Origin of the sequence: Pseudomonas sp. SGAir0191 (genome assembly GCF_002812565.2) — a bacterium.
Classification (GTDB): Bacteria; Pseudomonadota; Gammaproteobacteria; order Pseudomonadales; family Pseudomonadaceae; genus Aquipseudomonas; species Aquipseudomonas parafulva_B.
Genome location: NZ_CP025035.2, coordinates 4429888 through 4484220 on the forward strand (window position 1 = coordinate 4429888; position 54333 = coordinate 4484220).

At 61.4% G+C, this 54333-nt stretch carries 63 protein-coding genes and 1 tRNA gene (2 of these 64 cut by a window edge); 15 read left to right on the forward strand and 49 right to left on the reverse strand.

Annotated features, from left to right (window positions below):
- From ispA to CWR53_RS19795, 3 genes are all read left to right on the forward strand, one after another.
- Positions 1 to 859 carry the 3' portion of a (2E,6E)-farnesyl diphosphate synthase gene (gene ispA / locus CWR53_RS19785; RefSeq protein ID WP_100852323.1) on the forward strand. Its footprint begins 29 nt before the window's first position, so only the last 859 of its 888 coding nucleotides appear in the window; its start codon lies off the left edge, out of view; its stop codon occupies positions 857 to 859.
- Positions 860 to 977: 118 nt separating this feature from the next.
- Positions 978 to 2873: a 1-deoxy-D-xylulose-5-phosphate synthase gene (gene dxs, locus CWR53_RS19790; protein WP_100852324.1), complete on the forward strand. Its 1896-nt coding sequence runs from the start codon at positions 978 to 980 to the stop codon at positions 2871 to 2873.
- A gap of 176 nt (positions 2874 to 3049) precedes the next feature.
- Positions 3050 to 4921, forward strand: coding sequence for a TonB-dependent receptor domain-containing protein (locus tag CWR53_RS19795; protein WP_100852325.1), 1872 nt, complete (start codon positions 3050 to 3052; stop codon positions 4919 to 4921).
- Here the strand turns inward: CWR53_RS19795 and CWR53_RS19800 are convergent.
- The 12 genes from CWR53_RS19800 to nrdR form a co-directional block, all read right to left on the reverse strand.
- Positions 4893 to 5711, reverse strand: coding sequence for a cobalamin-binding protein (locus tag CWR53_RS19800; RefSeq protein ID WP_058603976.1), 819 nt, complete (start codon positions 5709 to 5711; stop codon positions 4893 to 4895). The two genes, CWR53_RS19795 and CWR53_RS19800, sit on opposite strands and share 29 nt — an antisense overlap.
- Complete coding sequence (locus tag CWR53_RS19805) at positions 5711 to 6130, reverse strand: hypothetical protein (protein ID WP_058603975.1); 420 nt, start codon at positions 6128 to 6130, stop codon at positions 5711 to 5713. The genes CWR53_RS19800 and CWR53_RS19805 overlap by 1 nt, the downstream gene beginning before the upstream one ends.
- Complete coding sequence (ribA, locus tag CWR53_RS19810) at positions 6127 to 6744, reverse strand: GTP cyclohydrolase II (protein ID WP_023534989.1); 618 nt, start codon at positions 6742 to 6744, stop codon at positions 6127 to 6129. The genes CWR53_RS19805 and ribA overlap by 4 nt, the downstream gene beginning before the upstream one ends.
- 133 nt (positions 6745 to 6877) lie before the next feature.
- A complete protein-coding gene (locus CWR53_RS19815) occupies positions 6878 to 7618 on the reverse strand; it encodes an ABC transporter substrate-binding protein (RefSeq protein ID WP_058603974.1) in 741 nt (246 codons plus the stop codon).
- A 13-nt stretch (positions 7619 to 7631) separates the two neighbouring features.
- A complete protein-coding gene (locus tag CWR53_RS19820) occupies positions 7632 to 8135 on the reverse strand; it encodes a phosphatidylglycerophosphatase A (RefSeq protein WP_023535011.1) in 504 nt (167 codons plus the stop codon).
- On the reverse strand, positions 8132 to 9106 hold the full coding sequence (gene thiL, locus CWR53_RS19825; RefSeq protein ID WP_100852326.1) for a thiamine-phosphate kinase: 975 nt from the start codon (positions 9104 to 9106) through the stop codon (positions 8132 to 8134). Before thiL ends, CWR53_RS19820 begins: the two co-directional genes overlap by 4 nt.
- 18 nt (positions 9107 to 9124) lie before the next feature.
- The gene (gene nusB / locus CWR53_RS19830) at positions 9125 to 9625 is read right to left on the reverse strand and encodes a transcription antitermination factor NusB (protein ID WP_100852327.1); all 501 of its coding nucleotides are present in this window, start codon (positions 9623 to 9625) and stop codon (positions 9125 to 9127) included.
- Positions 9622 to 10098, reverse strand: coding sequence for a 6,7-dimethyl-8-ribityllumazine synthase (gene ribE, locus CWR53_RS19835; RefSeq protein ID WP_023534949.1), 477 nt, complete (start codon positions 10096 to 10098; stop codon positions 9622 to 9624). Before ribE ends, nusB begins: the two co-directional genes overlap by 4 nt.
- Positions 10099 to 10190: 92 nt before the next feature.
- On the reverse strand, positions 10191 to 11282 hold the full coding sequence (gene ribBA, locus CWR53_RS19840) for a bifunctional 3,4-dihydroxy-2-butanone-4-phosphate synthase/GTP cyclohydrolase II (RefSeq protein ID WP_023535004.1): 1092 nt from the start codon (positions 11280 to 11282) through the stop codon (positions 10191 to 10193).
- A gap of 18 nt (positions 11283 to 11300) precedes the next feature.
- Positions 11301 to 11966 (reverse strand): riboflavin synthase, encoded by a 666-nt coding sequence (locus tag CWR53_RS19845; RefSeq protein WP_023534964.1) that lies wholly within the window; start codon positions 11964 to 11966, stop codon positions 11301 to 11303.
- A 40-nt stretch (positions 11967 to 12006) separates the two neighbouring features.
- Positions 12007 to 13137 carry a bifunctional diaminohydroxyphosphoribosylaminopyrimidine deaminase/5-amino-6-(5-phosphoribosylamino)uracil reductase RibD gene (ribD, locus tag CWR53_RS19850; RefSeq protein ID WP_100852328.1) on the reverse strand — a complete coding sequence of 377 codons (1131 nt, stop codon included), beginning with the start codon at positions 13135 to 13137 and terminating at the stop codon, positions 12007 to 12009.
- Between the two features lie 2 nt (positions 13138 to 13139).
- Positions 13140 to 13604, reverse strand: a complete 465-nt coding sequence (gene nrdR, locus CWR53_RS19855) for a transcriptional regulator NrdR (protein ID WP_027915127.1) — start codon at positions 13602 to 13604, stop codon at positions 13140 to 13142.
- 105 nt (positions 13605 to 13709) lie between these two features.
- Here nrdR and CWR53_RS19860 point away from each other — a divergent pair, with 105 nt between their 5' ends.
- The 3 genes from CWR53_RS19860 to trxA are packed head-to-tail and all read left to right on the forward strand — an operon-like array spanning position 13710 to position 15726.
- On the forward strand, positions 13710 to 14162 hold the full coding sequence (locus CWR53_RS19860; protein ID WP_058638671.1) for a YbaY family lipoprotein: 453 nt from the start codon (positions 13710 to 13712) through the stop codon (positions 14160 to 14162).
- On the forward strand, positions 14163 to 14822 hold the full coding sequence (locus tag CWR53_RS19865; RefSeq protein ID WP_100852329.1) for a methyltransferase: 660 nt from the start codon (positions 14163 to 14165) through the stop codon (positions 14820 to 14822). It abuts the gene before it with no gap.
- A 31-nt stretch (positions 14823 to 14853) separates the two neighbouring features.
- Positions 14854 to 15726: a thioredoxin gene (trxA, locus tag CWR53_RS19870; protein WP_058603969.1), complete on the forward strand. Its 873-nt coding sequence runs from the start codon at positions 14854 to 14856 to the stop codon at positions 15724 to 15726.
- Positions 15727 to 15906: 180 nt separating this feature from the next.
- Here the strand turns inward: trxA and CWR53_RS19875 are convergent, their stop codons facing one another.
- Positions 15907 to 16266 (reverse strand): hypothetical protein, encoded by a 360-nt coding sequence (locus CWR53_RS19875; RefSeq protein ID WP_058638672.1) that lies wholly within the window; start codon positions 16264 to 16266, stop codon positions 15907 to 15909.
- Positions 16267 to 16392: 126 nt separating this feature from the next.
- On the opposite strand from CWR53_RS19875, the gene CWR53_RS19880 reads away from it, so the two are divergent.
- The 5 genes from CWR53_RS19880 to CWR53_RS19900 all read left to right on the forward strand — a co-directional run bounded on the left by CWR53_RS19880 (position 16393) and on the right by CWR53_RS19900 (position 20360).
- Positions 16393 to 16971 (forward strand): DUF2796 domain-containing protein, encoded by a 579-nt coding sequence (locus CWR53_RS19880; protein ID WP_100852330.1) that lies wholly within the window; start codon positions 16393 to 16395, stop codon positions 16969 to 16971.
- Positions 16972 to 17682: an ABC transporter ATP-binding protein gene (locus CWR53_RS19885; protein ID WP_058603966.1), complete on the forward strand. Its 711-nt coding sequence runs from the start codon at positions 16972 to 16974 to the stop codon at positions 17680 to 17682.
- Positions 17682 to 18947 (forward strand): ABC transporter permease, encoded by a 1266-nt coding sequence (locus CWR53_RS19890; protein WP_100852331.1) that lies wholly within the window; start codon positions 17682 to 17684, stop codon positions 18945 to 18947. The genes CWR53_RS19885 and CWR53_RS19890 overlap by 1 nt, the downstream gene beginning before the upstream one ends.
- A gap of 9 nt (positions 18948 to 18956) precedes the next feature.
- Positions 18957 to 19568: a DUF3299 domain-containing protein gene (locus CWR53_RS19895; RefSeq protein WP_100852332.1), complete on the forward strand. Its 612-nt coding sequence runs from the start codon at positions 18957 to 18959 to the stop codon at positions 19566 to 19568.
- Between the two features lie 108 nt (positions 19569 to 19676).
- The gene (locus CWR53_RS19900; protein WP_100852333.1) at positions 19677 to 20360 is read left to right on the forward strand and encodes an OmpW family protein; all 684 of its coding nucleotides are present in this window, start codon (positions 19677 to 19679) and stop codon (positions 20358 to 20360) included.
- A gap of 87 nt (positions 20361 to 20447) precedes the next feature.
- Here CWR53_RS19900 and CWR53_RS19905 read toward each other — a convergent pair whose 3' ends face one another.
- Both CWR53_RS19905 and CWR53_RS19910 read right to left on the reverse strand, forming a co-directional pair.
- Positions 20448 to 21383: an NAD-dependent epimerase/dehydratase family protein gene (locus CWR53_RS19905; RefSeq protein ID WP_100852334.1), complete on the reverse strand. Its 936-nt coding sequence runs from the start codon at positions 21381 to 21383 to the stop codon at positions 20448 to 20450.
- A complete protein-coding gene (locus tag CWR53_RS19910; protein WP_100852335.1) occupies positions 21376 to 22260 on the reverse strand; it encodes a sugar nucleotide-binding protein in 885 nt (294 codons plus the stop codon). The genes CWR53_RS19905 and CWR53_RS19910 overlap by 8 nt, the downstream gene beginning before the upstream one ends.
- Positions 22261 to 22671: 411 nt before the next feature.
- Between CWR53_RS19910 and CWR53_RS19915 the strand changes: the two genes are divergently transcribed.
- Positions 22672 to 23517 carry an alpha/beta hydrolase gene (locus CWR53_RS19915; RefSeq protein WP_100852336.1) on the forward strand — a complete coding sequence of 282 codons (846 nt, stop codon included), beginning with the start codon at positions 22672 to 22674 and terminating at the stop codon, positions 23515 to 23517.
- Between the two features lie 11 nt (positions 23518 to 23528).
- On the opposite strand, the gene CWR53_RS19920 is transcribed toward CWR53_RS19915, so the two are convergent.
- A complete protein-coding gene (locus tag CWR53_RS19920) occupies positions 23529 to 24338 on the reverse strand; it encodes a helix-turn-helix transcriptional regulator (RefSeq protein ID WP_058603960.1) in 810 nt (269 codons plus the stop codon).
- A 178-nt stretch (positions 24339 to 24516) separates the two neighbouring features.
- Here CWR53_RS19920 and CWR53_RS19925 point away from each other — a divergent pair, with 178 nt between their 5' ends.
- Positions 24517 to 25959 carry a sodium:alanine symporter family protein gene (locus CWR53_RS19925; protein ID WP_058638680.1) on the forward strand — a complete coding sequence of 481 codons (1443 nt, stop codon included), beginning with the start codon at positions 24517 to 24519 and terminating at the stop codon, positions 25957 to 25959.
- A gap of 134 nt (positions 25960 to 26093) precedes the next feature.
- Positions 26094 to 27080 (forward strand): asparaginase, encoded by a 987-nt coding sequence (locus CWR53_RS19930; protein ID WP_100852337.1) that lies wholly within the window; start codon positions 26094 to 26096, stop codon positions 27078 to 27080.
- Positions 27081 to 27083: 3 nt separating this feature from the next.
- Here the strand turns inward: CWR53_RS19930 and CWR53_RS19935 are convergent.
- The 9 genes from CWR53_RS19935 to CWR53_RS19975 all read right to left on the reverse strand — a co-directional run bounded on the left by CWR53_RS19935 (position 27084) and on the right by CWR53_RS19975 (position 38490).
- A tRNA-Sec gene (locus tag CWR53_RS19935) sits at positions 27084 to 27179 on the reverse strand.
- Positions 27180 to 27200: 21 nt separating this feature from the next.
- Complete coding sequence (gene selB, locus CWR53_RS19940; protein ID WP_100852686.1) at positions 27201 to 29108, reverse strand: selenocysteine-specific translation elongation factor; 1908 nt, start codon at positions 29106 to 29108, stop codon at positions 27201 to 27203.
- Positions 29105 to 30532, reverse strand: a complete 1428-nt coding sequence (selA, locus tag CWR53_RS19945) for an L-seryl-tRNA(Sec) selenium transferase (protein ID WP_058603957.1) — start codon at positions 30530 to 30532, stop codon at positions 29105 to 29107. The genes selB and selA overlap by 4 nt, the downstream gene beginning before the upstream one ends.
- A gap of 155 nt (positions 30533 to 30687) precedes the next feature.
- The gene (gene fdhE / locus CWR53_RS19950) at positions 30688 to 31608 is read right to left on the reverse strand and encodes a formate dehydrogenase accessory protein FdhE (protein WP_100852338.1); all 921 of its coding nucleotides are present in this window, start codon (positions 31606 to 31608) and stop codon (positions 30688 to 30690) included.
- Positions 31609 to 31612: 4 nt separating this feature from the next.
- Entirely contained in the window at positions 31613 to 32269 is a 657-nt protein-coding gene (locus tag CWR53_RS19955; RefSeq protein WP_100852339.1) for a formate dehydrogenase subunit gamma, read from the reverse strand.
- Positions 32266 to 33216, reverse strand: a complete 951-nt coding sequence (gene fdxH, locus CWR53_RS19960; protein ID WP_100852340.1) for a formate dehydrogenase subunit beta — start codon at positions 33214 to 33216, stop codon at positions 32266 to 32268. Before fdxH ends, CWR53_RS19955 begins: the two co-directional genes overlap by 4 nt.
- Positions 33216 to 36284, reverse strand: a complete 3069-nt coding sequence (fdnG, locus tag CWR53_RS19965) for a formate dehydrogenase-N subunit alpha (RefSeq protein ID WP_138031836.1) — start codon at positions 36282 to 36284, stop codon at positions 33216 to 33218. The genes fdxH and fdnG overlap by 1 nt, the downstream gene beginning before the upstream one ends.
- Before the next feature lie 253 nt (positions 36285 to 36537).
- Positions 36538 to 37086 (reverse strand): single-stranded DNA-binding protein, encoded by a 549-nt coding sequence (locus CWR53_RS19970; RefSeq protein WP_058638686.1) that lies wholly within the window; start codon positions 37084 to 37086, stop codon positions 36538 to 36540.
- Positions 37087 to 37095: 9 nt separating this feature from the next.
- Positions 37096 to 38490, reverse strand: a complete 1395-nt coding sequence (locus CWR53_RS19975) for an MFS transporter (RefSeq protein WP_058603951.1) — start codon at positions 38488 to 38490, stop codon at positions 37096 to 37098.
- A gap of 129 nt (positions 38491 to 38619) precedes the next feature.
- Between CWR53_RS19975 and uvrA the strand changes: the two genes are divergently transcribed.
- Positions 38620 to 41454 (forward strand): excinuclease ABC subunit UvrA, encoded by a 2835-nt coding sequence (uvrA, locus tag CWR53_RS19980; protein WP_058603950.1) that lies wholly within the window; start codon positions 38620 to 38622, stop codon positions 41452 to 41454.
- Positions 41455 to 41549: 95 nt separating this feature from the next.
- Here the strand turns inward: uvrA and bfr are convergent, their stop codons facing one another.
- From bfr to rplV, 24 genes are all read right to left on the reverse strand, one after another.
- Complete coding sequence (bfr, locus tag CWR53_RS19985; protein ID WP_023534970.1) at positions 41550 to 42014, reverse strand: bacterioferritin; 465 nt, start codon at positions 42012 to 42014, stop codon at positions 41550 to 41552.
- A gap of 163 nt (positions 42015 to 42177) precedes the next feature.
- Positions 42178 to 43617, reverse strand: a complete 1440-nt coding sequence (locus tag CWR53_RS19990) for a catalase (RefSeq protein ID WP_100852342.1) — start codon at positions 43615 to 43617, stop codon at positions 42178 to 42180.
- 171 nt (positions 43618 to 43788) lie between these two features.
- The gene (gene rplQ, locus CWR53_RS19995) at positions 43789 to 44175 is read right to left on the reverse strand and encodes a 50S ribosomal protein L17 (protein WP_003255451.1); all 387 of its coding nucleotides are present in this window, start codon (positions 44173 to 44175) and stop codon (positions 43789 to 43791) included.
- Between the two features lie 42 nt (positions 44176 to 44217).
- Positions 44218 to 45219, reverse strand: a complete 1002-nt coding sequence (locus CWR53_RS20000) for a DNA-directed RNA polymerase subunit alpha (RefSeq protein WP_003255452.1) — start codon at positions 45217 to 45219, stop codon at positions 44218 to 44220.
- Positions 45220 to 45241: 22 nt separating this feature from the next.
- A complete protein-coding gene (gene rpsD, locus CWR53_RS20005) occupies positions 45242 to 45862 on the reverse strand; it encodes a 30S ribosomal protein S4 (protein WP_003257114.1) in 621 nt (206 codons plus the stop codon).
- 15 nt (positions 45863 to 45877) lie between these two features.
- Positions 45878 to 46267 (reverse strand): 30S ribosomal protein S11, encoded by a 390-nt coding sequence (gene rpsK, locus CWR53_RS20010; protein WP_003255454.1) that lies wholly within the window; start codon positions 46265 to 46267, stop codon positions 45878 to 45880.
- An 18-nt stretch (positions 46268 to 46285) separates the two neighbouring features.
- Complete coding sequence (gene rpsM, locus CWR53_RS20015; RefSeq protein WP_009681976.1) at positions 46286 to 46642, reverse strand: 30S ribosomal protein S13; 357 nt, start codon at positions 46640 to 46642, stop codon at positions 46286 to 46288.
- Between the two features lie 131 nt (positions 46643 to 46773).
- Positions 46774 to 46890 carry a 50S ribosomal protein L36 gene (gene rpmJ / locus CWR53_RS20020; protein ID WP_002555468.1) on the reverse strand — a complete coding sequence of 39 codons (117 nt, stop codon included), beginning with the start codon at positions 46888 to 46890 and terminating at the stop codon, positions 46774 to 46776.
- Between the two features lie 28 nt (positions 46891 to 46918).
- The gene (gene secY / locus CWR53_RS20025) at positions 46919 to 48250 is read right to left on the reverse strand and encodes a preprotein translocase subunit SecY (RefSeq protein ID WP_003257108.1); all 1332 of its coding nucleotides are present in this window, start codon (positions 48248 to 48250) and stop codon (positions 46919 to 46921) included.
- On the reverse strand, positions 48251 to 48685 hold the full coding sequence (gene rplO / locus CWR53_RS20030; RefSeq protein WP_023535012.1) for a 50S ribosomal protein L15: 435 nt from the start codon (positions 48683 to 48685) through the stop codon (positions 48251 to 48253). It abuts the gene before it with no gap.
- Positions 48686 to 48688: 3 nt separating this feature from the next.
- The gene (rpmD, locus tag CWR53_RS20035; RefSeq protein WP_023535007.1) at positions 48689 to 48865 is read right to left on the reverse strand and encodes a 50S ribosomal protein L30; all 177 of its coding nucleotides are present in this window, start codon (positions 48863 to 48865) and stop codon (positions 48689 to 48691) included.
- Positions 48866 to 48867: 2 nt separating this feature from the next.
- Complete coding sequence (gene rpsE / locus CWR53_RS20040; protein WP_003255465.1) at positions 48868 to 49368, reverse strand: 30S ribosomal protein S5; 501 nt, start codon at positions 49366 to 49368, stop codon at positions 48868 to 48870.
- Positions 49369 to 49371: 3 nt separating this feature from the next.
- Entirely contained in the window at positions 49372 to 49722 is a 351-nt protein-coding gene (gene rplR / locus CWR53_RS20045) for a 50S ribosomal protein L18 (RefSeq protein WP_008089801.1), read from the reverse strand.
- 10 nt (positions 49723 to 49732) lie between these two features.
- Positions 49733 to 50266 carry a 50S ribosomal protein L6 gene (gene rplF, locus CWR53_RS20050; RefSeq protein ID WP_058603948.1) on the reverse strand — a complete coding sequence of 178 codons (534 nt, stop codon included), beginning with the start codon at positions 50264 to 50266 and terminating at the stop codon, positions 49733 to 49735.
- A gap of 12 nt (positions 50267 to 50278) precedes the next feature.
- On the reverse strand, positions 50279 to 50671 hold the full coding sequence (gene rpsH, locus CWR53_RS20055; RefSeq protein WP_008089805.1) for a 30S ribosomal protein S8: 393 nt from the start codon (positions 50669 to 50671) through the stop codon (positions 50279 to 50281).
- A 209-nt stretch (positions 50672 to 50880) separates the two neighbouring features.
- Complete coding sequence (gene rpsN / locus CWR53_RS20060; RefSeq protein ID WP_023534988.1) at positions 50881 to 51186, reverse strand: 30S ribosomal protein S14; 306 nt, start codon at positions 51184 to 51186, stop codon at positions 50881 to 50883.
- 13 nt (positions 51187 to 51199) lie between these two features.
- Positions 51200 to 51739, reverse strand: a complete 540-nt coding sequence (gene rplE / locus CWR53_RS20065; protein WP_023535025.1) for a 50S ribosomal protein L5 — start codon at positions 51737 to 51739, stop codon at positions 51200 to 51202.
- 20 nt (positions 51740 to 51759) lie between these two features.
- Entirely contained in the window at positions 51760 to 52074 is a 315-nt protein-coding gene (rplX, locus tag CWR53_RS20070) for a 50S ribosomal protein L24 (RefSeq protein ID WP_003255476.1), read from the reverse strand.
- Between the two features lie 11 nt (positions 52075 to 52085).
- A complete protein-coding gene (rplN, locus tag CWR53_RS20075) occupies positions 52086 to 52454 on the reverse strand; it encodes a 50S ribosomal protein L14 (RefSeq protein WP_002555479.1) in 369 nt (122 codons plus the stop codon).
- Positions 52455 to 52477: 23 nt separating this feature from the next.
- Positions 52478 to 52744, reverse strand: a complete 267-nt coding sequence (rpsQ, locus tag CWR53_RS20080) for a 30S ribosomal protein S17 (protein WP_023534981.1) — start codon at positions 52742 to 52744, stop codon at positions 52478 to 52480.
- Between the two features lie 2 nt (positions 52745 to 52746).
- On the reverse strand, positions 52747 to 52938 hold the full coding sequence (rpmC, locus tag CWR53_RS20085; RefSeq protein ID WP_002555481.1) for a 50S ribosomal protein L29: 192 nt from the start codon (positions 52936 to 52938) through the stop codon (positions 52747 to 52749).
- The gene (rplP, locus tag CWR53_RS20090; protein ID WP_003255479.1) at positions 52938 to 53351 is read right to left on the reverse strand and encodes a 50S ribosomal protein L16; all 414 of its coding nucleotides are present in this window, start codon (positions 53349 to 53351) and stop codon (positions 52938 to 52940) included. The genes rpmC and rplP overlap by 1 nt, the downstream gene beginning before the upstream one ends.
- A 12-nt stretch (positions 53352 to 53363) precedes the next feature.
- Positions 53364 to 54050, reverse strand: a complete 687-nt coding sequence (rpsC, locus tag CWR53_RS20095) for a 30S ribosomal protein S3 (RefSeq protein ID WP_003255481.1) — start codon at positions 54048 to 54050, stop codon at positions 53364 to 53366.
- 13 nt (positions 54051 to 54063) lie between these two features.
- On the reverse strand, positions 54064 to 54333 hold the 3' portion of the coding sequence (gene rplV, locus CWR53_RS20100) for a 50S ribosomal protein L22 (protein ID WP_003103908.1). 63 nt of this gene lie beyond the right edge of the window; 270 of the gene's 333 nt are visible here — the last part of the coding sequence; its start codon lies beyond the right edge, outside the window; the stop codon is at positions 54064 to 54066.

Consider the following 54333-nt stretch of genomic DNA (forward strand, 5'->3'; position numbering starts at 1 on the left):
GGCCCGTGTCGATGGCGCACTCGAGCCGTTGTTCATCGCCCCCACTCCCGAGCTCGAGCGCCTGTATGCCGCCATGCGCTACAGCGTGATGAACGGCGGCAAGCGCGTACGGCCGCTGCTCGTCTATGCGGCCTGCGAGGCCTTGGGCGCTCCGGCGGAGCACGCCAACGGCGCCGCTTGCGCAGTCGAGCTCATCCACGCTTACTCGCTGGTCCATGACGACTTGCCGGCCATGGACGACGACGACCTGCGTCGCGGCCAGCCGACCACGCACAAGGCGTTCGATGAGGCCTGTGCCATTCTGGCCGGTGACGGCTTGCAAAGCCTGGCCTTCAGCGCATTGCTCGACCCCCGCTTGAGCCCCCAGACCGACGCACTTCGCCTGGCCATGGTGCAGGCCCTGGCCACGGCCGCCGGCCCCGCTGGCATGGTGGGCGGGCAAGCCATCGACCTGGGTTCGGTGGGCATGAAGCTGGACCAGCAGGCCTTGGCGTTCATGCACCGGCACAAGACCGGTGCCCTGATCGAAGCCAGCGTCCGCCTGGGCGGGCTGGCCAGTGCCCGTGCCGACCAGGCGCAGCTCGATGCCTTGCAGGTGTATGCGCAGGCCATTGGCCTGGCCTTCCAGGTTCAGGACGACATCCTGGATGTGGAAAGCGATACGGCTACACTGGGTAAACGCCAGGGCGCCGACATCGCCCGCGACAAGCCGACTTACCCTGCCCTGCTGGGCATGGAGGCGGCCAAGGCCTACGCGATCGAACTGCGCGACCAGGCACTGGTCGCATTGGAAAGGTTCGACGAAAAGGCCGAACCACTGCGAGCCCTGGCGCGCTATATCGTCGAACGCCGCAACTGACCTGGTGAGTACCGCGCGATGGCTGCGAAGCCGCCCGCGCGTCACCCGTCTGAATGGGCAGCTTTTCCTACAATGGGGTAAACTGCCGCGTCTTAATACACCTATAACGACTCGCCTGATGCCCACGACGTTTCAAGAGATCCCCCGCGAACGCCCGGTCACGCCGCTGCTCGACCGCGCTGACACGCCAGATGGCTTGCGCCGCCTGGCCGAAGCCGACCTGGAGACCCTGGCCGACGAGTTGCGCCAGGAGCTTCTGTACACCGTGGGCCAGACCGGTGGCCACTTCGGTGCCGGCCTGGGCGTCATCGAGCTGACCATCGCCCTGCACTACGTCTTCGATACCCCCGATGACCGGCTGGTATGGGACGTGGGTCACCAGGCCTACCCGCACAAGATTCTGACCGGGCGCCGCAACCGCATGCTCAGCCTGCGCCAGAAAGACGGCGTAGCCGCCTTCCCGCGCCGTAGCGAAAGCGTGTACGACACCTTCGGCGTCGGTCACTCCAGTACATCGATCAGCGCGGCCCTGGGCATGGCCATTGCGGCGCGCCTGCAAAACAGCGCTCGCAAGTCCATTGCGGTCATCGGCGACGGCGCACTCACGGCGGGCATGGCCTTCGAGGCGTTGAACCACGCCCAGGAAGTCAACGCCGATATGCTGGTGATCCTCAACGACAACGACATGTCGATTTCGCGCAATGTGGGGGGCTTGTCCAACTACCTGGCCAAGATCCTCTCCAGCCGCACCTACACCAGCATGCGCGAGGGCAGCAAGAAAGTGCTGTCGCGCCTGCCAGGTGCGTGGGAAATAGCGCGGCGTACCGAAGAGTATGCCAAGGGCATGCTGGTCCCCGGCACGCTGTTCGAAGAGCTGGGCTGGAACTACATCGGCCCCATCGATGGTCACGACCTGCCCACGATGATCGCCACCCTGCGCAACATGCGCGACCTCAAGGGTCCGCAGTTCCTGCACGTGGTGACCAAAAAGGGCAAGGGGTTCGCCCCGGCCGAGATCGACCCGATCGGCTACCACGCCATCACCAAGCTCGAGCCCGTGGACAAGCCGGTTGCGCCGGAACAGGCCAGCGGACCGAAGTATTCCGCCGTGTTCGGCCAGTGGCTCTGCGACATGGCCGCTGCCGACGATCGCCTTGTCGGCATCACGCCGGCCATGAAGGAAGGCTCCGACCTGGTGGCGTTCAGCGAGCGCTACCCTGAACGCTACTTCGACGTGGCGATTGCCGAACAGCATGCCGTCACCCTCGCGGCGGGCATGGCTTGCGAAGGTAGCAAGCCGGTGGTGGCCATCTACTCGACCTTCCTGCAGAGGGCCTACGACCAGTTGATCCATGACGTGGCCGTGCAGAACCTGGACGTGCTGTTCGCCATCGACCGCGCCGGTCTGGTGGGTGAAGACGGCCCGACCCATGCCGGCAGCTATGACCTGTCCTACCTGCGCTGCATCCCTGGCATGCTGGTGATGACGCCCAGCGACGAAAGCGAGCTGCGCAGAATGCTCAGCACCGGCCACCTGTACAACGGCCCGGCTGCCGTGCGCTATCCGCGCGGTACAGGCCCTGGCGCGGCTGTCGACGAGGGGTTGGAACCACTGGAGATTGGCAAGGGCGTGGTGCGTCGCCGGGGTGAAAAGGTCGCGCTGTTGGTCTTTGGCGTACAGTTGGCCGAAGCCCTGCAAGTGGCCGAACAGATCAATGCCACGGTCGTCGACATGCGCTTCGTCAAGCCTCTGGATGAATCCCTGGTGCTGGAAATGGCAAGTAGCCACGAACTGCTGGTGACCATCGAGGAGAACGCCATCATGGGCGGTGCCGGTGCTGCCGTAGGCGAGTGCCTGGCCAGGGAGGCGGTGGTCAAGCCGTTGCTGCACCTGGGCTTGCCGGACCTCTATGTCGAACACGCCAAGCCTGCGCAGATGCTGGCAGAGTGCGGGCTGGATGCAGCGGGCATCGAAGCGAGCGTCAAAGCGCGCATGGTCAAGCTGGGGCTTTGACGTGCAGGGCTGCGCTGCAGCCCTGTTGCTCAGCCAAACGAGCCGGCATTCATTTACCCAACGAGGTCGGTGATTGCCGGCTTTTTCTTCGTTCATGGCGACTCTGAGGGCAAGGGCCTTTCTCCGCTGGGCCCCGTCGTGTTGGAGTGCGCAGACTTCGCAGATGTGTACCGCCCGTGAAAAGCCCGACCCTCGCCGCCCTGCTTTGCCTCCCTCTGCCCCTGCTGGCGTCCGAACGCGACGAAGCCCTGAAACTGCCCGATGTGCTCATCAGCGCCAACCGCCAGGTAGAGTCGCGCACCGCCACCAGTGCTGCGAACACCGTGTTCACCCGGACCGATATCGACCGCCTGCAACCGAGCAGCGTCATGGACCTGCTCAGCCGCGTGCCAGGCGTGCAAGTGGCACCGACCGGCGGACGCGGCAGCTTGCCAGGCCTTTTCATTCGCGGCACGAAGACTGCGCAAACGCTGGTGTTGGTCGATGGTGTACGCATCGCCAACGCGACCTCAGGCGACAGCGGCCTGCAGTTTCTCAACGTCGACCAGATCGAGCGTGTCGAAGTGCTTCGCGGCTCCCGGTCGGCGGTGTATGGCAGCGATGCCATTGGCGGAGTCATCCAGGTGTTCACCCGGCGCAGCGTCGGTGATGGCCTGCACCCGCGTGTGCGTCTGGCCGCCGGTAGCCGAAAAACCTTCGAGCGCAGCCTGGGTGTGTCGGGCGCCGACGGCTCAACGCGCTTCAACCTGGGCGCAAGCCTGGACGAAACGGCAGGCATCGATTCAACAGGACCGTCGTTCGGCAGCGACGCCGACCATGACGCTTACCGTAACAAATCGCTCAACTTCAGCCTGAGCCAGACGCTCGACGAGCGCGTGGAAGTCGGCATGAACCTGCTGCACAGTCAGGGCCGCAGTCAATACGACAACCCATTCGGCGGCTTCGACCCTGTCACCTACGAAAGCGTCGGCCAGCAGCCTTACACCGACTTCAGTATCGCCAGCCTGGGCAGTTACCTCGACGCCCAGCCCAACGACAACTGGCACACGCGGCTGGAGGTAGCGCACAGCGAAAACCGTGACGACAAGCGCGACACGTTGAGCAGTGAACGCTTTGTGTTCAACACCTACCGCGACCAGATGACCTGGCAGAACGATCTGGCCCTGAACGACCAGCACAGCCTGCTCGCCGGTACCGACTGGTATCAGGACCGCGTGCACGCCAGCACCGACTTCGAGAAGGACAGCCGTTGGAATCGAGCGGTGTTTCTTCAGCATCGCTATCAAGGCCCGCTGTTCTCCACTGAAGTGGGCGTACGCCAGGACCGCAACGAACAGTTCGGCACCCATACCACCTGGAGTGGCAGCGTGACCGTTGCGCTGGATGATCGCAATGATGTGGTGCTGTCCTACAGCGAAGGCTTCCGGGCCCCGACATTCAACGACCTGTATTACCCGCAGTTCAGCAACCCTGACTTGGACCCCGAGCACTCCAGGACGCATGAAGTGCAGTGGCGCAGCCAGCTGTCTCCCGACACCCGTCTGGAGGCGTCCCTGTACCGCACCGACCTGCGCGATGCGATCGTGTTCGGCCAGGATGCCATCCCCCGCAACGTAGCCTCGGCGCGCGTCGACGGTGTAGAGCTGGCCCTGGCCCAGCAGTGGGGCGACTGGAGCAGCCAGCTGGGCCTGGCGATGATCGACCCCCGTGACCGCGACAGTGGCCATACACTGGCCCGACGGGCACGCCGCACCCTGAGCCTGGACCTGGATCGCCGTGTCGGTCCCTTCGGCTTCGGCGCCAGTGTGCAGGCTGTCAGCAGCAGCTACGACGATGAAGCCAACCGCAGCCGTTTGGGTGGGTACGGGCTGTTGGGCCTGCGCGGCAGTTGGGCAGCCACCGAGGCGCTGACGGTGGAGGCGAAGCTGGACAACCTGTTCGACCGTGGCTACAGCCGCGCCCTGTACAGCTACGAGGGCAACCCCCACGCCTATCGGGAAGAAGGGCGCACGTTGTTGTTCAGCGTGACCTGGACACCGGCGCTCTAGCAGCTAGCAGTTCGCACAGGCGAGCCGTCGCTTCGATCATCTGCCCACTGGGGCGCTCGATGCCGTTGTCCGGTACCACCAGCAACCCGTCCTGCGCCACCGCGCGCAGCATCGGCCAAGCCTTCCAGCTGGCCAACTGTTGCACATCGGCGGCCAGGATGATGTCGGGGTCGCGGGCGATGACCGACTCCACGCTCACTTGTGGCGCTGCCGGGTTCAAATCCGCAAAGACATTCCGCGCACCACAGACGGCGAGCGCATCGCTGATCACTTGTTGCCCACCCAGGGTGTACAAAGGGCGATCCCAGACTTGGTAGAAGACCTGCAGAGGCCTGTCACGGCGGTATTGCTGGCGCAGTGCGTTCAATCGTGCTCGCAAGGCGTGAGCGTAGCGGCGCCCTTGATCAGCGCGGCCCACGTGCTCGGCAATTTCTTCGATCTGGCCAATCAACTGTTCGATGCCGCGGGGCTCTGCGCTGAAAGTAGGGATGCCTAGACGCTTGAGCTGGTCGCGCTGCGCAGGGGGTACGCTGCCCGGCCACAGCAAGAGCAAATCAGGGCGCAGACTGAGCAAGCGCTCCATATCCAGCTGGCCATAGCGCCCCACCGAGGGTAGCGCTCGCAGCGCAGGAGGCCGCTCCCCCCCATCGAGCACCCCCACCAGCAGATCGCCTGCCTGAAGTTCGAGCATGATGTCCGTCATCGACGGCGCCAGGCTGACGACGCGCACTGGCCCAGCGCTCGCCAGGCTACAGGCCAGAAGCGCCAGCCCTGCAATGAGCCGGCGCATCAGCCGAGCTGAGGCGGCAGGCGGTACAGGTACAGCAATACCACGGTGGACAAGGCCAGCAGCACCTGCGGGACGGTCTCCAGCCCTACCAGCACCGACACCGCGGCTACCCAGGCGGGGAAGCAGGCATAGGTCATGGCCAGGCGCCGCACGCGAGCCAGTTCGATCCACGCAGCAGGCTCGGCTTCGGTACCGAGTGCCTTGGAGGTGGCAATCAGCGCGCGCTTGTAGGCCCCGAAGCGCGGCAAGGTGAGAAACAATGTGGCTGCGCCAGCGATGAACAGCGGCATGGCCAACATGGGAATCATCGCCTCGCCACCGCCAAAGGCCCAGGCCATGACCGGCAGCGGCACGAGGCCCACCGCCAGGTATTGCCACCAGGCCAGGGCAAGACGCCGCTTGACCTCGGCACGGGTCACGCCTGGGGCACCTCGCCCTGGTGTTCGTTGCCCAGCATATGGCCCAGCTTGCCGGCCTTGGTCGCCAGGTAATGGCTGTTGTGCGGGTTGTGCCCGGTATGCAGCGGCACACGCTCGGCCACCACGATATCCATGTCGGTCAGGGCCTTGACCTTGCGCGGGTTGTTGGTCATCAAGCGCAACGCCTTGACTCCCAGGTGCTCGAGCATTGGCAGGCAGATGGCGTAGTCGCGTTGGTCGGCGGCAAACCCGAGGCGCTCATTGGCTTCGACCGTGTCCGCCCCGCCGTCCTGCAGTTCATAGGCGCGGATCTTGTTCAGCAGGCCAATGCCACGGCCTTCCTGGCGCAGGTAAAGCAGCACGCCACGGCCTTCTCGGGCGATCGCCTGGAGGGCAGCTTCGAGTTGCGACCCGCAATCACAGCGTTGACTGAACAAGGCGTCGCCGGTCAGGCACTCAGAATGCAGGCGCCCCAATACCGGCTGCCCATCGGCGATATCACCCAGGCTGAGCACCACGTGCTCGCGGCCGGTGGCTTCATCCAGAAAGCCGTGCATGGTGAAAGTCGCGAAAGGCGTCGGGAGTTTAGAGGCTGCAACAAAGACGACGGGCACGTTGTGCTCCTGGGATAAGTGGGAATTTCAATGGACCGATTGTATCAGCAGCTTACGAGCAGTGCTTCGGCAGTATACCGCCGGTTATTATCGAAAACCTCGATGCGTGGCAGGTGCGGTTATGCGCAACGCGCTACGGCTTGGCGCTGGTATCGAAAGGATAAGGCTGTTTCCAACGTTCGAATATCGGCCTGAGTTCGCCGCTGCGCACCAGTTCGGCCATGCGTTTGTCGAACACATCACGCAGTGCCTCACCCCGTTCACTGCGGGCGAACGCCAGGTACATGGGCAGCTCGACCACGTGGGTACGCCGGAATCGATCAGGTTGCGAGCTTTGCCCAATGACGTAGTCCACTTCGGTCATGGCGTCGACATAGAAGTCCACCCGGTCATGCTCAAGCATGGGCAGAATGCCTTCGCGCCGCTGGATTTCACGGTACTCCCGCACGCGGGGCAAGTATTTGCCATAGGCATAGCCACGCACCCAGGCCAGGCGATAGTCGCCTATGGTTGCCAGTGTGGGGGCCGGCTTGCTGGCAAGCCCGAGGGCGTAGACATGGTCGACGTCGAAATGCCAGCGAGGGTAGAGGTTGTCTTCACTTTCGTTCTTGTAGGAGCCGACCCAGGCATCAGCCTCGCCACGTTTGACCAGGCCAATGGCACGGCTGTAGGGCGCACTCTGCGGCACGACCTCGATCCCTGCGGGCTGGAACACCTTGCGCATCACGTCCCAGGCCACACCGGTGCCATCTGCGTTGGTGTAGTCGGCCCACTCCTCGCTGACCAGGTGAACCTGGTCAGGTTGGCTATCGCCGGCAGTCGCCCACGGGGCCGCGACCATCAGTAATGCCAGCAGCATACCCTTCAGCACCATGGCAGCCCCCGTTCTATGCGACAGCCCATACCAGAACCTGCATGCCCAACCAGGCGAAGACGCCGGCCAGCACGTCATCGAGCATGATGCCGACGCCGCCATGGACGTGACGATCAATCCAACGGATGGGCCAAGGCTTGAGGATGTCGAAGAAGCGGAACATCAGAAAGCCCGCCAACAGCCACTGCCAGCCATCGGGCACCAGCCACAGCGTAATCCACATGCCGACCATTTCGTCCCAGACGATGCCTTCATGGTCATGCACGCGCAAGTCATTGGCCACCTTGCCGCACAGCCAGAAGCCGAACAGCATGGTGATACCCAGTACCAGCCAGTAGCCCCAATCGGGCAGCATCTGCCAGAGCGGAATGAAGGGTATCGCCACTAGCGAGCCCCAGGTGCCAGGCGCCTTGGGCAAGGTGCCGGAGCCGAACCCGAACGCGATGAAGTGCCAAGGGTTGCGCCAGACCGATGGCGGAACGAACTCCGCAGGCACCTGATTGGGGTGGTCGGTCACGGTATCTCCCTAAAGTGTTGGTAGCCCCGCTGCCGAGGCGTGATGTCCTGACCGTGCGCGTCTCGCAGGGACACGCCCTGCCCTTGCAGTACGCGGCCAATGGGGTAGACCTGGATGAAGCCAAAGTGCGCAAGGTGCGTCAAGGCGTCCGGGGGTGCCGTGAACGCCAGGATGTAGTCGTCACCACCGGCGAGCGCTGCCTGCACGGCCGCCTCGCGCCCCAGGAACGCCTCCACTTCGGGGGACACCGGCACCTGCGCCAGGTTCACCTCGAGCGCCACGCCAGAGGCCTTGGCGATGTGACCGCAATCGGCTAGCAAGCCATCGGAAATATCGAGTGCCGCCGTAGCGTGCCCTCTGAGCAAGGCACCGAGGGTGAGCTGCGGCATGGGCGCCCAGTAGTGGGCCAGCAGCGGCGCTGCCACGGCCGGCGGTGCCTGGCGCTGCCCGAGCACCAGGGGCAAGGCGCCAGCGGCCTTGCCCAGCGAACCACCGACATACAGCAGGTCGCCCGGCTGGGCGCCAGTGCGTCGTAATGCCTGCCCGGTGGGCACACGGCCGAACACCGTCACGGTGATGCTCAACGGACCCCGGGTCGTATCCCCACCAATCAGGCTCATGCGGCAACGGTGTGCCATGCGGCTGAGCCCTGCCGAAAACTCCTCCAACCACTCGTGGCTGATGTCAGGCAGGGTAAGGGCCAGCGTGAAGCCGATCGCAGTAGCGCCCATGGCGGCCAGGTCACTGACAGCGACGGCCAGGCAGCGCTGCCCCAGCAGCTTCGGGTCGCAGACGGCAGGGAAATGCACGCCGGCTACCAGGGTGTCGGTCGAGACGGCCAACTGCTCACCGGGAGGGAGATCCAGCAGGGCACAGTCGTCACCGATGCCCAGCGCCACCCCTTCGCCCTCGCCGTGCACTGCACAGTGCGCGGAGGCGAAGTAACGGTTGATCAGCTCGAACTCACCCATGGCAAGGCTGCGCCGCAATCAGCGCTTGTTCGCCTTGACTTCGACTTCGCGCAGCGTCGGTGCCAGTTTGTCGAGCACGCCGTTGACGAACTTGTGGCCGTCGGTGGCGCCGAAGACCTTGGCCAGTTCGACGCCTTCGTTGATCACAACGCGATAAGGCACGTCGATGCGCTTGATGAATTCCCAAGTGGACAGACGCAACACGGCCAGTTCGACCGGGTCGAGCTCGTCGAGGCTCAGGTCCAGGCAGGGCTTGAGCGCACCGTCGATTTCGTCCTTGATGGCCGGAACGCCATGCAGGATTTCACGGAAGTAGGCGCCGTCGACATCCACAAAATCGTTATCGACCCGAAACTGCGCTTCGATCTCGTTCAACGAATGCTGCGCCATGTGCCATTGATACAGCGCTTGGGTCGCGAGCTTGCGGGCTTCACGGCGCTTGGCGCTCTTCGATGGCTTGCCGGCATCCGCAGGTTTGGGATCGCGCGGGTTGAAACGATCGCTTTCGTCGCTAATCACTTGGCCTCCAACTGCGCCAGCAGGCTTACCATTTCCAGGGCAGACAGGGCGGCTTCTGCACCTTTGTTGCCGGCCTTGGTGCCGGAACGCTCGATGGCCTGCTCGATGGAGTCGACGGTCAGTACGCCGAACGCCACAGGGACACCGAACTCCATGGACACCTGGGCCAGGCCCTTGGTGCACTCGCCCGCCACGTATTCAAAGTGCGGGGTACCGCCACGGATCACAGCGCCCAGTGCGATGATCGCGTCGTAAGCACCCTGTTGGGCGACCTTCTGGGCAACCAGCGGAATTTCGAACGCGCCAGGTGCACGGATGATGGTGATGTCGTTTTCGCTGACGCCATGGCGTACCAGGGCATCAACGGCACCACTTACCAGGCTTTCGACAACGAAGCTGTTGAAGCGGCCAACCACCAAAGCATAGCGACCTTTGGGGGCAATGAAGGTACCTTCGATGGTCTTCAGGGTCATTGCGATATTCTCATCTTCAAACGCAAGGCCGCTTGCTGGCGGCCTCGACAGGGGTATGGACTCGAGCTGCAGGGCGTCATTGCCGCCTCAAGTCACTCGGAGGGCACGTATTCTACAACTTCCAGGTCGAATCCGGATATCGCATTGAACTTCATCGGCGAACTCATCAGGCGCATCTTGCGCACACCCAGGTCACGCAGGATCTGCGAACCGGCACCCACGGTGCTGTAGGTGGTCGGGGTCTTGGCCGGTGCATCGCCTGCGCTTTCGCGGATATGCGCGAGCAGCACGTCGCCATCAAGCGGGTGCCCCAGCAGCAGCACCACACCGCTTCCGGCTTCGGCCACGGCGGCCATGGCGGCGCGCAGGCTCCAGCGGCCCGGCTGCTTGACCAGCAGCAGGTCACGCAGCGGGTCCATGTTGTGCACCCGCACCAGGGTGGGCTCTTCGGCGCAGATGGTGCCCAGGGTCAAGGCCATGTGCACGTCACCTTCCACCGCATCGCGGTAGGTGACCAGGTTGAACTCGCCCAGCTCGCTTTCCACCGACTGCTCGGAGACCCGCTGCACGGTGCGCTCGTGGATCATGCGGTAGTGAATGAGATCGGCGATGGTGCCGATCTTCAGGCCATGCTCGGCCGCGAACACTTCCAGTTCGGCGCGGCGCGACATGGTGCCGTCGTCGTTCATCACCTCGCAGATCACGCCGCTGGGTTCGAACCCGGCCATGCGTGCCAGGTCGCAGGCTGCCTCGGTGTGCCCGGCGCGTGCCAGCGTACCGCCTGGCTGAGCCATGAGCGGGAAGATATGCCCGGGGCTGACGATGTCTTCAGCCTTGGCGTCCCGGGCGGCAGCCGCTTGCACGGTGCGGGCACGGTCGGCGGCGGAGATGCCGGTGGTGACCCCTTCGGCCGCCTCGATCGAAACGGTGAACTTGGTGCCGAAACCCGAACCATTGCGCGGCGCCATCAGCGGCAGCTTGAGGGTTTCGCAACGTTCGCGGGTCATTGGCATGCAGATCAGGCCACGGGCGTGCTTGGCCATGAAGTTGATGTGCTCGGGCTGGCAGCATTCGGCTGCCATGATGATATCGCCTTCGTTCTCGCGGTCTTCGTCATCCATCAGGATGACCATTTTGCCCTGGCGGATGTCTTCGACCAGTTCTTCGATGCTGTTGAGCGCCACGCGGCACCCCCTTCTCAATCAGGATTTCAAGAAGCCGTTGGCGGCCAGGAAACTTTCGGTGATGCCACTGCCCTTGCTCGGCTCGGCCGCCTTGTCGCCCAGCAGCAAGCGCTCCAGGTAACGGGCCAGCAGGTCGACCTCAAGGTTAACCCGACGCCCTGCGCGGTAGTCGGCCATGATGGTTTCGGACAGGGTGTGCGGGACGATGGTCAGCTCGAATTCGGCGCCATTGACCTCATTGACCGTCAGGCTGGTGCCATCGACGGTGATCGAACCCTTGTGGGCGATGTACTTGGCCAGTTCTCGCGGCGCACGCACGCGAAACTGGATGGCGCGGGCGTTATCGCTGCGCGAGATGATTTCGCCCACGCCGTCGACATGGCCGCTGACCAGGTGCCCCCCTAGGCGGGTGGTGGGCGTCAGCGCTTTTTCAAGGTTGACCTTGCTGCCACTTTTCAGGTCGACGAAGGCCGTGCGCTTGAGGGTTTCCACGCTGACATCGGCCCAGAAGCCGTTGCCCGGCAACTCCACCGCCGTCAGGCACACGCCATTGACGGCGATGCTGTCGCCAAGCTTGACGTCACCCAGGTCGAGCTTGCCGGTGTCGACGTGCACGCGCACGTCGCCGCCTTTGGGCGTCAGGCTGCGGATGGTGCCGATGGATTCGATGATGCCGGTGAACATGGGTCTTCCTCGAAACGGTGTGCGCGGGGCAAGCCGCGCATTATACGCTGGGAGCAGGCAGCGGTACGGCTGTGACCCGCCAGTCATCGCCTACTGCGCGCATGTCGGTGATCTTCAGCCGCGGTGCCTCGCTCATGCGGTTCAGTGGCCAGTCCAGCAGGGGACGTGCGCTTGAGCCCAGGAAGGTGCCGGCCATGAACAGCTGGTACTCGTCGACAAGGCCTTGCTGGGCGAAGGCACCCACCAGACCTGCGCCGGCTTCCACCAGGATTTCGTTGACGCCGCGGGCAGCCAGTGCTTGCAGCAGGGCGCGCAGGTCGACACGGCCATTGTCGCCGGGCAGGCTAAGCAGTTCATGGCCGGCAGCGGCATAACGTGGGTCATCTGCGACGGCGGTCACCACCAGCGCCGGGCCGGCCTGGAAGAATGGTGCCTGCAAGGGCAAGCGCAAACGGCCATCGACCAGCACCCGCAGCGGTGCCCGGCTCAGGGCAAGCGCGGTGGTTTCGGCGTCCAGGCCCAACTCGGCGCCACGCACCGTCATGCGTGCACCGTCAGCCAGTACGCTGCTTGCACTGGTCAGCACCACGCTTGAGCGCGCGCGCAGGCGCTGCACGGCAGAACGCGCCGCAGGGCCGGTGATCCACTGGCTTTCGCCGCTGGCCATGGCGGTGCGACCATCCAGGCTCATGGCCAGCTTGGCGCGCACGAACGGCAAGCCCTGCTCCATGCGCTTGAGAAACCCAGGATTGAGTCCCCGTGCCTGCGCTTCGAGCACCCCGCTGGCCACGTCGATACCGGCCTGGGCAAGCCGCTGCAGGCCTTGCCCGGCTACCTGGGGATTCGGGTCCTGCATGGCGGCCACCACCCGCGCCACACCGGCCTTGACCAAGGCTTCGGCACACGGCGGCGTACGGCCATGGTGGCTGCAGGGTTCGAGGGTGACATAGGCACAGCCGCCCCGCGCACGCTCGCCTGCCTGGGCAAGCGCATGCACCTCGGCGTGTGGCTCCCCGGCGCGTACATGCCAGCCCTCGCCCACCACCTCGCCATCGCGGACGATGACGCAGCCCACACGCGGGTTGGGGTGGGTGGTGTAGAGCCCCTTGCGCGCCAACTCAAGCGCGCGGGCCATGTAATGGGCGTCAAGCACAGCTGCGGGGGTTTGCATGCTCACTCTTTGGCTGGCTCACGGGCCAGGCGGTCGATTTCTTCGCGGAATTCGTCAAGGTCCTGGAAGCGCCGATAAACCGAGGCGAAGCGGATGTAGGCCACTTCATCGAGCTTGCGCAACTCGCCCATCACCAGCTCGCCCACCACCAGCGACTTGACCTCGCGCTCACCGGTGGCCCGCAGCCGACTCTTGATGTGGGCCAGGGCGGCTTCGAGGCGCTCGACACTGACAGGGCGTTTTTCCAGCGCACGCTGCATGCCGGCCCGCAACTTGTCTTCGTCGAAGGGCTGGCGAGTACCGTCCTGCTTGATCAGCCGGGGTAGTACCAGCTCGGCGGTTTCGAAGGTGGTGAAGCGCTCGCCGCAGGCGACGCATTCGCGACGGCGCCGCACTTGCTCGCCCTCGGCGACCAGGCGCGAGTCGATGACCTTGGTGTCGTTGGCACCGCAAAACGGACAGTGCATGGTGGCAGGCAACAAAAAAAGGGAGGGCCATGGTAGCGCATCCCACTGGCAAGACAAGCCAAAGGGGTTAACATCCATGCAATTCTGCCCCTGAAGGACTACCCCATGCCTCTTCGCGCGCTTGCCGTGCTGTGCTGCGCCGCCCTGCTCACCGCCTGCGGCAGTGACCGGCCCAAGACCGAACAACCGCCTGCCCCGGCGCCCGCCAAGGTGGCCAAAAAGGCCCAGCCGCTTGGCCCCTTGCCGGCTTATCAGCGCGAGCTGAGCGGCACGTTGCTGGGAATCCCCGCAGGCGCAGAGGTGGAACTTGCCCTGCTGGTGATCGATGAGCGCGATCGGCCGCAACAGCTGCTGGCCAGTAGCACCCTGCCGGGTACCGGACAGGCCTTGCCCTACCAGCTGCGCTTCAATCCCGAGGCATTTCCGGCCGGCGCCAGGGTGGAGCTGCGCGGGCGAGCCAGCCGCTCTGGCCAGTTGATCATGCACTTGCCGCCGCTGCGCATCACCCAGGCACAGACCCAGGCCACCGGCCCGCTGCAGTTCGAAAAGGCACCGTAAGTGGCGCCAGTGGCATTGCAACAGGCCCTGAGCGGCCTGATTGGCGAAGCACGGCTGGTGATCAGCGACCTGCCCGGCTGCGCGTTGAAACTATGGCTGATCGATGACCAGAACATGGACCGCGCCTTCAGCAGTGAAGAAACCCGGCGCATTCTCGAAGACCCGCCGTACTGGAGCTTCTGCTGGGCCAGCGGCCTGGCCATGGCGCGCTACCTGGCCGAGCACCGGGAGTGGGTAGCCGGCAAGCGGGTGCTCGATTTTGGCGCCGGTTCCGGCATCGCCGGTATTGCCGCTGCCCGTGCAGGTGCGCTGGAGGTCTTGGCCTGCGACCTTGATCCGCTGGCGTTGGACGCCTGCCGTGCCAACGCCGCCCTAAACGAGGTGGAGCTGGGCTACAGCAGCGACTTTTTTGCCGAAGAGGACCGTTTTGACCTGATCCTGGTGGCCGATGTGCTCTACGACCGCGCCAACCTGCCGCTGCTCGATGCCTTCCTCGACCGGGGCCGACAGGCACTGGTGGCCGACTCGCGCGTGCGGGACTTCAGCCACCCTTTGTACCGATCGCTCGGGGTGCTCGACGCCTTGACCCTTCCGGACCTGGCCGAGCCGCACGAATTCCGCCGGGTCAGCCTGTACCACGCCAGCCGCGAGCCTTTATAGTGGTGCCATTCACGGATTTGCGAGAGTCGCGATGAGCCAGGACACCCCATACATCTTCGATGCCACCGATGCTACCTTCCAGCAGTTGGTGATCGAGAACTCATTCCACAAGCCGGTGCTGGTCGATTTCTGGGCCGAATGGTGCGCGCCGTGCAAGGCTCTGATGCCGCTTCTGGCGAAAATTGCCGAGGAGTACCAGGGCGAACTGCTGCTGGCCAAGATCAACTGCGACGTCGAGCAGCAGGTAGTGGCGCAATTCGGCATCCGCAGCCTGCCGACCGTGGTGCTGTTCAAGGATGGCCAGCCGGTCGACGGCTTTGCCGGTGCCCAGCCGGAATCGGCGATTCGCGCCATGCTCGAGCCGCATGTGCAGCTGCCGGCGCCACCCACCGCTTCGCCGCTGGAACAGGCGCAGGCGCTGTTCGCCGAAAGCCGTTTTGGCGAAGCTGAAGCCGTGCTGCAGCAATTGCTTGCAGAGGACAACAGCAACGCCGAAGGCCTGATCCTGTACGCCCGCTGTCTGGCCGAGCGCGGTGAACTGGGCGAAGCCCAGGTGGTGCTGGATGCGGTCAAGACAGAGGACCACAAGGCCGCTCTGGCCGGCGCCAAGGCGCAACTGACGTTCCTGCGCCAGGCCGCCAGCCTGCCGGAGGTTGCCGACCTGAAAAGTCGCCTGGCGCAGAATCCACAGGATGACGAAGCCACGTACCAATTGTGCATTCAGCAGCTGGCACGCCAGCAGTACGAGCCAGCGCTCGAAAGCCTGCTCAAGCTGTTCCAGCGCAATCGCGGTTACGAGAACGGGCTGCCACACAAGGCATTGCTACAGGTGTTCGAGTTGCTCGGCAGTGCCCATCCGCTGGTGGGTACGTATCGCCGTAAGCTGTTTGCTGCGATGTACTGACGGTTATCAGGCGTGGAGGCATGAGCAAGGTACGCCACCCTGCTCATGCCCTAGTGCTCAAACTCTGCTCTGGGATACGAGCGGCTCGGTACTGATCAGGCCCAGCACCTGTTGCCTGGGTTGCTCCGCCTTGCCCCGTGAGCCGGCCACTGACACGCTTGTCACGCCGTTCGAGGTCGTCTACGCCTTTTCGCCGGCCTGCCACACATACACCGGCGTTTCGCCCTCACTGAACACCCGCACTTGCCCATGGTGCCGCAACCGCACCAGCAACCGCTTGGCTGCGCCAAAGTCCCCCGTGAGCCCCTGCAAATGCTCAAGCAGCTCAGGCCCCTCCATCCGGCCAGCCGTGCGCAATAATTCGCAGGCTACCCGCCACGGCCCATCATCCTTTGCTGCTGCGGGAGGCACCGCGGCAGCTGGCTGGGGTGTCGAAGCGGGGAGCTGTTCGGCTGGACGTGCCAACTGCGCCCATTCCTGGGGATCAAGCTCGATGGTCAAGTCCACCGGCCACTTACCGATCGTTCCACGAATTCTCACTGTAGGTCCTCGCTCAAGTCATTGTCGCCATGCTACCGCAACATGAAACCTGAGCCACGAGGCTGGCGGCCTGCCAAACAATCGTTATAACATAACTACTCCTACAATCCGCTCCTGGAGTCGCCCATGCGTCGTCTGCTGCTAGCCTTGCCCTTCGCCTGCTTGCCATTGGCCATGACGGCCCATGCCCACGAAGAACACGAGCATGATCACGGCCATGGCACGCTTGCCGCCCATGAGCATGGCGTGGCCAAGCTCAATGCCGCGCTTGACGGCAATAACCTGGAGCTTGAGCTGGACAGCCCGGCGATGAACCTGGTCGGCTTCGAGCACATGGCCAGCAGCGATGCCGACAAGGCCAAGGTGGCCGCGGTGCGTCAGCAGTTGGAACAGCCCCTGAAGTTGTTCGCCTTGACGGCGGCCGCGGGTTGCACACCAGACCAGCAAGAACTGCAAAGCCCGCTGTTTGGGGATGCCGCCAAGGCGGACGACGATGCCGACGAGCACGAAAAAGGCCACGCTCACAGCGACATCAACGCCCATTACCAACTCACCTGCACAGCGCCCGAAAAGCTCACTCAGATCGACCTGTCGCCGCTGTTCAAGGCCTTCCCCGCCACGCAGAAAATCAATGTGCAATTGATCGGCCCGAACGGCCAGAAGGGGGTGGAAACCGCGCCAACCAAGGCTGTGGTCACACTCTGAATGAACCAGCCGCTGATCCACCTGCAAGACCTGGCGTTCGCCTGGCCGGGACAACCGCCGTTGCTGGATATCCCTGCCTTTGAACTGCAAGCCGGTGAAGCCGTGTTTCTCAAGGGCCCAAGCGGCAGTGGCAAGACCACCCTGCTAGGCCTGCTCGGCGGGGTCAACCGGCCAGGCCGTGGGCGAATCCAACTGCTTGGGCAGGACTTGGCCCTACTCGGCCAAGGTGCCCGCGACCGTTTCCGTGTGGACCACACCGGCTACATCTTCCAGCAATTCAACCTGCTGCCGTTTCTCTCGGTGCGGGAAAATGTCGAGCTGCCCTGTCGTTTCTCGCGCAGCCGCGCCCAGCGTGCCGTCGAGCGCCACGGTAGCGTCGACCAGGCCGCCCGCGAATTGCTTGCCCACCTGGGCCTGGGCGATCCGCAGTTGCTCACGCGGCGAGCCGACAGCCTGTCGATCGGCCAGCAGCAACGCGTCGCCGCCGCCCGCGCCTTGATCGGCCAACCCGAGCTGGTGATCGCCGATGAACCCACATCAGCGCTGGATGCCGATACCCGCGAAGCGTTCATCGCCCTGCTGTTCAACGAATGCCGCGCGGCAGGCTCGAGCCTGCTGTTCGTCAGTCATGACCAGAGCCTGGCCCCGCTGTTCGACCGACACCTGTCACTGGCCGAGCTCAATCGCGCCGCCAAGCCCCGGGAGGCCTGATGTACCTGCTTCGCCTTGCCCTGGCCAGCCTGGCCAACCGCCGCTTCACCGCCTTTCTGACCGCGTTTGCCATCGCCTTGTCGGTTTGCCTGCTGCTGGCCGTCGAGCGGGTGCGCACCGAAGCTCGCGCCAGCTTTGCCAGCACCATCAGTGGTACTGACCTGATTGTCGGTGCGCGTTCAGGTTCGGTGAACCTGCTGCTGTACTCGGTGTTTCGCATCGGCAATGCCACCAACAACATACGCTGGGACAGCTACCAGCACTACGCCCAGGACCCACGGGTGAAGTGGGCGATCCCCATCTCGCTGGGCGACTCGCACCGCGGCTACCGGGTGATGGGCACCACCGGCGCCTATTTCGACCACTATCAGTACGGGCGCAAGCAGCACCTGGCGTTGCGCGAGGGCCGGGAATTTGCCGACGATCCTTTCGAAGTGGTACTGGGCGTGGAGGTTGCCGACGCCTTGCACTACAAGCTGGGCGACAAACTGGTGCTGGCCCATGGCGTAGCGGCGATCAGCCTGGTCAAGCACGACGACAAACCATTTACCGTGGTCGGTGTACTCAAGCGCACCGGCACGCCGGTTGACCGCACCTTGCACATCAGCCTGGCCGGCATGGAGGCGATCCATATCGACTGGCACAACGGCGTGCCGGCCCGAGGTGCGGGACGCATCAGTGCAGAACAGGCGCGTGGCATGGACCTGCAACCCGCTGCGATCACGGCGTTCATGCTGGGCTTGAACAACAAGATCGCTACCTTCAGCCTGCAGCGCGAAATCAATGAATACCGCAGCGAGCCGCTGTTGGCGATTTTGCCGGGGGTGGCGTTGCAGGAGTTGTGGAGCCTGATGGGCACTGCCGAACAAGCCCTGTTCGTGGTCTCGCTGTTCGTTGTGCTGACCGGGCTGATCGGCATGCTCACGGCGATTCTTACCAGTCTGAACGAGCGCCGCCGGGAAATGGCGATCCTGCGCTCGGTAGGTGCACGACCATGGCACATCGCCGGGCTGCTGGTACTTGAGGCTCTGGCGCTGGCAACGGCCGGGATCGTTGCCGGGCTTGGCCTGCTGTACGCCGGCATCGCCCTGGCCCAGGGTTACGTGCAGGCCAACTATGGCTTGTACCTGCCATTGGCCTGGCCCAGCACGCATGAATGGTCGTTGCTGGCTATCATCCTTGGTGCAGCGCTGTTGATGGGCAGCGTTCCGGCATGGCGAGCCTATCGGCAGTCGTTGGCAGATGGTTTGTCGATCCACCTTTGAGAGCCTGTGATGATCCGATTTCTCACTGCCTGCTTCGGGGCTCTCCATGCGCTTGCAAGCGCATGGACATGCCGTGTGGGGGCCCGCCTGCCAACCGGTAGCCCCGCCCGGCGCCTGCTTTTTTCGCTGCTCGTGATACTTGCGGTACCTACGTGGGCATCGCAGCCCAGAGAGCTCGACTGGCCCGCCCTGATCCCAGAAGGCGCACCGGTCGTCGCGCCGCAACTGGCGCCCCTGCATGACATGTCGCAGCTCAGCGATGCACTGTCTGCCGAGTCCGCCCCGGCCGCGCGCCAGCAAGCGCCTGCTGCACCCGTGGTGAACAGCCTCGATGGCCAGCAGATCAAGCTGCCGGGCTACATCGTGCCGCTTGAGGTCAATGAGCAAGGCCGCACCACCGAATTTCTGCTGGTGCCGTACTACGGTGCGTGCATCCACGTGCCCCCGCCCCCGTCGAACCAGATTGTGCACATCGTCAGTGAAATGGGCGTACGGGTCGAAGATCTGTATCAGCCCTACTGGATAGAGGGCACGATGCATGTCAAACCCTCGAGCAGCGAACTGGCTGAGGCGGGTTACCAGATGGAAGCCGAGAAGATCTACGCCTACGAACTCAGATGAGCCTTCCGAAGGCCGGTGCAGACGCTTCTTTGAGCTGGGTCAAACTTTCTGTTTAGTTGCATCCGTACCATTGGACTACACGATTATCAACGTCCTTTGGGAGCTTCCATGAACAAGTCCTTGCTCGGTGCCTCACTCGTGGCCCTGGCACTCACCGCCCCGGCTGCGCACGCTTATCAACCCGGTGATTTCATCGTACGTGCTGGCGCCATCACCACTGCGCCCAACGAGAGCAGCAGCGACCTGAAGTTCGACGGCAACAAAGTGGCAGGCACCAAGGCGACCCTGGACAGCGATACCCAGCTGGGTCTGGCATTCGCCTACATGCTCACCGACCACATTGGCCTGGAATTGCTGGCAGCCACGCCGTTCAAGCACACGGTAGGAGTGAAAGGGCTGGGCGGTGGGCTGGATGGCAAGCTGGCCGACATCAAGCAACTGCCGCCGACCCTTTCGTTGCAGTACTACCCGATGGAGGCGTCGTCGAAGTTCCAACCCTATGCGGGCGTGGGCATCAACTACACCTTGTTCTTCGATGAAGACCTGAGCAGCAACCGCAAGCAACAAGGGTTCAGCAACCTGAAATTGCAGGATTCGGTCGGGTTCGCCGGCCAGCTGGGCATGGACTACATGATCACCGACAACCTGCTGGTCAACGCCGCTGTCTGGTACGTGGACATCGACACCAAGGCCAGCGTGAACGGCCCGAGCGCCTTGGGCTATAGCAAGACCAAGGTCGACGTGGACGTGGACCCTTGGGTCTACATGGTCGGCCTGGGCTACAAGTTCTGATCGAGCGCTGTAAAACACACGGGGCGGCCAAGGCCGCCCCGTTTCGTTACTGTCGTACTGAGCGCCGGACTGGGCGCCCATCGGTTGCTAACGGAGCTTGCCCAACAACCGGGAAAGCCCCTCCACCATCGAGGTGGCCCGCTTGAAGTCGAAGCGAGCCAGCAACCGCCTGTTGTCCGCACGCGAATGGCGGATGTCGCCCGAGCGCGGCGTGGTATAGCTGACTGCGGGCAAGCTGCCCACCACCTGCTGGAGCGCAGCGAGCATCTGGTTCAGTGACGTGGCCTGGTTGAGACCGATGTTCACGGCCCCCTCCTCGACCTGCGCTTGCTCGAGCGCCTGCACCATGACCTGTACCAGGTCAGCCACATACAGGAAGTCCCGCGTCTGCTCGCCGTCACCGAACACGGTGATTGGCTGACCTTGCAGTGCACGCTCGCTGAAGATGCTGATGACGCCCGAATAAGGCGAGGAAGGGTCCTGCCGCGGCCCGAAGATGTTGAAGAACCGGAATATCACAGGCTCAAGCCCATGCTGGCGCCGGTAGAAGTCCAGGTACTGCTCGCTGGCCAGCTTGTCCACGGCATACGGTGTCAGCGGCGCCTTGGGCGTATCTTCGGCAATGGACTGGCCTTCACCGTTGTTGCCGTAGACCGCTGCACTGGACGCGAACAACACGCGACGCACCCCGTGAACACGCATGGCTTCACACACGTTGAGCGTGCCGATGAAATTGCTCTGGTGCGTGCGCACCGGATCGTCGACCGAAGCCTGCACCGAGGCCACCGCAGCCAAGTGCACCACGGCCTGGCAGCCTGCCGCTGCGCGTTGAACCAATTCGGCGTCGGCAACGTCCCCCTCGACAAGCTCAAGCAGGGGGTGGCCCAGTTGCAGGTTGTCGCGCTTGCCCGTGGAGAGGTCGTCGACAATGCGCACGGCGTAGCCACGCGCCAGCAAGGCGTCGCTCAGGTGAGAGCCGATGAAGCCGGCACCGCCGGTGATCAGGATGGGGGCATCAGCCATGGCGATAGAACCGGTCCAGAAGAGGCGGCAAGCCTGCACGCCAGGCACGGGGCTTGATACCGAAGGTGTGAAGGATTTTCTTGCAGGCCAGCACTGCGTTCTGCGGCTCTTCGCTAGCATCCGGGCGCGCGGCATGGGCCTGCGGCGTTGGCGTCTGCACCGCGAGCTGTCGATGCTGGCCGGCCTCGGCGAGGATCGCCTGGCCTAGCGCCACAGGCGTGGTCGCTTCGTTCCCGGCGTAGTGGTAGGTACCCCACAACGGCGAATTGCAGTCCAGTTGCTTGAGCACCGAGAGAATGACCCTGGCCGCATCGTCGACGGGTGTCGGGTTGCCACGCCGATCATCGGCCAGCAGCAATTCCTGGGGTAGCTCGGCGCGCGTCAGGAAACGGCCAAGCAGGCCATCGATACTTTCGTCCAGCACCCAGCCGAACCGCAACAGCACATGTTGCGGGCAGGCCGCACGCACGCTTTGTTCGATACGCCAGAGCGCCTGCCCGCGCAGGCCAAGCGGCAATGGCTCGTCCTTTTCGCTGTAGGCGGTGGCACGCGAGCCATCGAACACGCGGTAGCTCGAGGGCTGGACCAGCGTGATCTGGTGGTGCTGGCACAACTCTGCCAGCCGCTCCACGGAGCGTTCCTGATGCGCCAGACGCTGCTCGCTGACCGACTCGGCCTGGAACCAGTCGAAGTAATACGCCAGGTTGACCACGGCGTCGGGACGATGATCGTCGAGCAACTGGGTAAGGCTGGCAGGCGCCCAGCCCTCCTCTGGAGGGCGCGGCGCCATGAAAGCGATGTCCTCCTCGGCCCCAAGACGAATCAGCGCTTGCCCGAGGGCATTGCCACCACCCAACAGCATTAGGCGCATACGCATAGAGTCAGCAGATCCGGAGGTTGTAAGGGAAAGCGGCCATTTTGCGGTTTCCGGGCGGGGAAGTCCAACGTGGGGCATGCAGATGCTGCAAGTGGTGGCAGTGCCGACGCCTCAAAAACGATGGAAAAATCATTCGGAGAAAAGCCCTACGATGCATTAGGCAATGACTGACTTCCACACCTCAGCGAAAGGGCTTTGAATTGCAGATTCGGCTGGCCTCAGTAGTGCTGAAGAGGGCCCTTGCTGCCTTGTTAGATGCACAGCTAGCCAAGCACAGGCAGCGCGCTACGCTCTTGGTCACGTTCGTAAAACCGCGGTTGGTAAGCGGCTGCATCCTCATGCTGCTCGAACTGCTTACCGAGCCGCACAACCCAATCAGTAACTGGCTAACACGCCTTTCGTAGAGACTGTATGCACATGCAAGCCTACTCCTGCGGGCGCCTGAAATGGCAATATGAAGAACCCGCTCCAGGCATGGAATGGTTTATCGACGAAGGATTCGGAAGCTACGAACAACAGGCCCGTCTGCTAGTACCCGATATGCAACGCGCAGCACCTGTTTATGTACTGGCGGGCGCTCGGTCCGATTTTACTCGGCTCAATCCACTGCTCTACCGCCTACAGGCTGCAGGTATCGGCTCGCTCACGGCCAACTTGTCAGGGCATAGTCTAGCCAGCGCACCAGGTGCAGCAGCGCCTTCGCTGGTTATAAACCTTGAAGAAGCATGGCGCTTTCATTCGCATATCGCGCTTGAGTGCCGAACCCTGATTGGTCACAGCCTCGGCGCAGCCTTGGCATTGAAAATGGCAGCACAGTTGCCGCATGTGGACACGCTTATCCTTGTCTGCCCTGCGATCTATCCAGACAGCGCCTACTCACTGCCATTTGGCCCGGCATTTTCGGCGGCCATCAGAAAGCCCTTCGCATTTTTCGATTGCGACAGCTACCTCTTTCTTGAACGATTTCCGGGCCGAGTTCTGTTGCTGATCGGCGAGCACGATGGGCTTGACTCGCGTCATCTCTCAAGACCCCCTGGCACAGGCGCGGGCCACGTGTGGCATGCAGGCGCAGAACGGTACAGCCCCATACCTGCAGAACTAATCAGCGCCCTAACACACTCGACTGCGCCAGAGCGTTTTCAGTGCCTCATTCTTGAAAACTGCGACCACGGTATCCCCTCCTATTTGCGGGCCAACCCGGATATCGCCGATCAGGTCACAAGCATTGTGACGGACTTCATTCTCGATGCTGTTTAACGAATTGCTCCCTACTCGACTTCAAACAACCCATTCCTGAGCGGGCCCACATCCAACCGCTCGCGGATGTCTTCATCTATGCGGGGGTCATCAGGCCGGTACAGTTTTACCTGGCGGTAGGCGTTGATGCGATTGATCTCCTGCCCCAGGTACTCCCACACCACTCGGGTACAGGCGGGATTGCGCCGGTCGCCGCTGGACACGCCGGCCTTGAGGCCATTGAGGCGGGTGATACGGCTTTTAAAGCTGGGGATGAGAATGGTCTGGCTCATCTCGTTGTAGGTAAGCGATTCGTAGTCGATCAGGAACACCCGGTCCTGCAACTGGAAAGCAGCCCCCAGGTAACGACAACGCACTTCGGCATGCTGGTCCGTTGCGCTCGACCGCTCCTGCCGCTCCTGGCGCTCGAACAGAAAGCGCCCGCCCTCCTCCCACAGATGCACCAGTGATACCAGGACCGTACCCGGCACCGACATGCAATTGGAGTACTCGAAGTAATACCCGCAGTAACGCGACAGGTTGCCCGCGTGATCATGCAGAGGCCGAAACAGCTCGCTGATCGGATCGCCGGTTTGCTCGACCGAGGACGGTACTCGCGCGCCGATCAAGCGTGAAAACTGATCGGCGGGCAGGTCAAGCTCGTATTCCTCCACCCCAAAGAAATCGCCAATGCGTTTGAGGTTGTAAGCCGTCGGACGGCTTTGCCCGCTCAGGTATTTGTTGAACTGGGCGCGATTGATCGACAGTTGGCGGCAAACTTCGGAGATAGAGCGGTAGTGGCTGCAAGCCAGCTTGAGATTGGTAGCGAAATGCTCGCTCATGACAAAGGCCTACGTGACGCGAATGGCGCCAGTTTAGCATCAACTCGCATCAATTAAGACCAAGCCGCGAAATTGTAACGACTCTTGTCATGGCCAACCATGCGCCCCAACGAATAGCGGTGCGCCTGCCGGCCGCTGGTCTTTCCACACGAAGAATAAGAATCGAGGTCATTTTCCAATGCTCGAAGTACTCAACGATTTCCTTTCGGGGAAACTGCTCATCGTGCTGATCGTGGGGCTGGGTAGCTACTTCACCCTCCGTTCCCGGTTCGTCCAGTTCCGCCACTTCGCACACATGTTCGGTGTGTTCAAGGAATCGCTGCGTGGCCAGGCAGGCCAACTGAGTTCATTCCAGGCCCTGATGCTGAGCCTGGCCGGCCGCGTGGGCGCCGGTAACATTGCCGGTGTCGGCATCGCCGTGACCCTGGGCGGCCCAGGTGCCGTGTTCTGGATGTGGGTCACCGCGCTGGTAGGCATGTCGAGCAGCTTCTTCGAATGTACCTTGGCCCAGGTGTACAAGCGCGCCGACGGCGACGGCCTGTACCGTGGCGGCCCGGCCTACTACATTCAGCATGGTCTGAAGTACAAAGGCATGGCGATCGTCTTCTCGATCCTGCTGCTGGTCACCTATGGCTTCGCCTTCATCGGCCTGCAGTCGTACACCGTGACCCATTCGCTGCAGAACGCCTTCCACTTCGATCCGCGCCACACCGGCATCGTGCTGGCAGTGCTGCTGGCCATCACCTTCATTGGTGGCATCAAGCGCATCGCGGCGGTGTCCGACCTGCTCGTACCGATCAAGACTTTGGCCTACATCGGCGTGACCCTGTACGTGATCGGCACCCAGATCGAACACGTGCCGGCCATGCTCGAGACCATCTTCAAGAGCGCTTTCGGTCTTGACCCGGCGTTCGGCGGCCTGCTGGGCAGCGCCATCGTCATGGGCGTGAAGCGTGGCGTATTCGCCAACGAAGCGGGCCTTGGCAGTGCACCGAACGTGGCCGCCGTCGCAGCCGTGAAGCACCCAGGTGCCCAGGGCGTGGTACAGGCGTTCAGCGTATTCCTCGATACGTTCGTGATCTGCACCTGCACCGCGCTGCTGATCCTGCTGTCGGGCTTCTACACCCCTGGCTTCGAGGGTGACGGCATTGTCCTGACCCAGAACTCGCTGGCTGCCGTGGTAGGCGACTGGGGCCGTATCTTCGTCAGCGTGGCGCTGTCGCTGTTCGTGTTCACCTGCATCCTCTACAACTACTACCTGGGCGAGAACAGCCTGCAGTTCCTCAGCCGTAACCGGGCAGTATTGATGGGCTTCCGTGCCCTGGTACTGGCATTGGTCGTGTGGGGCTCGATGCAGGACCTGACCACCGTGTTCGCCTTCGCCGACATCACCATGACGTGCCTGGCCTTCGTCAACCTGATGGCCCTGGCCCTGCTGTTCAAGGTCGGCCTACGTGTGATGCGCGACTACGATGACCAGCGCAAGGCTGGCATCAAGCAGCCCGTGTTCGATTCGGCCAAGTTCGCCGACCTGGACCTGGACCGCAATGCATGGCCTGCCAATCCGCAGGTGGAAACAGCCGCTGACAAAGCTGTCGGCCAGGCTCAGCCGCTGCGCTGATAGGCTGACATCGCCAGCCGCCCCAGCGAGGGTTGTGCCAGTTGTTTGAGTCACCAGGGGCCGCATTGCGGCCCCACTAGCCTTCCCTCCAAAGCGCGGCTCTTCTTTCCCGTTCATCGCTACGGACGCTTTCCATGCGCGCAGTAAAGAACCTCCTCGTGCTCTACACCGGCGGCACCATCGGCATGCTCGAAACCCCGGAAGGCCTCGCCCCATCCGGCGGCTTCGAGTCCCGCATGCGCGATCATTTCGCCGTGATGGCCGACGCCCCCGAAGTCACCTGGACGCTCCAGGAACTGGACCCACTGCTCGACAGTGCCAACATGCAGCAGCACAACTGGCTGGCGATGCGTGATGCGATCGTCGATGCCGTGCGGGTCCGTGACCATGATGCGGTACTGGTACTGCATGGCACCGACACCCTGGCCTACAGTGCAGCGGCACTGTCGTTCCTGTTGCTGGGGCTGCCGGTTCCCATCCTGCTGACCGGCTCGATGCTGCCGGCAGGCGCACCTGGCAGCGATGCCTGGGACAACCTGTGCGGTGCACTGCGCCAGTTCGATCACCCCCTTGAAGCGGGCGTGCAACTGTACTTCGCGGGGAAGCTGCTGCACGGTTGCCGCGCCTCGAAGCTGCGCAGCGAAGCGTTCGACGCCTTTGCAGCCCTGCCGCGCCATCGCCAGAGCGAGCACGTAGCCCCCTTGCCGGCACACTTGGGTTACCAGCAGCCCCGTCAGCGCGTAAACCTTGCGGTGGTGCCGGTGTTCCCTGGTTTGCAGGCCGGTCATCTGGACGCTTTGCTTAACAGCGGCGTGCAGGGCTTGTTGCTGGAATGCTATGGCAGCGGCACTGGGCCGTCCGATGATCAGGCGCTGCTCGACACCTTGCGTGCAGCACGCGAGCGTGGGGTCATGTTGGTGGCCATTTCCCAGTGCCCGGAAGGCGACGTGGTCTTTGATACCTATGCCGCCGGTAGCCGCCTGCGGGCAGCAGGCCTGGTCAGCGGGGGCGGCATGACGCGGGAGGCGGCCCTTGGCAAGATGTTCGCGCTGTTGGGTGCCGGGCTGGACGTGGATGAGGCCGAGCAGTGGTTTGCCCTGGACCTGTGCGGCGAACGCTAGAAGTGGCGGAAGGCAGCGGGAGTCGAACCTGCCCGGGAACGGATGCCGTCCCCAACCGGGTTTGAAGCCCGGCCGCGCCACCGGGCGCGATTGCCTTCCTTGAAATCGGTGCCTGGTCTGCTAGCGGGCCAGGGCACTGTCACTGCGGATGTACCGCTGATCGCCGACCCTGCGGGTCAGGCCGATCCGGTCGAAATACTCCAGAATCTGCACACTGCGCTTGCGACCGATGCCCAACATATCGCGAAATGCAGCAACCTGCACTACCGGCGTGTCACCCATGTGACGCTGCAGCAGCTCTGCCATGCGCTGTAGGGTCGGTTCTGGGTAGAACAGGTCCCGCACCACCTGGTGCAGCAGCCCCAGGCGCGCGAGCTTGCGCAGTAGCAGGCGTACATCGGCCTCAGCGCACTTTTCCTCGCTCGCCAACGTCCTGACCCAAGGCGGATCGTAGGCTGCGGCCAGCAGTCGGGGCTGCAGGCGGGCCCAGAGCGCCTCATCTGCGGCACTGAGCTGGACCTGATGATCAGGCAAGTGCAGCCAGGGGCCGCTGCTGGCCACTGCGCTCTCGGCCAGCAACTGCTCAAGTAAACTGACGAACCCCGGTCTGTCCAATGGCAACGCCGCGAAACGGCGCAGCCTGTCACGGTCCGGGCCCAATTGATCGGGCTCCTGCTCATGAAAGGTCGCCAGTTGGGCCAGCACACGTTGCTTGAGCGCCTGCCATTGGCTTGCGGCGAACAGCAACTGGCCTTGGCGGGTGGCGATCACGAGTACGTCGTCGGGTAATTGCCAGCTGTCACGCAGGCGATTGAACTGTCGCTCCAGGCGCTGTGGGTCCAGCCCACCCGGTGCGCTGGCAAGCAAACCCGGCAAGGCCTGCTCAAGGCCCGCACAGTCGCGCAGCACCTGCAACTGTTGCAGCCTTTCGGCGCTGCGGCGTTGTCGACTGGGGGCGAACGGGTCCAGGACCGTGCCGCCGCCAAGCGTGTACTGAGCGCGCTGATCGCGCAGCACCAGGCGGTCGCCATGCACCGCTTGCAAGGGGGCGTTGAGCAGCAACTGTGCGAACATGCGCTGCCCCGCCGCCAAGCTCTGCCCTTCGAGTAAAGCCACCCTGGCAGTTACGTCCTGGGTGCCCAGGTGCACGTGCACCGCACTGAAATGCTCGAAGGCACGGGCTTGGCCGGGCAGCAGGCTCAAGTCAATATCGATGCGTGTGCTGGGCGCGTGCAACCACTGCGGCACCAGCCAATCTCCTCGGCGTATCTGGTCCACCGTCAGGCGCTCGGCGGCTATGTTGAGCGCCACACGCTGCCCTGCCTCCGCCACCAGCGCGGGCTGATTCTGGGCATGCAAACCGCGCACCCTCACCGGCCTGCCGGCCTTGCCCAGCAGCAACGTATCGCCAGCGGTGACCCGCCCTGCCAGCGCCGTGCCGGTCACCACTACCCCCGCGCCCGTGACGGCGAACGCCCGGTCTACGGCAAGGCGAAAGCCTCCGGCCACACTGCGACGGCGGGCATGGGGCGCTGCCGCCAGCAGGGCCTGGCGCAAGGCGTCGATACCGGTGCCCGCGGTACTGGATACGGGAAATTGCGGCGCGTCGGCATACGGGCCAGGCGCCAGCAGTTGGCTGACTTGCTGCTTCACCGCTTCCACGCGTGCGGGCTCGACCCGGTCGCACTTGCTGATGGCCACCAGTGCCTGGGGAATGCCCAACAGTTCGATGATCGCCAGGTGCTCGCGGGTCTGCGGCATGACCCCATCGTCTGCCGCCACCACCAGCAGCACCAGGTCTATACCGTGGGCACCGGCCAGCATGTTGTGGACAAATCGCTCATGGCCCGGCACGTCGATGAAGCCAGTCAGTGGCGCCTGCTCGGCCAGCGACGCGTAGCGATAACCCAGGTCAATGGTCATGCCACGGGCCTGTTCCTCCTGGCGGTGGTCCCCGGCCTGGCCCGTAAGCGCTTGCAGCAGCGCCGTCTTGCCGTGATCGATGTGCCCGGCGGTCCCGACAATCACTGCAAGGCCCCCAATTGCAGGCCTGGCAGCTGTGCCAGCCATTGGGGTTCATCGTCCAGCTGGCGCAGGTCCAGCCACAGTGCATCGTTATCGATGCGCCCAAGCACCGGCACCGGCAACTCGCGCAGGGCGCGCTCCAGGGCATGCAGGCTGCGCCCGCGCAGACGCTTGGACACCTGCGCACGCACGCACAAGGCGGCGCTGGGCAAGCGTGCGACAGGCTGACTGCCGCTGCCGATCATGCCCAGCGTCGGCTGGACGCTGACGCACCACTGCTCGCCCAGGCAGGTTTGCAACGCTGGCGCCACGCGCAGGGCCTGGGTGTGAATCTCTGCCTGGGCACGGGTGAGCAGGCGCAGGCTGGGCAAGCGCTCGGCCAGGCGATCAGGGTTGCGGTACAGTGCCAGCACGGCCTCCAGGGCGGCCAAGGTGATTTTGTCCACGCGCAAGGCGCGCTTGAGCGGGTTCTTCTTGATCCTGGCGATCAAGTCCTTGCGCCCGACGATGATCCCCGCTTGCGGGCCGCCCAGCAGCTTGTCGCCACTGAAGGTGACAATGTCGGCGCCATCGCTCAATGCCTGGCGCACCGTCGGTTCGGCCGGTAGCCCCCAGCGCGTGAGGTCCAGCAGGCTGCCACTGCCCAGGTCCTCGAGTAGCGGCAGGCCGTGCTGGCGGGCAATACGGGCCAGCTCCGTGGTGGGTACCTGGGTGGTGAAGCCCTGGATGCTGTAGTTGCTGCAGTGCACGCGCATCAGCAACCCGGTGCGCGGGCTGATGGCGGCCTCGTAGTCGCGGGCGTGGGTGCGGTTGGTGGTGCCGATCTCATGCAACCTGACGCCAGCCCGGGCCATGATGTCGGGTATCCGGAAGGCGCCACCGATCTCGATCAGTTCGCCACGGGAGATGATGCCTTCCTTGCGGGCGCCCAGGCTGTTGAGCGCCAGCAACACAGCGGCTGCATTGTTGTTCACCACGGTGACGGCCTCGGCGCCGGTCAGTTCGCGGATCAACCCCTCGATCAGGTCATCACGATCACCGCGCTTGCCCGTGCTCAAGTCAAACTCGAGGTTCAGCGGGTAGCGCGCTGCGCACTCCATGGCCTCGATGGCTTCTTCAGGCAGCAAGGCGCGGCCCAGGTTGGTGTGCAACACCGTGCCGGTGAGGTTGAACACGCGGCGAACCTGGCTGCGCTGGTTGACATCGAGGCGTTCGCCGGCGCGGCCCAGCAGTACCTCGGGCGCCACCTCGGCAGCACCGAGCTGGCCATTGCGGACGAGGTCGCGCAAATCGTCCAGCAAGTGCCGCAAGGTCGACAGAACAGCTTCACGGCCGTAACGCTCGATCAGCGCTAGACAAGCCGGGTGGCGCAGGAGTGTATCGATGGAAGGCAGGCGAGGCGTGACGCTGGCTAAGCTGGAGGACATGCGGTACTACCTTGGACGGGTCCATTGTCTGCTGGCCTTGTGGAAGGCAAGCGACGGTAACGCAGACATCCGCAGGTTCGAGAACCTTCGAAATCCGTGTCAAGGGCGCTTGCCTGCGCAAGGCAACTCGGTCTCACAGTGTAGACAATCAACCGCTAGCCGGGCGAGACCATCAGGTTGGGTGCCAGACGATGGTACCCCTCCTCGTCCAGGCGCATGTCCAGGGCCAGGCTGGCCAGGTCGTCGGCCAAGGCTTCGGCTGCTGCGTCATTTTCCAGGTAGTGTTGCTTGAGGTAGCTGTTGCACCCTGGGCAACACTCGGCGCGCAGCGGCGCCTTGCCGGGCCCGTGACGGTCATCGTCGAGCGCGCTGTAGCGCAGGTCTTTGCTGGAGTCGCAATACACGCACTTGACCCGCACCACGTGCCACTCGCAGGCGCACAACGAACAGGCAAGGTAACGCAAGCCGTTGTGCTTGCCACGGTTGCGTACCACGCCCGCCATGGCCGGCGAACCGCATGCCGGGCATTGGGCAAGGCTGGCAGCGGGCTTGAGTTCGGTGCTTGGCAGTGCCAGCAACCAGCTTGACCAGGCAGCCTGCAGGGCTGCGCCCACGAACGGCACCAGTGCAGGGGGCACGGCATCGTACTGGCCGCTGAGCAGGGCAATTGCCCAACCCTTGCGCTGGGTATCGTCACTGATGCGCAGCATGTGCAGTGCTTCTTGCAGCGGGCCTTGGCCCGGCTCATCGAAATGATCGAGCAGCGCCTGCAACCAACCCAGCCATGCGCCTTCGCGCACAAGGCTGTCAGCCGCCAGGGGCGGTAGCCCGTGACTTATGCACAGGCGTTGGCGCTCCTGGGCAACAGGCAGCGCGCTAGGCGGGTTATCCACAAGCTGCTGCTGGATTCGGCATAGCCGCGCGATCAACAGCAAATAGTCGCCCATGGCATGGCCCTGGGCCAGGCGCTCCAGGCGAGCCGCCCGCACGTCGAAGAGGTTGCCTGGCGGCAGGTGCAGAAACGGCGGCATGACGGCCGACGCTTCGATCTGTCCAGGTTCAAGTACGGTACTCAAGCGTTCATCCTTCTTTTCGTCGGTGCTCGGTTGGCGTTTTGTCACTGGTCACGTCGCGATACCACAGTTCATGATGCTTGCGCGCCCAGGCCCGGCTGACCCAGCCATGCAGCATGGCGCCTACCGACCCCTTGATCCAGATACCGGCATAGATGTGCACGATGATGCTGAGCACCAGCACAAACGCCGCGAAGGCATGCAGCAAGGTGGCCAGGCGTATGGCGCCGATGTCGAAGAAGTGACTGAAGTAGGCGCGCCAGATCACCACCCCACTGACCATCAGGATCAGCATGCACACCAGCAGCGTCCAGAACAGCAGCTTCTGCCCGGCATTGTACTTGCCGATGGCAGGCACCCCTTCCTCCTGGTTGCGCATGACCCGATCGATTCTGCGCAACCACAGGCGGTCGTTGGCGGTAATGAAGTTGGCACGCCAGAAACGCACCACCAGGCCCAGGAAGAACACGAACATCGCCACACCCAGGAAAGGGTGCAGGATGCGCGTCCATGGCCCGCCGCCGAACAGATTGCTCAGCCAGAACAAGGCGGGGTGAAACAGCGCCAGCCCCGACAGGCCCGCCAGAAAGAACAGGATTGCCACTATCCAGTGGTTGCTGCGCTCGTTGGCGTTGTAACGCAGGATAGGCTTGTTGTCGTTCATGGCCGCTGCTCCCCTTGCCCATCGGACTTGTTCGGGTCGAACACATGCACTGCCGGGTCTACCTGGTGCACGCTGGTGTCGGACGCTGCAGGCTGCTCGTCCTCCTCGACACGCTGCGGCCCGACCCGTACGTAGTGGAAGAAGCCGGCCACCACCGCAGCCCCCATGGCCAGCAAGGCCAAAGGCTTGGTGAAGCCCTTCCACAGTCCCACCAGCGGGCTGATCACCGGCTGGTCCGGCAGCCCGGCATACAGCTTGGGTGTATCGGCATGGTGCAGTACGTACATCACATGGGTCCCCCCTACGCCATCAGGGTCGTACAGCCCAGCGTTCTCGTAGCCTCGGGACTTGAGGTCGACGATGCGTTCATCGGCATGCACCTTCATCTCGTCCTTGCTGCCGAAGACGATGGCGCCGGTCGGGCAGGTTTTCACGCAGGCTGGCTCCAGTCCTACGCTGACGCGGTCGGAACACAGGGTGCACTTGTAGGCCTTGTGGTCCTTCTGCGAAATGCGCGGGATATTGAACGGGCACCCGGTGATGCAGTAGCCGCAGCCTATGCAATGGTCCTGGTTGAAGTCGACGATGCCGTTGGCGTGCTTGATGATTGCACCAGGGCTTGGGCACGCCTTCAGGCAACCGGGGTCTGCGCAGTGCATGCAGCCATCCTTGCGGATGAGCCACTCCAGGTTGCCGTCGTCGCGCTCGTGCTCGGTAAAGCGCATCAATGTCCAGGTTTCGGCGCTCAGGTCCTGAGGGTTGTCGTAGGTCCCGTGGTTGTGCCCAACCTCGTCGCGCAACTCGTTCCATTCCGAACACGCCACCTGGCAGGCCTTGCAGCCGATGCACTTGGTGGTGTCGATCAGCTTGGCAACCTGCTCCTGCTCGCGTACCGAAGGCGGCACGGTGGTGGTGGCCGACCGGGCGATGATGTCTTGGCTGGCCATCAGAGTTTCTCCACTTTGACGAGGAACGACTTGGACTCCGGTGTCTGGGTATTGCCATCGCCCAGGAACGGTACCAGGGTGTTGGTCAGGTACCCGTGCCGCGTGGACCCGGTAAAGCCCCAGTGCAGCGGGATGCCGATCTGATGCACCGTCTGGTTGTTGACCTGCAGCGGACGTATCCGCTTGGTCACCACCGCAACGGCATCGATATGCCCGCGCTTGCTCGACACACGCACCCTGTCGCCCGCCTTGATGCCTTTTTCATTGGCCAGTACTTCACCAATCTCGACGAACTGCTCAGGCTGGGCAATGGCGTTGAGCCGGCAATGCTTGCTCCAGAAGTGGAAATGCTCGGTCAGGCGGTAGGTGGTGGCCGCGTATGGGAATTCATCATGTGTACCCAAGGTGTCCCACACTGAATCGAAGATGCGCCCTGCCGGGTTGCTGACCACCTTCTTGTTGTTCGGGTGCAGGGGGTTGATGCCAATCGGTGTTTCGAAAGGCTCATAGTGCTCGGGGAACGGCCCTTCGGCCATCTTGTCGATGGCGAAGAAACGCGCCACCCCCTCGGGGTTCATGATGAACGGGTTCATGCCCGCTTCCGGCGGCGAATCGACCTTGAAATCAGGCACGTCGGTCCCGCCCCATGCCTTGCCGTTCCACCAGACCAGACGCTTCTTCTCCGGATCCCAGGGCTTGCCTTGCGGGTCGCTGGAAGCACGGTTATAGAGAATGCGTCGGTTGGCCGGCCACGCCCATGCCCAGTTCTGCACCTGATGCATGCCATAGGGGTCGCTGTTGTCGCGGCGCGCCATCTGGTTGCCCTGCTCGGTCCAGCAGCCGGCGAAGATCCAGCAACCAGAAGCCGTGCTGCCGTCGTCCTTGAGCTGGCCGAAGCCCGACAGTTGCTGACCGGACTTGACGGTCGCACCGGTCGGGTCGGTGAAGTCCGTCACGGCCCAGCCGTTCATCTCCTTCGCCAGTTCCTCAGGCGACGGCTCTTGGGCGATCTTGTACGGCCAGTGGATGTTCAGCAGTGGATCGGGGTAGGCACCCCCTTCCTTCTGGTACCGCTGCCGCAAGCGCAGGAACAGCTCGCTCATGATCTGCACGTCAGTGCGGGTTTCACCCGGGCCGTCGGCGCCTTTCCAGTGCCATTGCAGCCAGCGGCTGCTGTTGACCAGCGAGCCATCCTCTTCAGCGAAGCAGGTGGTGGGCAGGCGGATCACCTCGGTCTGGATACCGGCCGTGTCCACATCGTTGAACGGCCCCACGTTGCGCCAGAACTCGGATGTCTCGGTGGCCAACGGGTCCATGACCACCAGCCACTTGAGCTTGGCCAGTGCCGCGGTCACGCGGTTCTTGTCAGGGAGGGCGGCAATCGGGTTGAAACCCTGGCACATGTAGCCGTTGACCTTGCCTTGGCTCATCATTTCGAACATGCGCAGCACGTCGTAGGCAGGCACGTCGAGCTTGGGCAGCCAATCGTAGCCCCAGTTGTTCTCGGCGGTGGCGTTGGGACCGTACCAGGCTTTCATGAGGCTGACGTGGAACTTGCCGTAGTTCTGCCAGTAGGACAGCTGCCCCGGGCGCAGCGGCTTGGATGCACGCTTGTCGATGAACGCGGCGTAGTCCTGCTCGGCGTCGCCGGCAAGCGTCAGGTAACCCGGCAGCGAGTTGGACAGCAACCCCAGGTCAGTCAAGCCCTGAATATTGGAGTGACCACGCAAGGCATTCACGCCCCCACCTGGCATGCCGACGTTGCCCAGCAACAGCTGCACCATCGCCGCGCTGCGGATGATCTGCGCGCCGATCGAATGCTGCGTCCACCCCAGCGCATACAGGATCGTCATGGTCTTGCCCGGCGCCGAGCACGTCGCGATTTCTTCCCACACCTTCATCATGGCGTCCTGCGGCATGCCACAGGTCATGCTCGCCAATTCCGGGGTGTAGCGGCTGTAGTGCTGCTTCATCAGCTGGAATACACAGCGTGGGTGCTGAAGTGTCGGGTCTACCTTGGCAAAACCGTCCTCGCCCAGCTCGTAACCCCAGCCAGACTTGTCGGCATAGATGCGCTTGCTCTCGTCATAGCCGCTGAACAGGCCATCCTCGAAGCCATAGGTGTCCTTGACGATGAAGGATACGTCAGTGTAACTGCGCACATACTCGTGCTGGATCTTGTCATTGCTCAGCAGGTAATTGATCAACCCACCCATGAACGCGATGTCGGTGCCGGTACGGATAGGCGCGTAATAATCGGCCACCGAAGCGGTACGGGTAAACCTTGGGTCGACCACGATCAGCCGCGCCTTGTTGTGCGCTTTGGCCTCGGTCACCCATTTGAAGCCGCACGGATGCGCTTCTGCTGCGTTGCCACCCATCACCAGGACCAGATTCGCATTAGCAATATCGGACCAGTGGTTGGTCATGGCGCCACGGCCGTACGTCGGGGCAAGACTTGCCACCGTCGGGCCATGTCAGACACGTGCTTGGTTATCGAACCCCAGCATGCCTGTTGCGCGAACGACCTTGTGAGTCAGGTAGCCGGCCTCGCTGGAGGCGGCTGAAGCGGCAAGAAAACCGGTGGTGAGCCAGCGGTTGACCGTCTGCCCCTGGGCGTTTTTCTCAATGAAGTTCGCGTCGCGGTCTTCCTTCATCAAGGTGGCCACGCGATCGAGCGCTTCGTCCCAGCTGACGCGTACCCACTCATTGCTACCCGGCTTGCGTACTTCTGGGTACTTGAGGCGGCTGGGGCTATGGATGAAGTCGAGCAGACCCGCGCCTTTGGGGCAAAGGGTGCCGCGGTTCACCGGATGGTCGGCGTCACCTTCGATGTGAATGATGTTCTGCTTGACGTTCTTGCCCGCATCGCCCTGGCTGTACAGGATCAAGCCGCAGCCGACCGAGCAGTAGGGGCAGGTGTTACGAGTTTCCTTGGTATGCGCCAGCTTGAAGTGGCGCACTTGCTCGGCGAACGCAGGCGTAGGGGCCATGCCCAGCGCCGCAAGGCTCGAGCCTCCAAGGCCGACGGCGGCGACCTTGAAGAATTGCCGACGGTTGAGATCCATCGTGCACTCCTGATCAGATTTGGGCGCACAGAACATGGCTGGCGCCTCTTGGTAGTCACGGTGACGGCGGTTTGAGGACCGCCAACAGGTAAGACTAGCAAGGAATCGAAAAGGTGCGATGACGTGGATCAATCGGGCGTGATTGACAATTTTGTAAGACGGGTCTGATGCACTTGTAGAACCAGTAAACGCAAGCCAAAAAAAACCCAGGGGTATGAACCCTGGGTTTCGATGGGAAACGCTTAACGTTCGATCAGAACGGAATATCGTCGTCAAAGCTGTCGAAGTCAGCCGCCGGTTGTGGCGCTGGCTGCTGCGGCGCCGGGCGCTGTTGCTGCTGCGGGCGCGGGGCCTGCTGGCGGGCCGGCTGCTGGTTGTACTGCTGCTGACCACCACCTTGGTTGTAGTTGTTACCGCCACCCTGGTTGTACGGGTCGCCACCGCCTTGCTGGTTCTGCGGACGGCCGCCCAGCAACTGCATGGTGCCGTTGATGTCAACGATGATTTCAGTGGTGTAGCGCTTGATGCCGTCTTTTTCCCACTCACGGGTCTGCAGCTTGCCTTCGATGTAGCACTGCGAACCTTTGCGCAGGTACTCGCCGGCAATCTCGGCAACCTTGCCGAACAGCGACACACGGTGCCATTCAGTACGCTCGACCTTCTGGCCCGACTGTTTGTCGGTCCACTGCTCGCTGGTTGCCAGGCTCAGGTTGGTCACGGCATTACCGTTGGGCAGGTAGCGGACTTCGGGATCCTGGCCACAAGTACCGACCAGAATGACTTTGTTAACCCCACGGGCCATAACGTTCTCCTAGGCTTCGCACGCCGCTGAGGCCGGATTGATCAGGCGCTCCAGGGTCGTGCGGTCCAAAATTTTCGTATCCAGTTTGATATAGACAGCTGACTCTTCCGAGACCACAACAGCGTCGGTCACGCCAGGCACGGCCATCAACCGTGCAGCCAGGCCAGCATCCTTGGTGGCCTCCGGCGACAAAGGCATGCGCAAGCTGGTCACATACGGTGGCTCGTTCATGCTCAAGGCAACGGCCAACCAGATGGCGCACAGTATCGCGCAACCAAGGAACACGGTGTTCAGCCCACCATGCTGGAACAGCCAGCCACCCAGGATGCCCCCTAGTGCAGCACCGAGAAACTGGCTGGTGGAGTACACCCCCATCGCCGTTCCCTTGCCACCTGCTGGCGACACCTTGCTGACCAGCGAAGGCAACGAAGCCTCCAGCAGGTTGAATGCGGTGAAGAATACCACGGTGCCGATCACCAGTCCGCGCAAACCGTCAGCCCACTGCCAGAAGAATAGCTCGACCAGCAGCAATACGCTGACGGCCCCGGCCAGCACGCGTTTCATCTTGCGCTTTTTTTCGCCGTAGATGATGAACGGTACCATTGCAAAAAATGAGACGAACAGCGCGGTCAGGTAGACCCACCAGTGTTGTTCCTTGGGCAGTCCGCCACGTTCGACGAAGGCCAGAGGCAGCGCGACGAAGCTGGCCATGAGAATGGCATGCAGGATGAAGATGCTCACATCCAGCCGTAGAAGGTCCGGATGCCGCAGGGTCGGGCCAATGGCCTGACGGGCTACGCCTGATTCGCGATGCTGCAAAATGTTGTGCGTGGCGGGTACTACGAAGGCAATCAACGCGATGCCAACCAAGGCCAAGCCGGCCGTTGCAAGGAACAATCCTGACAAGCCAAAGGCACTTGTCAGCAAAGGCCCGACGACCATTGCCACTGCGAAGGAAAGGCCAATGCTCATCCCGATCATGGCCATGGCCTTGGTGCGGTGCTGTTCCCGGGTCAGATCCGAAAGCAGTGCCATCACCGCTGCCGAAATGGCGCCCGCCCCTTGCAGAATGCGCCCTGCGATAACCCCCCAGATGGAATCGGCCTGGGCTGCCAGGACGCTACCCAGGGCGAACACGATCAAGCCTAGGTAAATGACGGGCCGGCGGCCGATGCGGTCGGAAATCATCCCAAAGGGAATCTGCAACACGGCCTGGGTGAGGCCGTAGGCGCCGATGGCCAGGCCAATCAGCGCGGGCGTGGCGCCGGCCAGGTCCATGCCGTAAGTGGCCAGGACCGGCAACACCATGAACATGCCCAGCATACGAAAAGCGAAGACCAGAGCCAGACCGCCGGCGGCGCGGGTTTCATTGCCGCTCATGCGCTCGTTGTGGGTGTCGTGCATGGATTAATCTCGTGTGAACCGGCGGCGATTCTATCAGTCCGACAGCTTGACGGCATCTACGCGACGCTTTGCCGCGTACTGGCAGGGCGCCGTATAATTCTTCGTTTATGCCCGCCGAGCGAGGCCGCAGTGGACAAGATCCTGATTCGTGGGGCACGTACCCACAACCTGAAGAACATCGACCTGACCCTGCCCCGGGACAAGCTCATCGTCATTACCGGCCTGTCGGGCTCGGGCAAGTCATCCCTGGCCTTCGATACGCTGTACGCCGAGGGCCAGCGTCGTTATGTGGAATCGCTGTCGGCGTATGCCCGCCAGTTCCTGTCGATGATGGAAAAGCCTGATGTCGACACCATCGAAGGGCTGTCACCGGCGATTTCCATCGAACAGAAATCCACCTCGCACAACCCCCGCTCCACCGTTGGCACCATCACCGAGATCTACGACTACTTGCGCCTGCTGTACGCCAGGGTCGGGACACCCCGCTGCCCAGACCATGACATACCGCTGGAGGCGCAAACGGTCAGCCAGATGGTCGACCTGGTGCTGGAGCGCCCGGAAGGCAGCAAGTTGATGCTGCTGGCTCCGGTCATCCGTGAGCGCAAGGGTGAACACCTGGCGGTGTTCGACGAGCTGCGCGCCCAGGGCTTCGTGCGCGCCCGCGTCAACGGCAAGCTCTACGAACTGGACGAGTTGCCCAAGCTGGACAAGCAGAAAAAGCACAGCATCGATGTAGTAGTCGATCGTTTCAAAGTGCGTGCTGATCTTCAGCAGCGATTGGCCGAATCGTTCGAAACCGCGTTGAAGCTGGCGGACGGTATCGCGCTGATCGCGCCCATGGACGACGAGAAAGGCGAAGAGACCATTTTTTCGGCACGCTTTGCCTGCCCTATCTGTGGTCATGCAATCAGCGAACTGGAACCCAAGCTGTTCTCGTTCAACAACCCGGCCGGTGCCTGCCCGACTTGTGATGGCCTGGGCGTTAAGCAGTATTTCGACACCAAACGCCTGGTCAATGCGCAACTCACCCTGGCCGAAGGCGCCATTCGCGGGTGGGATCGCCGTAACGTCTACTACTTCCAGATGCTAGGGTCGCTGGCTGCGCATTACGGCTTCAGCCTGGACGAAGCATTCGGCGAGCTCGCGCCGGAGCATCAGAAGGTGATCCTGCAAGGCAGCGGCAAGCACAGCGTGGATTTCAAGTACCTCAACGACCGGGGTGACATCGTCAAGCGCTCGCACCCGTTCGAAGGGATCATCCCCAACCTGGAACGTCGCTATCGCGAAACCGAGTCCAATACCGTACGCGAGGAACTGGCCAAGTACCTGGGCACCCAACCGTGCCCGGACTGCCGCGGCACGCGACTGCGGCGCGAGGCGCGTCACGTGTGGGTTGGCGAGAAGACGCTTCCGGCAGTCGCCAACATGCCGATTGGTGACGCCAGTGGCTACTTCAGCGCGCTTACATTGACCGGTCGCCGAGGCGAGATCGCGGCCAAGATTCTCAAGGAGATCTGCGAGCGGCTGCAGTTCCTGGTGAACGTGGGCCTGGATTACCTCACACTGGACCGCAGCGCAGAAACCCTGTCCGGTGGTGAAGCCCAGCGGATTCGCCTCGCCAGCCAGATCGGCGCGGGTCTGGTGGGGGTGATGTACATCTTGGACGAGCCGTCCATCGGCCTTCATCAGCGCGACAACGATCGTCTGCTTGCCACCCTCAATCACCTTCGCGATCTGGGCAATACGGTCATCGTCGTCGAGCATGACGAGGACGCAATCCGCCTGGCGGACTACGTCGTGGACATTGGGCCAGGGGCTGGCGTGCATGGTGGCAAGATCGTCGCTGAGGGCACGCCTCAGGAAGTCATGGACCACCCGGACTCGGTAACCGGCCAGTACCTGTCCGGCCGTAGAAAGATCGTGGTCCCTGCTAAGCGCACCCCGCGCGACAAGAAGCTGCAGCTCAAGCTTAAGGGCGCACGCGGCAACAACCTGCAGAACGTTGACCTGGAAATCCCCATCGGGTTGCTAACCTGCGTGACCGGCGTCTCAGGCTCCGGCAAGTCCACGCTCATCAACAACACCCTGTTCCCCCTTGCGGCCACGGCCCTGAATGGCGCAAGCAGCCTCGAAGCAGCGCCCCATGCCAGCATGGATGGGTTGCAGCACCTGGACAAAGTGGTGGATATCGACCAGAGCCCCATTGGCCGCACTCCCCGGTCCAACCCCGCTACCTATACAGGGATCTTCACGCCGATCCGCGAGCTGTTCTCTGGGGTGCCTGAATCTCGTTCACGCGGGTATGGCCCGGGCCGGTTCTCGTTCAACGTGAAAGGTGGGCGCTGCGAGGCGTGCCAGGGCGACGGCCTGATCAAGGTGGAAATGCATTTCCTCCCGGACATCTACGTGCCTTGCGATGTGTGCAAGAGCAAGCGCTATAACCGCGAAACCCTGGAGATCAAGTACAAGGGCAAGAACATTCACGAGGTGCTGGAAATGACCATCGAGGATGCGCGCGAGTTCTTCGATGCGGTGCCTGCGTTGGCACGCAAGCTCCAGACCCTGATGGACGTGGGCCTTTCCTACATCAAGCTCGGTCAATCGGCGACCACGCTTTCTGGGGGCGAAGCACAGCGTGTGAAGCTGTCACGCGAGCTGTCCAAGCGCGATACTGGGAAGACCTTGTATATCCTGGACGAGCCTACTACGGGCCTGCACTTCGCCGATATCCAGCAGCTGCTGGACGTTCTGCACCGGCTTCGTGACCACGGCAACACCGTGGTGGTCATCGAGCACAACTTGGACGTTATCAAGACTGCCGATTGGCTGGTGGACCTTGGACCGGAGGGCGGTTCAAAGGGTGGGCAGATCATCGCGTGTGGCACGCCCGAGGAACTGAGCAAGATGAAACAATCCTACACCGGGCACTACCTCAAGCCTCTGTTGGAGCGAGACCGGGCGTGATGAACGCGAAGGGGCGCCTCGGCGCCCCTTTTTCATCGGCTTGTAGCCCTTGTGCTAGAGCCGACACACGACTCAAGCACACAGCAATCAAGGCATTACATCTGTGATTGCAGATAATTCTGCAGACCGATCGCCTTGATCAAGCCTTGCTGCTTCTCAAGCCAATAGGTGTGATCCTCTTCGGTATCGGCCAGTTGCGCGCGCAGAATGTCACGGCTCACATAATCCTTGTGCAGTTCGCACAATTCGATCCCCTTGCAAAGCGCCGCTCGCACTTTGTATTCCAGCTTCAAATCAGCTTCGATCATTTCAGGGACGGTGGTGCCCACTTCAAGGTCATCCGCACGCATGTCCGGGGTGCCCTCGAGCATGAGAATGCGGCGCATCAAGGCGTCAGCATGCTGAGCCTCTTCCTCCATCTCATGGTTGATGCGCTCGTAGAGCTTGGTAAGGCCCCAGTCTTCGTACATGCGCGAGTGAATGAAGTACTGGTCACGTGCGGCCAGTTCGCCCTTCAGCAGCATGACGAGGTAATTGATGACGTCTGGGTGGCCTTGCATCGCCGGGGTTCTCCATATGGAAGCGTGTATGCCGCATAGTGTGAACCACGCTGTGCGCCTGGTCACTGAAAAACGCACGACTCGATGCAAAAAATCGGGCAAACGGTAGTGATATTCATTGAAAAACCGCCCAAATGAGGGCGGTTATTCTTATCACTTCGACTTAGGCGATATTCATTCCAAGCGCCTTAGCGACACCCGCCCCGTAAGCGGGATCGGCTTTGAAGAAGTACTGCAATTGACGCTGGATCACATCGTCGGTCACGCCGGCCATTGCCCCGGCGATGTTGCTGACCAGCAGCTCCTGCTGCGCCTGGCTCATCAACCGGAACAGGGCGCCCGCGTGGCTGAAGTAATCAGTGTCCTCGCGATGATCATACCGATCGGCCAAACCGCTAAGCGCAAGCCCGGGCTCTGCATGACGCGGCGATTGCTTGGGAGCATCGGCGTAGCTGTTGGGCTCATAATTGGGTGCCCCTCCGTAGGCACCCATCGCCATCGAACCATCACGCTGGTAGCTATTGACCGCACAGCGGGGCGCGTTCACCGGCAATTGCTGATGGTTGGTGCCTACCCGATAGCGGTGGGCATCGGCATAAGCAAACACCCGGCCTTGCAGCATGCGATCAGGTGACAGCCCCACCCCAGGGACCATATTGCTCGGCCCGAAGGCAGCCTGCTCAACTTCAGCGAAGTAGTTCAGCGGGTTGCGGTTGAGCTCCAGTACGCCTACTTCAATCAGCGGATAATCTTTCTGCGACCAGGTCTTGGTCACATCGAACGGATTCTCGGGGCGGTTCGCAGCCTCAGCTTCACTCATGACCTGGATGCATACAGTCCAGCGTGGGTGGTCGCCACGCTCGATTGCCTCGTACAGGTCGCGCTGGGCGTAGTCCGGATCGGTACCGGCCAAACGCGCAGCTTCAGCGGGCGCCAGATTCTTGATGCCCTGCTGAGTCTTGAAGTGCCATTTGACCCATGTACGCTGACCGTCCGCGCTGATCAAGCTGTAGGTGTGGCTACCGAAGCCGTGCATATGCCGATAGCCGTCAGGAATGCCGCGGTCCGAAAACAAGATCGTGACCTGGTGCAGCGCTTCCGGCGAATGAGACCAGAAGTCCCACATCATTTGGGCACTCTTCAGGTTGGTCTGAGGGTGGCGTTTTTGCGTGTGAATGAAGTCTGGAAACTTCAGTGGATCACGGATGAAAAACACCGGCGTGTTGTTGCCGACGATGTCCCAGTTGCCTTCTTCGGTATAGAACTTGACCGCGAAACCTCGAGGGTCACGCTCTGTATCGGCCGAGCCGCGCTCTCCACCTACAGTGGAGAATCGCAGAAACGTTTCGGTCTGCTTGCCAACCTGCTCGAACAGTTTCGCACGGGTGAGGTGGGTGATGTCGCGCGTCACCGTGAACGTGCCGTAGGCACCAGAGCCTTTGGCATGCACACGTCGTTCGGGGATATTTTCGCGGTTGAAATGCGCGAGCTTCTCGATCAGGTGGAAGTCGTCGAGCAGCAGGGGGCCGCGTGGGCCTGCGGTACGGGAATTCTGGTTATCCGCAACAGGGGCACCGCTGGCGGTAGTAAGCGTTTTGCTCATGAGCTTTCCTCGATCAGTCTCAAATGCCTGTATGTCGGCTTGGGAGAATTATCAGCAGGATCGCGATCAACGACAAATTCATTGAATTACTGACTACAATAGAGATTGTTAATGGCCTGAAACACAAAAAACCGGGCACTAGGCCCGGTTCTTTGTAGCAGACAAAACGTCTTACTCGGCAGCTTCTACAGCACCACCGACTGGACGATCAACCAGCTCGACGTACGCCATTGGCGCGTTGTCGCCAGCGCGGAAACCGCACTTCAGGATGCGCAGGTAGCCGCCCTGACGGGTGGCGTAGCGCTTGCCCAGATCGTTGAACAGTTTACCAACAGCGGACTTCGAACGGGTACGGTCGAAGGCCAGACGACGGTTGGCAACGCTGTCTTCCTTGGCCAGGGTGATCAGCGGCTCGGCAACGCGACGCAGTTCCTTGGCTTTCGGCAGGGTGGTTTTGATCAGCTCGTGCTCGATCAACGACACTGCCATGTTCTGGAACATAGCCTTGCGGTGAGAGCTGGTACGGCTCAGGTGACGTCCACTTTTACGATGACGCATGATTCATTCCTTACCAAACACTACGTTCGGTGATTACGACGATCAGGCGGTCGCCTTGTCGTCTTTCTTAAGACTTGCAGGCGGCCAGTTGTCGAGGCGCATGCCGAGAGACAGACCACGAGAGGCCAGGACGTCCTTGATTTCAGTCAGGGACTTCTTGCCGAGGTTAGGAGTCTTCAACAGCTCTACTTCGGTACGCTGAATCAGGTCGCCGATGTAGTAGATGTTCTCCGCCTTCAGGCAGTTGGCCGAACGTACAGTCAGTTCCAGGTCGTCAACCGGACGTAGCAGGATCGGATCGATCTCGTCTTCCTGCTCGACTACGACAGGCTCACTGTCACCTTTGAGGTCGACGAACGCGGCCAGCTGCTGTTGCAGGATGGTCGCGGCGCGGCGGATAGCCTCTTCAGGATCCAGGGTGCCGTTGGTTTCCAGATCAATGACCAGCTTGTCCAAGTTGGTACGCTGTTCAACACGTGCGTTTTCGACCACATAGGCGATACGACGCACAGGGCTGAACGACGCGTCCAACTGCAGACGGCCAATGCTACGGCTTTCGTCTTCGTCGGTCTGACGGGAGTCGGCCGGCTCGTAACCGCGACCACGAGCTACAGTGAGCTTCATGTTCAGGGCGCCATTCGACGCCAGGTTCGCGATTACGTGATCGGGGTTGACGATCTCGACATCGTGATCCAGCTGAATATCGGCAGCGGTAACCACCCCCGAACCCTTTTTCGACAAGGTCAGCGTAACTTCGTCACGACCGTGCAGTTTGATAGCCAGGCCTTTCAGGTTCAACAGGATTTCAATGACATCTTCCTGTACACCTTCGATCGCGGAGTACTCGTGGAGTACGCCATCGATCTCGGCCTCGACTACTGCACAGCCAGGCATGGAGGACAACAGGATGCGGCGCAGCGCGTTGCCCAGGGTATGGCCGAAGCCACGCTCGAGAGGCTCGAGCGTGATCTTGGCGCGGGTCGGACTGACTACCTGCACATCAATGTGGCGGGGAGTCAGGAACTCATTTACCGAAATCTGCATGGATGCACCTATTTTCTAGCCCTTACTTGGAGTAGAGCTCGACAATCAGGTTTTCGTTGATGTCGGCAGACAGGTCGCTGCGAGCAGGAACGTTCTTGAAAACGCCCGACTTTTTGGCAGCATCCACGTCAACCCACTCAACGCGGCCACGCTGGGCACACAGTTCAAGGGCTTGAACAATGCGCAGCTGGTTCAGCGACTTCTCACGAACCGCGACCACGTCACCCGGACGAACTTGGTAGGATGGAATGTTTACAGTCTTACCGTTGACGCTGATCGCTTTGTGCGAAACCAGCTGACGGGACTCGGAACGAGTCGAGCCGAAGCCCATACGGTAAACGACGTTATCCAGACGGCACTCGAGCAGTTGCAGCAGGTTTTCACCGGTTGCGCCTTTTTTCGAGGCAGCAGCTTGGTAGTAACCGCGGAACTGACGCTCCAGAACACCGTAGATACGACGGACTTTTTGTTTCTCGCGCAGCTGGGTACCGTAGTCGGACTGACGGCCACGGCGCTGGCCGTGGATACCTGGGGCTGCTTCGATGTTGCACTTCGATTCCAGAGCGCGAACGCCGCTCTTCAGGAACAGATCGGTGCCTTCACGACGAGACAGTTTGCATTTTGGACCAATGTAACGTGCCATTTATCTGTCTCCTGATTACACGCGACGCTTCTTCGGCGGACGGCACCCGTTATGCGGGATTGGCGTCACGTCGGTGATGCTGGCGATCTTGTAGCCGCAGCTGTTCAATGCACGAACGGCGGACTCACGACCTGGACCTGGACCCTTGACGTTTACGTCGAGGTTCTTCAGACCGTATTCCAGCGCAGCTTGACCAGCACGCTCAGCAGCGATCTGAGCTGCGAACGGGGTGGATTTGCGCGAACCACGGAAACCCGAACCACCGGAGGTCGCCCAGGACAAAGCATTGCCCTGACGGTCGGTGATGGTCACGATGGTGTTGTTAAAAGAAGCGTGGATGTGGGCGATGCCATCAACCACTGTCTTTTTGACTTTTTTACGAGGACGAGCAGCAGGTTTTGCCATGTCTATATTCCTGGGCGATTACTTGCGGATCGGCTTACGCGGGCCCTTACGGGTGCGTGCGTTGGTCTTGGTGCGCTGACCGCGAACCGGCAGACCTTTACGATGACGCAGGCCGCGGTAGCAACCCAGGTCCATCAAGCGCTTGATCTTCATGTTTACGTCACGGCGCAGGTCACCTTCAGTGGTGAACTTCGCGACTTCGCCACGCAGGGTTTCGATTTGCTCGTCGCTCAGATCCTTGATCTTAGCGGCTGGATTTACACCAGCATCCACACAGATTTTCTGTGCAGTAGTGCGACCGACACCATAGATGTAGGTCAGCGAGATAACAGTATGCTTGTTATCTGGAATGTTGACGCCTGCAATACGGGCCATTCAGTGGGACTCCAATTGACAGCTACCTACGCCCCGGAAGCCAAGAAATAGGGCGCGAGATAATATCGCTGTAGAAACAAATAATCAACCCAGCAGCACACTAGCTGCTGGGTTTGAAGCGCGAATCACACTCAGCCTTGGCGCTGTTTGTGACGCGGTTCCGCGCTGCAGATCACTCGTACGACGCCTTCGCGACGGATGATCTTGCAGTTGCGGCACAGCTTTTTCACCGATGCACGAACTTTCATTACCGACTCCTCGAACCTTAGGGGCGTATCAGCGCAGCAAACCGCTGCCACCGTAGCCTTTCAGGTTGGCTTTCTTCATCAGGGATTCGTACTGGTGCGAAACGAGGTGCGATTGTACTTGGGACATGAAGTCCATCACAACCACTACCACAATCAGCAACGAGGTCCCGCCAAGGTAGAACGGCACATTTGCTGCCACCACCAGGAACTGGGGCAGAAGGCAGACGGCCATCATGTAAAGAGCACCGAACATGGTCAGACGAGTCAGAACGCCATCAATGTAGCGTGCAGACTGCTCACCAGGACGGATACCCGGAATAAAGGCACCGGACTTCTTCAGGTTTTCCGCTACGTCTTTCGGATTGAACATCAATGCTGTGTAGAAGAAGCAGAAGAAAATAATCCCTGCACTAAACAGCAGAATGTTCAACGGCTGACCAGGAGCGATCGACTGCGAGATGTCCTGCAGCCAGCCCATACCTTCGGACTGACCGAACCAGGCACCCAGCGAAGCCGGGAACAGCAAGATGCTGCTCGCGAAAATGGCCGGGATTACCCCTGCCATGTTCACCTTCAGCGGCAAGTGGCTGGTTTGCGCAGCGAAGACCTTGCGGCCCTGCTGACGCTTGGCGTAATGAACGGCAATACGCCGCTGACCACGCTCGATGAACACCACGAAACCGATGATCGCTACTGCAAGCAAACCGATAGCGACCAGGGCGAAGATGTTGATATCACCCGTACGCGCAGACTCGAAAGACTGCCCGATTGCTCTCGGAAGACCGGCAACGATACCTGCGAAGATCAACATCGAGATACCGTTGCCCACACCGCGCTCGGTGATCTGCTCACCCAGCCACATCATGAACATCGCGCCTGCCACGAAAGTGGAGACGGCAACGACATGGAAGCCGAGGCCTACAGAAAACGCCACGCCCTGGTTGGCCAGGCCAATGGACATGCCAATGGCTTGAACCAGCGCCAGGATAACGGTGCCGTAGCGGGTGTACTGGCTGATCTTGCGACGGCCAGCTTCACCTTCCTTCTTCAACTGCTCCAGTTGCGGGCTGACCGCAGTCATCAGCTGCATGATGATCGATGCCGAAATGTACGGCATGATCCCCAATGCAAAGATGCTCATGCGCTCAAGCGCGCCACCGGAAAACATGTTGAACAAGCTAAGAATGGTCCCCTCATTCTGCCGAAACAGATCCGCCAGACGGTCCGGATTGATGCCGGGAACCGGGATATGTGCACCTATCCGATAGACGATGATCGCCATGAACAGAAAGCGCAGACGAGCCCAGAGTTCCGACATCCCGCCCTTACCGAGCGAAGAGAGAGCACCTTGCTTAGCCATTTATTCCTCGAACTTGCCGCCAGCTGCTTCGATAGCCGCACGCGCACCCTTGGTGGCTGCGATACCCTTGATGGTGACTGCGCGAGTGACTTCGCCAGACAGCATGATTTTCACACGCTGTACGTTCTGGCCGATCACGTTGGCATCCTTCAGGGATTGCACGGAGATCACGTCGCCGTCCACTTTGGCCAACTCGGACAGACGCACTTCTGCGCGGTCCATGGCTTTCAGGGAAACGAAGCCGAACTTCGGCAGACGACGGTGCAGCGGCTGTTGACCGCCTTCGAAGCCCGGAGCGATGGTGCCACCGGAACGGGAGGTCTGACCTTTGTGACCGCGGCCACCAGTCTTACCCAAACCGCTACCGATACCACGGCCCGGACGATGCTTCTCGCGACGGGAACCCGGCGCTGGACTCAGATCATTGAGTTTCATCGATTAACCCTCGACCTTCAGCATGTAGTAAGCCTTGTTGATCATCCCGCGGTTCTCGGGAGTATCCTGGACTTCTACAGTGTGACCGATGCGACGCAGACCCAGGCCTTTAACGCACAGAATGTGGTTAGGCAGACGGCCGGCGGTGCTCTTGATCAGCGTTACTTTAACGGTTGCCATGATCAGAAGATCTCCTCGACGCTCTTGCCGCGCTTGGCAGCAATGGATTCAGGAGATTGCATGGCTTTCAGACCCTTGAAGGTGGCGTAAACCACGTTCACTGGGTTGGTCGAACCGTAGCACTTGGCCAGAACGTTCTGAACGCCAGCAACTTCCAGGACAGCACGCATTGCGCCACCGGCGATGATACCGGTACCTTCCGAGGCAGGCTGCATGTAAACCTTCGAGGCGCCGTGGGCAGCCTTGGTGGCGTACTGCAGGGTGGTGCCCTTCAGGTCAACCTGAATCATGTTGCGGCGAGCAGCTTCCATGGCTTTCTGGATCGCGGCAGGTACTTCGCGCGACTTGCCACGGCCAAAGCCTACACGACCCTTGCCATCACCCACCACGGTCAGCGCGGTGAAGGTGAAGATACGGCCGCCTTTTACGGTTTTGGCAACGCGGTTAACTTGAACCAGCTTCTCGATGTAGCCTTCGTCGCGCTTTTGATCGTTATTTGCCATAACTTAGAACTCCAGCCCGCCTTCACGAGCAGCATCAGCCAGCGCTTTGACGCGGCCATGGTACTTGAAGCCGGAACGGTCAAAGGCAACTTGAGATACACCGGCGGCTTTCGCGCGCTCAGCTACCAGCTTGCCAACCTTAGTGGCCGCGTCGATGTTGCCAGTGGCGCCATCACGCAGGTCTTTGTCCAAGGTCGAGGCGCTTGCCAGAACCTTGCTGCCGTCGGCCGAAATGACCTGGGCGTAGATGTGCTGCGAGGAGCGGAACACGCACAGGCGCACGACTTCGAGTTCGTGCATCTTGAGACGTGCTTTGCGAGCGCGACGCAGTCGAGTAACTTTTTTGTCGGTCATTTGCTAGGCCCTACTTCTTCTTGGCTTCTTTACGACGGACTACTTCGTCCGCGTAACGCACACCCTTGCCTTTGTAAGGCTCTGGCGGACGGAAATCGCGGATTTCAGCGGCCACCTGACCCACCAGCTGCTTATCGATACCCTTGATCAGGATGTCGGTCTGGTTTGGGGTTTCTGCGGTGATACCGGCTGGCAGTTCGTAGTCCACTGGATGCGAGAAGCCCAGAGCCAGGTTCAGGACGGTGCCTTTTGCCTGTGCCTTGTAACCAACACCGACCAGCTGGAGCTTGCGCTCGAAGCCTTGGCTTACGCCTTGGACCATGTTGTTCACCAGAGCGCGGGTAGTACCGGCCATGGCGCGAGCTTGCTGATCACCATTGCGAGCGACGAAGCGCAGTTCGCCGGACTCTTCGGTAACTTCAACAGACGAGTGAACGTTCAGTTCGAGAGTGCCCTTGGCACCCTTCACCGAAAGCTGCTGGCCGGCGAATTTTACTTCGACGCCTGCTGGCAGCTTAACGGGGTTCTTAGCGACGCGAGACATGCCTATCTCCCCTTAGAACACTGTGCACAGAACTTCGCCGCCGACACCGGCAGCGCGCGCAGCGCGGTCAGTCATCACACCTTTGTTGGTGGAGACGATAGACACGCCCAGGCCGCCACGTACTTTCGGCAGATCTGTGACGGACTTGTACTGGCGCAGGCCTGGACGGCTGGAGCGCTTCAGTTCCTCGATGACCGGACGGCCTTCGAAGTACTTCAGTTCGATCGACAGGGAAGGCTTGGCCTCACCGGTTACCTGGTAACCAGCGATGTAACCTTCATCTTTCAGAACTTTGGCAACCGCGACCTTCAGGGTGGAGGAAGGCATGCTTACGACGGACTTTTCAGCCATCTGGGCATTACGGATGCGAGTTAGCATGTCCGCTAACGGGTCCTGCATACTCATGGGCTAGATGCTCCTGATACAAGAATTATTAGCCTTGCGGCTATCACAACCACCTAAACAGGCAGGGCACGAAGCCCAGGCTCAGGTGAGCCGATCATTCTAGACACAAGCCAGAAACGAAACAAGCCCCATGTAGGGGCTTGTTCGTGGGAAGAGTCACCGGTGGTCGGAAGATTAACCGCCTACGCCGATGACTCAACCTGCAGCGATTACCAGGAGGCCTTGACCAGACCTGGTACGTCGCCACGCATTGCCGCTTGGCGCAGCATGTTACGGCCCAGGCCGAACTTACGGTATACACCGTGAGGACGACCGGTCAGGCGGCAACGGTTGCGCAGACGGGCAGCGCTAGCATCGCGCGGCTGCTTCTGCAGAGCGACAACGGCAGCGAAACGCTCTTCCGGAGAGGCGTTCAGATTGACGATGGTCGCTTTCAGCTCAGCGCGCTTTTTAGCGTACTTGGCTACCGTTTGCTGACGCTTCAGCTCACGGTTTTTCATGCTCTTCTTGGCCATTTTCCTACTCCAATCAGTTGCGGAACGGGAACTTGAAAGCACGCAGCAGAGCGCGGCCTTCGTCGTCCGAACGAGCAGTGGTGGTCAGGGTGATGTCCAAACCGCGCAGAGCATCGATCTTGTCGTAGTCGATTTCCGGGAAGATGATCTGCTCTTTCACGCCCATGCTGTAGTTGCCACGACCGTCGAAGGACTTGGCATTCAGGCCGCGGAAGTCGCGAACCCGAGGCAGGGAGATCGCCAGCAGGCGGTCCAGGAATTCGTACATCTTGTCGCTACGCAGGGTCACCTTGACGCCGATCGGCCAGCCTTCGCGGACTTTGAAGCCAGCGATGGATTTGCGAGCGAAAGTCACGACCGGCTTTTGACCGGTGATCTTTTCCAGGTCGGCAACAGCGTGCTCGATGACTTTCTTGTCACCGATCGCTTCGCCCAGACCCATGTTCAGGGTGATTTTGGTAACGCGCGGAACTTCCATCACGTTCGACAGCTTAAGTTCATCCTTAAGCTTAGGAGCGATCTCGTTCCGGTAAATCTCTTTCAGTCGTGCCATGGTCTTCTACCTAGCAGTGTTCAAGCATCAACCGCTTTTTGGGTCGACTTGAAGACACGAATTTTCTTACCGTCTTCTACTTTGAAACCAACGCGGTCAGCCTTGTTGGTTTCACCGTTGAAGATGGCAACGTTGGAAGCGTGCAGAGGCGCTTCTTTTTCGACGATACCGCCCTGAACGCCCGCCATCGGGTTAGGCTTGGTATGACGCTTGACCAGGTTCACGCCACCGATGACCAGACGGTCGTCAGCGAGAACCTTCAGCACCTTACCGCGCTTACCTTTGTCTTTGCCGGCGATCACGATGATCTCGTCGTCACGACGAATCTTTTGCATGTCGGATCTCCTTACAGCACTTCAGGGGCGAGCGAGACGATCTTCATGAACTTCTCAGTACGAAGTTCACGGGTCACTGGCCCGAAGATGCGAGTGCCGATCGGCTCTTGCTTGTTGTTCAGCAGAACAGCAGCGTTGCCGTCGAAACGAATGATGGAACCGTCAGCGCGACGAACACCGTGACGGGTGCGCACGACAACAGCAGTCATCACTTGGCCTTTTTTGACCTTACCGCGTGGAATTGCTTCCTTGACGGTAACTTTGATGATGTCACCGATGCCGGCGTAGCGGCGGTGAGAACCGCCGAGCACCTTGATGCACATGACGCGACGAGCGCCGCTGTTATCGGCCACATCGAGCATGGATTGAGTCTGAATCATAAAATTTCTCCGACCCCTAGCCCTTAGACTTCAACAGCGCGTTCGAGGACTTCAACCAGTGCCCAGGACTTGGTCTTGGCCAGCGGACGGGTTTCGGTAATGGAAACCTTGTCGCCGATCTTGCACTGATTGGTTTCGTCGTGCGCGTGCAGCTTAGTCGAACGCTTAACGTATTTACCGTAGATCGGGTGCTTTACGCGACGCTCGATCAGAACGGTGATGGTCTTGTCCATTTTGTCGCTGACGACACGGCCAGTCAGCGTACGGACGGTTTTTTCAGCTTCAGCCATGATCACTTACCTGCCTGCTGGTTGAGCACAGTCTTCACGCGAGCGATGTCACGCTTGACTTGCGAGAGCAGGTGCGACTGCCCCAACTGGCCAGTTGCTTTCTGCATACGCAGATTGAACTGGTCGCGCAGCAAGCCGAGCAGTTGCTCGTTCAGTTGCTGTGCGGATTTTTCACGAAGTTCATTCGCTTTCATCACATCACCGTCCGCTTAACAAAGGAGGTGGCGAGAGGCAGCTTCGCAGCGGCCAGAGCGAAAGCTTCGCGCGCCAGCTCTTCAGAAACACCCTCGATCTCGTACAGGACTTTGCCTGGCTGGATCTGGGCAACCCAGTACTCAACGGAACCCTTACCTTTACCCATACGAACCTCGAGAGGTTTCTTGGAGATCGGCTTGTCCGGGAATACACGGATCCAGATCTTGCCGCCACGTTTTACGTGACGGGTCAGCGCACGACGTGCGGACTCGATCTGGCGAGCGGTGAGGCGACCGCGAGCAACAGCTTTCAAGGCGAACTCGCCGAAGCTGACTTTGCTACCGCGCAGTGCCAGACCACGGTTGTGGCCAGTCATCTGCTTGCGGAATTTTGTACGCTTAGGTTGCAACATTTGGCGTACCCCTTACTTAGCAGCTTTTTTACGAGGCGCTGGTGCTTGTGGTTTCAGTTCTTCTTGGCGACCACCAATAACTTCGCCTTTGAAAATCCAAACCTTCACACCGATCACACCGTAAGTGGTGTGAGCTTCGTAGGTGTTGTAGTCGATATCGGCACGCAGGGTGTGCAGAGGCACACGACCTTCGCGATACCACTCGGTACGAGCAATCTCAGCGCCGCCGAGACGACCGCTCACCTGGATCTTGATGCCCTTGGCACCAATACGCATGGCGTTCTGTACAGCGCGCTTCATGGCGCGACGGAACATAACGCGGCGTTCCAGCTGCTGAGCTACGCTTTGCGCAACCAGCATAGCGTCGAGTTCCGGCTTGCGGATCTCTTCGATGTTGATGTGCACAGGCACACCCATCTGCTTGGTCAGGTCCTGGCGCAGCTTCTCGACATCCTCACCCTTCTTCCCGATAACGATACCTGGACGAGCGGTGTGGATGGTGATGCGTGCAGTTTGAGCCGGACGATGAATATCGATACGGCTTACGGACGCGCTTTTTAGTTTGTCTTGGAGGTACTCACGCGTTTTCAGATCCTTCAACAGGTAATCTGCGTAAGTAGCACCGTCTGCGTACCAGACGGAGGTGTGCTCCTTGACGATTCCCAGGCGAATGCCAGTGGGATGTACTTTCTGACCCATCTGATCGACTCCGTTACTTGTCCGCAACCTTGACAGTGATATGGCAAGACCGCTTGACGATGCGATCAGCACGGCCTTTGGCACGTGGCATGATGCGCTTCAGCGAACGCCCTTCGTTGACGAAGACGGTGGAGACCTTCAGGTCATCAACGTCTGCGCCTTCGTTGTGTTCGGCGTTGGCTACGGCCGACTCGAGGACTTTCTTCATGATTTCAGCGGCTTTTTTGCTGCTGAAGGCCAACAGGTTGAGCGCTTCGCCCACCTTCTTCCCGCGGATCTGGTC

What these genes read in the sequence shown, in the direction of transcription:
- dxs (WP_100852324.1), top strand. Translation starts at nt 978, where the DNA reads ATGCCCACGACGTTTCAAGAGATCCCCCGCGAACGCCCGGTCACGCCG.
- CWR53_RS19800 (WP_058603976.1), bottom strand. Translation starts at nt 5,711, where the DNA reads ATGCGCCGGCTCATTGCAGGGCTGGCGCTTCTGGCCTGTAGCCTGGCG.
- CWR53_RS19815 (WP_058603974.1), bottom strand. Translation starts at nt 7,618, where the DNA reads ATGGTGCTGAAGGGTATGCTGCTGGCATTACTGATGGTCGCGGCCCCG.
- thiL (WP_100852326.1), bottom strand. Translation starts at nt 9,106, where the DNA reads ATGGGTGAGTTCGAGCTGATCAACCGTTACTTCGCCTCCGCGCACTGT.
- ribE (WP_023534949.1), bottom strand. Translation starts at nt 10,098, where the DNA reads ATGACCCTGAAGACCATCGAAGGTACCTTCATTGCCCCCAAAGGTCGC.
- CWR53_RS19845 (WP_023534964.1), bottom strand. Translation starts at nt 11,966, where the DNA reads ATGTTCACCGGCATCATCGAATCCATCGGCACCATCCGCAGCCTGACG.
- ribD (WP_100852328.1), bottom strand. Translation starts at nt 13,137, where the DNA reads ATGCAAACCCCCGCAGCTGTGCTTGACGCCCATTACATGGCCCGCGCG.
- nrdR (WP_027915127.1), bottom strand. Translation starts at nt 13,604, where the DNA reads ATGCACTGTCCGTTTTGCGGTGCCAACGACACCAAGGTCATCGACTCG.
- CWR53_RS19860 (WP_058638671.1), top strand. Translation starts at nt 13,710, where the DNA reads ATGCCTCTTCGCGCGCTTGCCGTGCTGTGCTGCGCCGCCCTGCTCACC.
- trxA (WP_058603969.1), top strand. Translation starts at nt 14,854, where the DNA reads ATGAGCCAGGACACCCCATACATCTTCGATGCCACCGATGCTACCTTC.
- CWR53_RS19880 (WP_100852330.1), top strand. Translation starts at nt 16,393, where the DNA reads ATGCGTCGTCTGCTGCTAGCCTTGCCCTTCGCCTGCTTGCCATTGGCC.
- CWR53_RS19885 (WP_058603966.1), top strand. Translation starts at nt 16,972, where the DNA reads ATGAACCAGCCGCTGATCCACCTGCAAGACCTGGCGTTCGCCTGGCCG.
- CWR53_RS19890 (WP_100852331.1), top strand. Translation starts at nt 17,682, where the DNA reads ATGTACCTGCTTCGCCTTGCCCTGGCCAGCCTGGCCAACCGCCGCTTC.
- CWR53_RS19895 (WP_100852332.1), top strand. Translation starts at nt 18,957, where the DNA reads ATGATCCGATTTCTCACTGCCTGCTTCGGGGCTCTCCATGCGCTTGCA.
- CWR53_RS19900 (WP_100852333.1), top strand. Translation starts at nt 19,677, where the DNA reads ATGAACAAGTCCTTGCTCGGTGCCTCACTCGTGGCCCTGGCACTCACC.
- CWR53_RS19905 (WP_100852334.1), bottom strand. Translation starts at nt 21,383, where the DNA reads ATGGCTGATGCCCCCATCCTGATCACCGGCGGTGCCGGCTTCATCGGC.
- CWR53_RS19910 (WP_100852335.1), bottom strand. Translation starts at nt 22,260, where the DNA reads ATGCGTATGCGCCTAATGCTGTTGGGTGGTGGCAATGCCCTCGGGCAA.
- CWR53_RS19915 (WP_100852336.1), top strand. Translation starts at nt 22,672, where the DNA reads ATGCACATGCAAGCCTACTCCTGCGGGCGCCTGAAATGGCAATATGAA.
- CWR53_RS19920 (WP_058603960.1), bottom strand. Translation starts at nt 24,338, where the DNA reads ATGAGCGAGCATTTCGCTACCAATCTCAAGCTGGCTTGCAGCCACTAC.
- CWR53_RS19925 (WP_058638680.1), top strand. Translation starts at nt 24,517, where the DNA reads ATGCTCGAAGTACTCAACGATTTCCTTTCGGGGAAACTGCTCATCGTG.
- CWR53_RS19930 (WP_100852337.1), top strand. Translation starts at nt 26,094, where the DNA reads ATGCGCGCAGTAAAGAACCTCCTCGTGCTCTACACCGGCGGCACCATC.
- selA (WP_058603957.1), bottom strand. Translation starts at nt 30,532, where the DNA reads ATGTCCTCCAGCTTAGCCAGCGTCACGCCTCGCCTGCCTTCCATCGAT.
- CWR53_RS19955 (WP_100852339.1), bottom strand. Translation starts at nt 32,269, where the DNA reads ATGAACGACAACAAGCCTATCCTGCGTTACAACGCCAACGAGCGCAGC.
- fdxH (WP_100852340.1), bottom strand. Translation starts at nt 33,216, where the DNA reads ATGGCCAGCCAAGACATCATCGCCCGGTCGGCCACCACCACCGTGCCG.
- CWR53_RS19970 (WP_058638686.1), bottom strand. Translation starts at nt 37,086, where the DNA reads ATGGCCCGTGGGGTTAACAAAGTCATTCTGGTCGGTACTTGTGGCCAG.
- CWR53_RS19975 (WP_058603951.1), bottom strand. Translation starts at nt 38,490, where the DNA reads ATGCACGACACCCACAACGAGCGCATGAGCGGCAATGAAACCCGCGCC.
- bfr (WP_023534970.1), bottom strand. Translation starts at nt 42,014, where the DNA reads ATGCAAGGCCACCCAGACGTCATCAATTACCTCGTCATGCTGCTGAAG.
- CWR53_RS19990 (WP_100852342.1), bottom strand. Translation starts at nt 43,617, where the DNA reads ATGAGCAAAACGCTTACTACCGCCAGCGGTGCCCCTGTTGCGGATAAC.
- rplQ (WP_003255451.1), bottom strand. Translation starts at nt 44,175, where the DNA reads ATGCGTCATCGTAAAAGTGGACGTCACCTGAGCCGTACCAGCTCTCAC.
- CWR53_RS20000 (WP_003255452.1), bottom strand. Translation starts at nt 45,219, where the DNA reads ATGCAGATTTCGGTAAATGAGTTCCTGACTCCCCGCCACATTGATGTG.
- rpsD (WP_003257114.1), bottom strand. Translation starts at nt 45,862, where the DNA reads ATGGCACGTTACATTGGTCCAAAATGCAAACTGTCTCGTCGTGAAGGC.
- rpsK (WP_003255454.1), bottom strand. Translation starts at nt 46,267, where the DNA reads ATGGCAAAACCTGCTGCTCGTCCTCGTAAAAAAGTCAAAAAGACAGTG.
- rpsM (WP_009681976.1), bottom strand. Translation starts at nt 46,642, where the DNA reads ATGGCCCGTATTGCAGGCGTCAACATTCCAGATAACAAGCATACTGTT.
- rpmJ (WP_002555468.1), bottom strand. Translation starts at nt 46,890, where the DNA reads ATGAAAGTTCGTGCATCGGTGAAAAAGCTGTGCCGCAACTGCAAGATC.
- secY (WP_003257108.1), bottom strand. Translation starts at nt 48,250, where the DNA reads ATGGCTAAGCAAGGTGCTCTCTCTTCGCTCGGTAAGGGCGGGATGTCG.
- rplO (WP_023535012.1), bottom strand. Translation starts at nt 48,685, where the DNA reads ATGAAACTCAATGATCTGAGTCCAGCGCCGGGTTCCCGTCGCGAGAAG.
- rpmD (WP_023535007.1), bottom strand. Translation starts at nt 48,865, where the DNA reads ATGGCAACCGTTAAAGTAACGCTGATCAAGAGCACCGCCGGCCGTCTG.
- rpsE (WP_003255465.1), bottom strand. Translation starts at nt 49,368, where the DNA reads ATGGCAAATAACGATCAAAAGCGCGACGAAGGCTACATCGAGAAGCTG.
- rplR (WP_008089801.1), bottom strand. Translation starts at nt 49,722, where the DNA reads ATGACCGACAAAAAAGTTACTCGACTGCGTCGCGCTCGCAAAGCACGT.
- rplF (WP_058603948.1), bottom strand. Translation starts at nt 50,266, where the DNA reads ATGTCTCGCGTCGCTAAGAACCCCGTTAAGCTGCCAGCAGGCGTCGAA.
- rpsH (WP_008089805.1), bottom strand. Translation starts at nt 50,671, where the DNA reads ATGAGTATGCAGGACCCGTTAGCGGACATGCTAACTCGCATCCGTAAT.
- rpsN (WP_023534988.1), bottom strand. Translation starts at nt 51,186, where the DNA reads ATGGCCAAGAAGAGCATGAAAAACCGTGAGCTGAAGCGTCAGCAAACG.
- rplE (WP_023535025.1), bottom strand. Translation starts at nt 51,739, where the DNA reads ATGGCACGACTGAAAGAGATTTACCGGAACGAGATCGCTCCTAAGCTT.
- rplX (WP_003255476.1), bottom strand. Translation starts at nt 52,074, where the DNA reads ATGCAAAAGATTCGTCGTGACGACGAGATCATCGTGATCGCCGGCAAA.
- rplN (WP_002555479.1), bottom strand. Translation starts at nt 52,454, where the DNA reads ATGATTCAGACTCAATCCATGCTCGATGTGGCCGATAACAGCGGCGCT.
- rpsQ (WP_023534981.1), bottom strand. Translation starts at nt 52,744, where the DNA reads ATGGCTGAAGCTGAAAAAACCGTCCGTACGCTGACTGGCCGTGTCGTC.
- rpmC (WP_002555481.1), bottom strand. Translation starts at nt 52,938, where the DNA reads ATGAAAGCGAATGAACTTCGTGAAAAATCCGCACAGCAACTGAACGAG.
- rplP (WP_003255479.1), bottom strand. Translation starts at nt 53,351, where the DNA reads ATGTTGCAACCTAAGCGTACAAAATTCCGCAAGCAGATGACTGGCCAC.
- rpsC (WP_003255481.1), bottom strand. Translation starts at nt 54,050, where the DNA reads ATGGGTCAGAAAGTACATCCCACTGGCATTCGCCTGGGAATCGTCAAG.